Consider the following 55,931-nt stretch of genomic DNA (forward strand, 5'->3'; position numbering starts at 1 on the left):
TGAGATGGCTGTGAGCTTGAATTGCTCTGTGTATTTGCCCATAGGTCCCCCAAGGGTTGGATTTTTTGTCCAACTTCTTGGGGGCAGTCCACCTTGTAGGAGCAGCCTTGTGCTGCGAAGAAGCCATTACTGCAGAAGAACATCTGCTGCCCTACTGTCCTCTTCGCAGCACAAGGCTGCTCCTACAGGTTATGCGCATGACTTCAAGCCGATGCGGTCGAGGCGGGAGCCGGCTTGCCGGCGATAAGGCCGGTACGGCCACCACATCAATTACTTGTGTGACAAAGGCCAAAGGCCATTGAGATCCAGAGCTTCCAGTACAAGCTCGGGCTCCCTCTGCGGCCACTGCCGCAGCAGCTCTTCTGCCGCACTCTGCGGCGTCCATGCCTCCGGTATCGCGTGCGCCGATGTTACAGGTGTTTTCAACGACTGCGGTCCCACCACGGTCAGCTCAACCCCTTGCGCCTTCAACGCCTGGCGTTGCTCGCGCATCCATTGCGGCATGTTGTTCCAGCCTGCAGGCACCTGCGTCGGTGCATGCAATTGCAGCGCCGAATAACGGTTGAATACCGCCATCACCTGCGGCGAGTCACCCTTCGCCAGCAAAGGCAGCGCACTGGCCAGGCAATGCTCGCCGGCCAATTGGTTGTCAGTGACGATAGCCTCGAACAACTCGCTGTCCGCCACATCGTCCGCCAGGTAATCGCTGGTACCCGCATTGATGATCAAGCCGTCCAGTGCGCACCAGGCATGGCATATCTGCTGGCCGGCCTGGGCCGCCTGATGCTCTTCGTGCAGCTGCCACGGCACGCGCAGCAGCTGGCTGCCATAGCGCTCAGCCAAGGCATCCAGTGCCTCGCCATGTTTGGCGCTTGCAGCTACCCGATGTCCTTGCTCGAGCAACTCTTCCACTAACGCCAGGCCTAGTCCATTGCCTGCTCCCGTCACCCAGATACTGCGTGCGTTGTTCAAGATGCTGCCCTCTGATACTGCCGGCGCGGGAGGTTCTTGAATGCCTCCAGTGCGCGCTGACGACTTCTGTCGAGATCGACAATTGGACTGTGGTAGGAATATCTAGCAAAAAGATCGGCCGACTTCATGGGGAAATGAATGGCTTTTTCATCCAGCCCCTGCAATTCCGGTAGCCAGTGCCGAATGAAACGCCCCTGCGGGTCGAAACGCTGCGACTGTGAAACCGGGTTGAAGATGCGGAAGTAGGGCACTGCGTCGGTGCCTGTGGATGCGCTCCACTGCCAGCCGCCGTTGTTGGCGGCCAGGTCGCCGTCTATCAGGTGGCGCATGAAATGCCGCTCGCCCTTGCGCCAGTCGATCAACAGGTTCTTGCTGAGGAACATGGCCACGATCATGCGCAGGCGGTTGTGCATCCACCCTGTATCCAGCATTTGGCGCATGGCGGCGTCGATGATCGGGAAGCCGGTTCGGCCCTGTTCCCAGGCTTCGAGGTCGTCCGGTGCGTCGCGCCAGGGCAGCGCTTCGGTCTGGGCGCGGAAGGCGCGGTGACGCGAGACCTGTGGATAACCAGTCAGGATATGTTTGTAGAATTCACGCCAGAGCAGTTCGTTGATCCAGGTTTGCACACCGCTGCTGCCGCTGTCGAACTCGCCGCGGTTGCTGGCCAGGGCACCGTGCAGGCACTGGCGCGGCGAGATCACGCCTGCGGCGAGGTAGGCCGAGAGCTGGCTGGTGCCGGGCTTGGCAGGCAAGTCACGCAGCTGTTGGTAGTCGTCGATGGTATCGTCGAGAAAACGGGTCAGCCGCGCCTGCGCTTCGGCTTCGCCGGCCGGCCAGTGGTCGCGCAGTGCTTGCGCAGGTTTTTCGAAGCCGTCCACATGCTGAGGGATCGGGTCGCTGCTGACCTGCAACGGTGCCTGACGTTTCACCCGGTGAGCCAAGGCGGGGAGGCTGCGGTGCAGGTGCTCCAGGCAGTTCTTCTTGAACTGGCTGAACACCTGGAAATAGTCGCCGCTGCGGGTAAGGATGGTGCCAGGGCGGAACAACAGCTGGTCGAGGTGGCTGTGGGCCTGGATGGACGACTTTTCCAGCAGCGTGCGGGTGGCGTCGTCGCGACGTTGCTCGTTGATGCCGTACTCTTCGTTCCAGTGCACGCTTTGCACCTGATGTTGGCGACAGACGTCGAGTACGGCCTGTGGCGCCTGGTCCCAGGTGTCGATCTTGCGGATCAGCAGGGGGATGTTCAGTCGCTCCAGCGACTGGCGTAGGTCGCGCAGGTTTCGCAGCCAGAAGTCGACTTTGCAGGCGGCGTCGTCGTGGGCCAGCCATTGCCCGGGGCTCACCAGCCACAGGGCGAGGGTCGGGCCGCGTTCGCTGGCGGCGCTGAGCGCGGTGTTGTCATCGATGCGCAGGTCGCTGCGCAGCCAGGTCAGGTGCATGGTGCGATCATCTCTCCAGGCTGGCGGCCGTGGGCTTGCAGCAAACGCAATGCCGCCTGTGGGGTATCGAACAGGGCAAGGTTGGGTAGCCTGAGGGCACGCAGGCGGGCTTCATGCAGTGCCAGCGTCGGTCCGCCGACCAAGGTCGGCACGAGCAGGTTGGACAGGGTACGTTGCAGCGCCTTGTCATCGATGCGTGGCCCCAGGTGCAGCAGCACGGCTCGCGGCTTGAGCATGGTGACGGCGCGTTGCAGATGCGCGCCGGTGATGGTGTGCTCCAGCACTTCGACCGGCAGGCCGTTGCTGGTGAACAGCCAGGCGCACAACCACAAATCGGGGCTGAAGGTGTGTTCGCTATCTTCGGCCAGCAAGATGGCAGGGCCTTGCAGCAACTGGTTGTCGTGGTAGACCCGGGCGCCCAGCTTGCTGCGCAGCCAGCTGTGGAAAAACACCTGCTCCAGCCGTGCATTGAAATAGTTGCGCCAGCGCAGGTCGAGGAGATCGAGCAGTGGCAACAGCAATTGTTCGCACAGCGTGACGGCCGGATACAGGGCCATGGCCTGGTTGAGCTGCTGGTCGAGGGCGCGCTGCGACAGCGTTGCGATGGCTTCGATCAGCTGGAGCTGCCGGGCTTGCCAGTCGCCTTTCGGTGGCGAGCTGGCCGGCTTGTCGAGCAGCTCGCGTACCTGGCCGACGGAGGCGCCGCGTTGCAGCCAGGCCAGGATCGCCTCGACGCGTTCGACCTGCTCCAGCGGATACAGGCGATGGCCCTTGGCGGTACGCTGGGGCTTGAGCAGGCCGTAGCGGCGCTCCCAGGCGCGCAGGGTGACGGGATTGACGCCGGTGCGGCGAGCCAGTTCGCCGATGGGCAACAGGATTTCAGACGGCATTGCGCAAGCCCAGGCGCTCGGGATGCGGCTGCAGGTAGGCCTGCTGCTGCAGATACGGATCGGGGTGCTTGCGCAAATGGTGCTTGAGCAGGGTCAACGGCACTATCAGAGGCACAACGCCCTGCTGGTACTGGCCGATGATGGCTTGCAGCTCGGCTTTGTCCTGCTGTGTGAGGGTATCTTTGAAGTAGCCGCTCAGATGCTGCAGCACGTTGCAATGAGTGCCGCGGCTGGCACAGCGACGCAGAGCTTGCATCAACTGGCTGAAATAGCGCGGGCCGAAGCTTTGCGGGTCATCGTCCTTGCTCATGCTGCCGAGCATGCGCCCGAGGCTGCGGTAGGCCTGCGGGTTGTTAGCCATCAGCAGGTACTTGTAGCGCGAATGGAACCGTACCAGGGCGCCACGGCTCAGGCCTTCGGCCAGCAGGCGCTGCCAGTCGGCGTAGGCGTACACGCGGCTGATGAAGTTCTCGCGCAGCACAGGGTCGTGCAGGCGGCCTTCTTCTTCCACCGGCAGGTCCGGGCGCCGTGCGCAGAACGCCTGGGCGTATACGCCCCGCCCACCGTGCAAGGCCGGGTGGCCATTTTCCTGGTACACCTTGACCCGTTCCAGGCCACAGGAAGGCGATTTCTGCATGAAGATGTAGCCGCAGATATCGTCGAGTTCGACTGCCATTTGCTCGCCGTAGCTGCGCAGAGGGCCGGTCAGGTCCATGCCGGGGTTGCGGGTACCTACCACTTCCGGCCGGTCGGGGTTGCCGACCAGGCGGATCGGGTCGCGCGGTACGCCCAGGCCGATGGCCACCTCCGGGCACACTGGTAACCAGTCGAAATGTTCCTCGAGTTGCATACGGCACAGGTCGGAGGCCTTGTGGCCGCCGTTATAGCGCACGCTGTGCCCGGTCAGGCAGGCGCTGATGGCGATGCGCGGCTTGCTGTGGGCGGATGGGTCGTGCATGGGCTGTCTCCAAGAAACCTGTACGAGACCAAAAATTTGTACAGGTTCATTCCAGCACAGCCCGGAAGTTATGCAAACCAGTTTTTTTGTATAACCCTACATCACTCGAGGTGTTCGAGCAGCCGACGCGCTGCTTCCTGGCCGCTGAGCCAGGCGCCTTCGACACGGCCGGACAGGCACCAGTCGCCGCACGCGTACAAGCCCTGGTCAGCATCGGCCAGCGCACCCCATTCATGGTTGCTGCTCGGGCGGGCATACAGCCAGCGGTGGGCCAAGGCAAACGTAGGGGCCGGCACCACGCAGCCAACCAGTTCGGCGAACTCTCCCCACAGCTGTTCGATCACTTCTTCCTTGGGCAGGTCGATGTGTTGCCGGCTCCAGTCCGGGGTGGCGTGCAGTACCCAGGTGTCGAGGTGCTCGTCGCGCCCAGGCTTGCTGCGGTTGCGCGCCAGCCAGTCGAGCGGGTTGTCCTGCACGAAGCAGCCTTGCATCGGGGTGTCCAGCGGGGTCTGGAAGGCCAGGGCGACGGCCCAGGTGGGTTCCATCTGCACGCCGGCGGCAACCGCAGCGAGCTTCGGGGTAGAGGCCAGCAGCGGCGTGGCCTGCGGTGCCGGCACGGCGATCACCACGCGGCTGTAGGGGCCGTGGCTGCAGCCTTCGGTGTCCTGCAGGTGCCAGTACTGCTTGCCGCGGAACACTTCGGCGATGCGGCAACCGAAGTTGACCGTCACGTCCTTGAGAAGGCCGCGGGTGATTGCACTCATGCGCGGCACCCCCACCCAGCGCGTCTGCTCGTCGGGGGAGGGGCTGAGTTCACCATCGCGGTAATTGTACAGCTGTGGCTTCCATTGCTCGGCCCAACCAGCGGCAACCCACTGCTGTACCTGCTCGACAAAGCGCCGGTCACGGGCGGTGAAATACTGGGCGCCGAGGTCCAGCGCGCCAGCTTCGCTGCGCTTGCTGGCCATGCGCCCGCCACTGCCGTGGCCTTTGTCGAACAAATGCACGGATTGCCCGGCCTTCTGCAAGGCCTGGGCGGCTGACAGACCGGCGATACCGGCCCCGATGATGGCAATAGGTACTGTCATGATGGCCTCTTCAAACCTTGCTGTAAGCAGACTACGCTGTCAGGCAAACCTGTACAATGCTCAAATGTTGTATAAGGTTATTCCGTGTTGCAGGCAGGTTGGCCTATGTTTATCCGAGAGCGTCGGGTCAAAAAAGTGCCTTGATGTTAAAAATAGACCACCGCCGCATTCTGCGAGGACACAGCCATGCATATATTGCTGACAGGCGGCACCGGGTTGATCGGCAAGCACCTGTGCCAGTACTGGCTCGGCCAGGGTCATCGCCTGACGGTATGGAGCCGGCGACCCGAGCAGGTGCCGAAAATCTGTGGGGCCGGCGTGCGTGGCATTGCCCGCCTTGAGGAACTGGAGGCGGATGATCACCTGGACGCAGTGATCAACCTGGCCGGCGCGCCGATTGCCGATCGGCCTTGGACGGCGGCCCGGCGCAACCTGCTGTGGGCCAGCCGCGTCACCCTCACCGAGCAGCTGCTGGCCTGGCTGGGTAGCCGCGAACAGCGCCCGGAAGTGCTGATCTCCGGCTCTGCGGTGGGCTGGTACGGAGACGGTGGCGAACGCGAGCTGACCGAGGCTTCACCGCCGGTGCGCGAAGATTTTGCCAGCCAGCTGTGCATCGCCTGGGAAGAGACGGCGCTGCGTTCCCAGGCCCAGGGCATTCGCGTGGTGCTGGTGCGTACCGGCTTGGTGCTGGCCAGTGACGGCGGCTTTTTGTCGCGCCTGCGGCTGCCCTTCAAACTGGGGCTGGGCGGGCCTTTGGGCGACGGGCGGCAGTGGATGCCTTGGGTCCATATAGAAGACCAGGTCGCCCTGATTGATTTTCTCTTGCAGCACAAGGATGCCAGCGGTCCTTATAATGCCTGCGCCCCGGAGCCGGTGCGCAACCGCGAGTTTGCCAGGCGCCTGGGCCGCACCTTGCACCGGCCGGCGTTGCTGCCAGTGCCGGCACTGCTGCTCAGGGCCGGGCTGGGTGAACTGTCGACCCTGCTGCTCGGCGGCCAGCGCGCCCGCCCGGTACGCTTGCTGGCGGCAGGCTTCAACTTCCGCTTCAACGATTTGCAATCGGCCCTGGACAACCTGTCCAGCCGCCTCTGACATAGGATGCTGCATGACCGATCACGCCCTGCTGCTGGTCAACCTGGGTTCCCCGGCCTCCACCTCGGTGGCTGATGTGCGCCGCTACCTCAACCAGTTCCTCATGGACCCGTACGTGATCGACCTGCCTTGGCCGGTGCGGCGCCTGCTGGTGTCGCTGATCCTGATCAAGCGCCCTGAGCAATCGGCCCACGCCTATGGCTCGATCTGGTGGGAGGAGGGCTCGCCGCTTGTGGTGCTGACCCGTCGCCTGCAGGCGGCAATGGTCGAGCACTGGCCCCATGGCCCGGTGGAGATTGCCATGCGCTATGGCCAGCCGGCCTTGCCCGAGGTGCTGGAGCGTCTGGTCGCACAGGGGGTGCGCAAGGTGACCCTGGCACCGCTTTACCCACAGTTCGCCGACAGCACGGTGACCACTGTGGTGGAGCTGGCCAGGCAGACGGTCAGTGAACGCCAGTTGCCGTTGCAACTGCGCGTGCTGCAGCCGTTCTACGAGCACCCGGACTACATCGAGGCACTGGCGGCTAGCGCCAGGCCTTATCTGGAGCAGGATTACGACCACCTGTTGCTGAGCTTCCATGGTTTGCCGGAGCGGCACCTGAAGAAGCTCTACCCGGCCGGCAAGCATGACCTGCGCGCGGCGGATTGTTGCGAAGGTGCCAGTGCCGAGGTGCGTGCGGTGTGTTATCGCGGGCAGTGTCTGGCCACGGCCAAGGCTTTTGCGCAGAAGCTGGGCATACCGGACGGCAAGTGGTCGGTATCGTTCCAGTCGCGGCTCGGGCGCGACAAGTGGATCGAGCCTTACACCGAAACCCGGCTGGATGAACTGGCCAAGGCTGGGGTGAAGCGCTTGTTGGTGATGTGCCCCGCGTTCGTTGCCGATTGCATCGAGACGCTGGAGGAGATCGGCATGCGCGGCAGCGAGCAGTTCGTCGAGGCCGGTGGGCGGGAGCTGGTGCTGGTGCCGTGCCTGAATGAACACCCGGAGTGGGTGAAAGCGCTGGCGGGGTTGTGCGAAAAAGCCTGACTTCCAGGTTGCCTGTACCGGCCCTATCGCCGGCAAGCCAGCTCCCACAGGATGCTCACAGTTCTCCAAACCTGTGGGATACCTTTGGGAGCTGGCTTGCCGGCGATAGGGCCAGATCAGGCTAAAGCCGGATCAAGGCAACTGATCATCCAGCTTCTTGTGCTTCCACCCATCATTGCCCGGCAAGATCAGGTTCAGGGCGATAGCCACGATGGCGCACAGGGCGATGCCTTTCAGGCCCCAGTCATCCGGGCCGTCACCGCTGCCGATCAGCACGCCGCCTATACCGAACACCAGGGTCACCGACACGATCACCAGGTTGCGTGCTTCGGCCAGGTCGATCTTGTGGCGGATCATGGTATTCATGCCCACCGCCGCGATCGAGCCGAACAGCAGGCACAGGATGCCACCCATCACCGGTACCGGGATGCTTTGCAGCAGGGCGCCGAACTTACCGATGAAGGCCAGGGTGATGGCGAACACCGCCGCCCAGGTCATGATCTTCGGGTTGTAGTTCTTGGTCAGCATCACCGCGCCAGTCACTTCGGCATAGGTGGTGTTGGGCGGGCCGCCGAACAGGCCGGCTGCGGTGGTGGCCAGGCCGTCACCCAGCAGGGTGCGGTGCAGGCCGGGCTTCTTCAGGTAGTCGCGGCCGGTCACGCTGCCGACTGCGATCACCCCGCCGATGTGCTCGATCGCCGGTGCCAGGGCAACCGGGACGATGAACAGGATGGCCTGCCAGTTGAACGCTGGCGCGGTGAAGTTGGGCAGCTCCAGCCACGGTGCGGCGGCGATCCTGGCAGTGTCGACCACGCCAAAGGCGAACGACAGGGCAAAGCCTACCAGCACGCCGGCAATGATCGGCACCAGACGGAAGATGCCCTTGCCGAATACGGCGACGATCAGCGTTGTCAGCAGGGCCGGCATCGAGATCATCATGGCGGTCTTGTAGGGCAGCAGCACGCTGCCGTCACCGGCCTTGCCCATCGCCATGTTGGCGGCGATCGGCGCCATGGCCAGGCCGATGGAGATGATCACCGGGCCGATCACCACCGGTGGCAGCATGCGGTCGATGAAACCGGTGCCTTTGATTTTCACCATCAGGCCCATGAAGGTGTACACGAAACCTGCGGCCATCACGCCGCCCATGGTCTCGGCCAGGCCGAACTGGCCCTTGGCGAGGATGATCGGGGTGATGAAGGCAAAGCTCGAGGCCAGGAACACGGGTACCTGGCGGCCGGTGACCAGCTGGAACAGCAGGGTGCCGATACCGGCGGTGAACAGCGCGACGTTCGGATCAAGGCCAGTGATCAGTGGCATCAGCACCAGTGCGCCGAATGCCACGAAGAGCATCTGCGCGCCTGAAACGACCTGGCGCCAGAGCGGGTCGTTGAAGCCGTCCTGCATGGTCAGGCGTCCTTTTGCTTGGTGCCGAAGATCTTGTCACCTGCATCGCCCAGGCCCGGCACGATGTAGCCGTGTTCGTTCAGGCGCTGGTCGATCGAGGCGGTGTAGATCTGCACATCCGGGTGGGCTTTTTCCACCACTTCGATGCCTTCTGGCGCGGCGACCAGGACCATGGCGCGGATCTCTTTGCAGCCGGCTTTCTTCAGCAGGTCGATGGTGGCGACCATCGAACCGCCGGTGGCCAGCATCGGGTCGATGATCAGGGCCAGGCGCTGGTTGATGTCGGGAGCGAGCTTTTCCAGGTAGGTGTGGGCTTCGAGGGTTTCCTCGTTGCGGGCAACGCCGACGGCGCTGACCTTGGCACCCGGGATCAGGCTGAGCACGCCGTCGAGCATGCCGATGCCGGCACGCAGGATCGGTACCACGGTAATCTTCTTGCCGGCGATTTTTTCAACTTGTACCTTACCGCACCAGCCATCGATCTCGTAGGTTTCGAGCGGCAGGTCCTGGGTGGCTTCGTAGGTCAGGAGCGCGCCGACTTCCTGGGCAAGTTCGCGAAAATTCTTGGTGCTGATATCGGCACGGCGCATCAGGCCGAGCTTGTGGCGGATCAGCGGATGGCGGATCTCACGAGTGGGCATAGGGGGGCTCCGAAAGGCGGGCAAAAAAACCGCGCTAGATTAATCTATTCAGCCTGTGCTGTCGTCTGGTCATTCTGGACGTTAGTCCATAAATGCTTGATCTGTGACGAGCGGATGCGTACCTTTGCCCGCTTTTCCAAAATGCACCCCCCGGAGAGCGCCATGTCCGCCGATCTCGAGCATATCCGTCAAGTCATGCGTGAAGCTGACTGCCTGTACACCGAAGCCGAAGTCGAAGCGGCCATCGCCAAAGTCGGCGAGCAGATCTGCAAGGACCTGCACGACAAGAACCCGGTGGTGTTCTGCGTGATGAACGGCGGCCTGATCTTCTCCGGCAAACTGCTGACCCACCTGCAGTTCCCGCTGGAAGCCAGCTACCTGCACGCCACCCGCTACCGCAACCAGACCAGCGGCGGCGAGCTGTTCTGGAAGGCCAAGCCCGAAGTGTCGTTCATCGACCGTGACGTATTGATCGTCGACGACATTCTCGATGAAGGCCACACTCTCAGCGCCATCATCGAGTTCTGCAAGCATGCCGGTGCGCGCTCGGTGCACACGGCGGTACTGATCGACAAGGACCATGACCGCAAGGCCAGCCCGGATCTCAAGGCCAACTACGTGGGCCTACCCTGTGTCGACCGCTACATTTTCGGTTACGGCATGGACTACAAAGGCTACTGGCGCAACGCCAACGGCATCTTCGCCGTCAAGGGGTTGTGATCATGCGCCAGCCTGCGTTCATCGACCAATCGCTGTTCGCCGGGCTGGCTGCACAGGCTGCCGCCAACCCGCGCGGGCGGCAGCATCACACCTTCCATGAGATGGAGGACCCCTGCCATCGCATGGCGGTCGGGCTGCAACCGAGCACCTATATCCCGCCGCATCGCCACCTGAGCGCCGACAAGGCTGAAACGCTGATTGCGCTCAAGGGGCGCTTCGGCCTGTTGCTCTTCGATGAGCAAGGGGCGGTGACCGACAAGCGAGTGCTGCAGGCGGGCGGCGACTGCCTGGGTGTGGATCTGGCTCCAGGTATTTACCATGGGCTGGTGGTGCTGGAGCCGGACAGCATCCTGTTCGAGTGCAAGGCCGGGCCGTATCGGCCAGTGGGTGAAGGCGAACATGCGCACTGGGCGCCGCGCGAAGGTGAAGAAGGCGTGGCCGAGTACCAGGCCTGGATGCGCGCGCAGTTCGATTGATGTTGCCTGCACCGGCTCCTACAGGGCGATAGGGTCATACGCCCCAGGCACTACATGCTAGAGTGCTCCTTCATTCAAGGAGCCTCACATGCGTGCGTTTCTTCCCCTCCTGCTGGCGGTCAGCCTGCCACTCGCCGCCGCACCGCTGCACAGCCAGTTCCTGCCACCTGACGACCAGTCCCTGCGCCAGGAAGCGCCGACCGGCCAGCAATTGCTGCAAGTGACCGACTACTCGGTGGTAGTGGGTACCCAGCGCCAGTCCGACCAGCAGCCGATCCCGATCACTTCGTCGTTGCAGGTGCGCCTCAAGGGCAAGCCGCTGAGCAAGGGCGCCACCATCGCCCAGGTGCTGCTGACCTTTGACGGTGAAGCGGCCAAGAGCCTGAAGAAACCCGTGTACGACGACAAGACCCGCACCCTGAGCCTGAATTACCCGCTCAGCGACTACCGCGTGATCATGGACCTGCTGCGCAACGAGACGCTGTATGTGCAGTTTCTAACGTACGGTAACGGACACGTCTGGGCCGACCTGCACACCGGTACCGTACGTACGCGTTGAGGCGCCCGGCCTGCGGGGGGTACACTGCCGGCCTTCGAAATTTCGTGATGGTCCAGTTGGAGTCGGCAATGCGTAAAGACAAGAAACAGGTAATCGGTGACGAGATCAGCGACGACTACATCAAGACGTTCCTTCAGTTCGAACCGGCCGATGGCGTGACTTCGCCGTCGCTGCACAAGCTGGTCAAGGCCTACCGCGGCCTGCGCATCGACGATTTCGAGCGTTTTGTCGGCTTCTTCGTCGACGCTGGGCTGGACCTGGATGGCAAGGACGAGCACGGCAAGACCTTTGTCGAGCAGATTGCCGACCAGCGCAATGCGGCGGAGTACATCGAGATCATCGCCAAGGCCCGTGGCTGATTTTTAACCTGTGACGGCCCTTTCGCGGGCACGCCCGCTCCCACAGGGATGGTGCAGAGCCTGAGGGCGACGCCAAAACCTGTGGGAGCGGGCATGCCCGCGAAGAGGCCGGCACAGGTCAATGAGCAACCAGGCACAAAAAAACGCCCCGAGGGGCGTTTTTCGCTACCGGTCGAATCAGGCGTAATGCTTGGCCGCCGGGCTGCTTTCCACCAGGTCCAGCGCCACATCGTTGTCGGCACTGATCTTGTGGTACAGGGCAGCATCGGTCGCCAGAGTCTTCTCGCGAGCCGGGAAGATCTCCTTGAGCTTGGCAGCCCAGGCGCCCTTGGCCTGCTCGGGGAAGCAGCGCTCGATCAGTTCCAGCATGATCGACACGGTTACCGAGGCACCCGGCGATGCGCCGAGCAGTGCAGCCAGGCTGCCGTCCTGCGCCGAGACAAGCTCGGTACCGAACTGCAGCACACCGCCTTTCTTCGGGTCTTTCTTGATGATCTGCACGCGCTGACCAGCCACTTCCAGGCGCCAGTCTTCGGCCTTGGCCTGAGGATAGAAGCGACGCAGGGCTTCCAGGCGCTGCTCCATCGACTGCATCACTTCGCTGACCAGGTACTTGGTCAGGTCCATGTTGTCACGGGCCACTGCCAGCATCGGGCCGATGTTGCCCATGCGCACCGACAGCGGCAGGTCCATCAGCGAACCGTGCTTGAGGAACTTGGTGGTGAACCCGGCATATGGGCCGAACAGCAGCGATTTCTTGCCATCGACCACGCGGGTATCCAGGTGCGGTACCGACATCGGCGGAGCGCCGACTGCGGCCTGGCTGTAGACCTTGGCCTGGTGCTGCTTGACGATTTCCGGGTTGTCGCAACGCAGCCACTGGCCGCTGACCGGGAAGCCGCCGAAGCCTTTGCTTTCCGGAATGCCCGACAGCTGCAGCAACGGCAGGGCCGCGCCACCTGCGCCGAGGAAGACGAAGCTGGCGTCCACTTCACGGCTGCCACCGCTGTTGACGTCCTTGATGCTCACGGTCCAGCCCTTGCCATTACGGCGCAGGCCGACGACCTTCTTGCTGTACTTGACGTGGGCATCCTGCGAGTCGCCCAGCAGCTTCAGCAGCTTGTTGGTCAGGGCGCCGAAGTTGACGTCGGTACCCTTCAGTACGCGGGTGGCGGCGATGTGCTGGTCGGCTGGGCGGCCTGGCATCATCAGCGGCATCCAGTCCTTCATCACGGCTTTGTCTTCGGTGTATTCCATTTCCGCGAAGGCATGGTGCTGCTTGAGCAACTCATAGCGCTTCTTGAGGAAGGAAACACCCTTATCACCCTCGACGTAGCTCAGGTGCGGGACAGGGTTGATGAAGGCACGTGCCGAGCCGAAGTTGCCCTTCTTGCTCAAGTAGGCCCAGAACTGGCGCGAAACCTCGAACTGGGTGTTGATGTGCACGGCCTTCTTGATGTCGATGCTGCCATCGGCGGCCTGGGGCGTGTAGTTAAGCTCGCACAGGCCGGCGTGCCCGGTGCCTGCGTTGTTCCAGGGGTTGGAGCTTTCCGCGGCTCCGGAGTCCATCGCCTCCACGACCTCAAGCTTTAGGGTCGGGTCGAGCTCCTTGAGCAGTACGGCCAGGGTGGCACTCATGATGCCCGCGCCTACCAGTACCACATCAACCGATTCGTTCTGCGCCATTTAACGCGTCTCCACAATCTACAGCTACCTAATTGACAGCATAGGACCTGGGTTCGCCAGGGTCGCCATGTCCGACTTTTCGCAGTTCTTGCAACTTCCGCGGACACCGCCAATCAGTCTTCGGGTTCGCGTATTGAACGCGGTTTGCCACGGGTGCGGCAATTCGACTTATGGTCAAGGTGTCGTGCGTGCGTTATGGAACGGCTCAGACACTCATACGAAATGAGCGCATTTGCCGCCTGTTCAGGGCTGTTCGGGACACATCTGCCGCTTTTGCACATGCCAGACTGTTCATTTGCTCGCCACACTCTTGTGAAGTTGTGAAAACCGTTTTTTCACGCTCTTTTGGAGACGTGAACCTCAAAAGGGGACTGCGCGATGGCAACCCGCAGGTTCATGCAGTGTGAAGGGCCGGAAAAGCAGGCACGACAGCCGATGCAAGACCTGAGTGGAAGGCTCTCTGTGGGCGAAGCGTGAAGTTGCCGGGGTCAATCGGCGAGTGCGGGGCCCGATCAGGAGACGTCCTTATAATCGGGGGGAGATTATAGCGATGTCGCGGGCAGAAATGTCGCCATTCGTGGTTTTTATTGCAGCGTTTGTCAGGCCGCGAGGATGCGCTGGTGCCAGCGGCGGCTTGCGCGGGCGCAAACCCGGGCACTGGCGGGCAATTCGCGGCCCAGCCAGGCGAGCTGGATTTCGCTGATCTGGACCCAGCCGCTGCCGCTGGGCGCCTGGCTGCATTGCTTGAGGGCCAGGCATTTGCCGTCGGCATCAAGGCGGGCATAGGCATTGTAGTGCGGGCGTTGGAAGAGCAGAGTCCAGAGCGAGGCCATGGCAGCGAGTCCTGTGCGTTAGGGCTTGGCGCAAGGATAGCGGCGCGGCGATGAAACGATTGTGACAAGCGGGCCGGGCCGATGACTGGCCGAGGCGTGGCTGGGTATACTGTGGGCCTTCGCCGCATTTTCTGGAGTAACGCGCATGTTGCAACGTCTGTTGTTCGGTTTGATCGCCGTGGCCAGCCTCAGCCTGGTCGGTTGTGCCCACAGCCCGCAACAACTCAATCCGCAACCCACGCTCAAGGCCCAGCTCGCCCCGGTCGGCCATGGCCAGCCGGTAGTGGTCCGGGTGGTTGACGGCCGGGCCTCGCAGTCCCTGGGCACTCGCGGTGGCATGTACCCCGAGACCAGCACCATCAGCGTCAGCGGTAACGACATCGTGCCCAAGCTGCAGGCCCAGGCCGAAGCCGCCGTGCGCCTGCTCGGCTTCACCCCGACGCCGAACGCCTATAACGCGCCGCAGCTGACCGTGACCCTGGCCGAACTGAAGTACCAGTCGCCGAAAGACAACCTGTACGTGACCGAGGCTACCATCGGTGCCACCTTCCGTGCCGACGTGTCCAATGGCGGCCGCCGCTACAGCGGCCGTTACGGCGCTTCGCTGGACCAGCGTTTCGGCATGGCGCCGAACCAGGAAACCAACACCCAGCTGGTGGGCGATGTGCTGAGCGATGCCCTGACCCGCATGTTCAAGGACCCGACCATCGGTCAGGTACTGGGGCAGTAAGGCTTCAGCTGTAAAACAAGGCCCGCTGCCTGTATTCCAGGCAGCGGGTTTTTTGTTGTCTGTGCCGGCCTCTTAGCGGGCAAGCCCGCTAAGAGGCCGGCAAGTCTTCATGCCAGGACAGATGAAATTTAATGACACTTTGTCGCCTGGACCGGGCGTGAGAGGGCGACTTGGGTAGAATGCCGGCCTTTGCCGTCGCTCATACCGAGGTTGCGTGATGTCCTTGCAAGTGCTCTGGGGGTTCCTGGCCGCCCACCCGACCAAGCTGATCAATCTGCTTGCGCTGCTGCTGACCTGCCCGGGCGGGTTGCTGCTGCACAGTGCCCGGCGGCGCGAGGCCGAGACCCGCGAATACATGGCGGTGGACGACGGGGTAGTGGACGCATTCGACCTTCGAGTGCCGCGCTATTTCTACATCCTCGGCTTTTCGTGCCTGGCGATGGCGTTGCTGTTGTCCTGGTTCAGTACCTGGGTCTGAGATTTCGGGGCCGCAAAGCGGCCCCGGCATTCGCTCAGGCAACCGGTGCCTGCTGCCTGACCTGGTACTGGTTGCGCACCGGCGTCGCATACTGCAACACCAGGTACGGCCGCTGCTCCTCGGGGCAGGCATCCAGGCGGCGTTGCCATTCTTCCTTGGCCCGGGCCAGTTCATCAGCGGGGAACACTTTCTCGGCGCTCGGCACCTGCAGCGCCTCATCTTTGCCATCCCACATCGCATAGGCCAGATAGTGCACCGGGAACAGCCGGTAGCCACCTAGGATCTGCCGGTCGATTTCCGCTGCCAGCTGCTTGGTGTCCTCGTGATACTCGGTCACCGGCGGTGCGAAGTTGATGTGCACCCGGCCCTTGTAGCCGGTGATGCCCTTGGCGATGCTGTTGTCGTCCTCCCCCGGCGCCTTCTTGTAGGTGCCGGTAGTGGCGCGGATGTACAGTTCGCGAGCCTTGGCCTGGTCGCACGGGTCATATTCGTAGCTGATCGAAACCGGTGTCAGGTTCAGGCTCTGGATCACCGCGCCGAACGGCTCGTCCTTGCGACTCATGTGGAACATCTTGAGGATCGCCGAATCGGTGCGGTCGTCACCGTCCTTGGCCCGGCCTTCGGCCTGGGCGATCCAGATCGATGTGGCGTCGTTGCGGATCGAGTGGTTGATGTAGGCCGAGAGCAGTTGGTAGGCCGCCAGCTTCTCGCGGCGCCCACTGATCGAGCGGTGCACGATGAAGCTCTTGTTCAGGCGCATCATGTCGCTGACAAACGGTTTTTGCAGCAGGTTGTCGCCAATGGCGATGCGCGGCGTGGGCAGGCCGGCGTGGTACACCGCATAGTTGACGAAGGCCGGGTCCATGACGATGTCACGGTGGTTGGCCAGGAACAGGTAGGCGGTACCGGCCTTGAGCTGCTCCACGCCCGAATAGGTGACGCCGTCGGTGGCGCGGTCGATGGTCTGGTCGACGTAGTACTCGACTTTGTCCTGCAAGGTCGAAACACAGGTGACGCCGGCGAATTCCTTGCGCAGGCGGCGGGCGATCAGCGGTTTGAGCAACCAGCCGAGAGCGCCGGCCGCACGCGGGAAGCGGAAGTGGGTGAGGATATCGAGGAATGCCGGATCGCTGAGCAGGCGTGCCAGAACGGCAGGGACCTCAGCGTCGTCGTACGGTCGGATGGCATCGAATTCGCCCATCATGCTCTCTTGTTGGAAACGGCTAGGGTAATAAGGTAGGGACGGGCTCCGAAAAACGGCTCGGACACACACAGGCCCTGTAAACAGACCGGCAATTATACGCATAAGTCACCCCGGAGGCCGCGATGCTGGAAACTGCTATCTACGATTGCCCTTATTGTGGCGAAGAAGTCGAAACCACGGTGGACCTGTCCGGTGGCGATCAGGAGTACATCGAGGACTGCCAGGTGTGCTGCAAGCCTATCCGCTTCGTGCTGCAAGTTCATGGCGAGGAGTGGATGCTGGATGTATTCGGTGAGAATGACTGATGCAGCGCATCTACGAACCGGAAAGCCTGCTCGAGGCTGAAATGCTGGCGGGGATGCTCGCCAGCGAAGGGATCGAGGCGCACTTGGTTGGCCGTGACCTGGTGGGTGCTGCCGGTGAACTGCCGATGCAGGGTTTGCTGGGGCTGGCCGTGGCAGATGAGCAGGCTGAGTACGCACGGCAGCTGATCGATGCGTACAATGGTGCCCAGCCATTGGTTGGCGACGAACCGGAGAGTTTCCCCGGTACCTTGATCTGCTAGGTTTTGAATTCGCCCATGTGTGGACGTTACGCCCTGTTTCGATGGCCCCAGGCTCTTGCCGGTCTGCCGGGCTTTCCCGTTGGCCAGCCAGCCCAATGGAACATTTCGCCCGGGGCTTCGGTGCTGATCCAGCGCCAGCTCGACGGCCAGCTGCAACTGGCCAGGGCGCGCTGGGGGTTGACTCCGGCCTGGCTCACCGACCTGTCCCGTACCCCCGCCCATGCACGCGCCGAAACCCTGGCCGAGCAGCCGATGTTTCGCGACGCGTTTCGCCAGCGCCGCTGCCTGATGCCAGCCAACGGCTTCTACGAATGGCGCGGTAGCGTGCGCAAGCGCCCCTACTGGCTGACCCCAGGGGAGGGCGCATCTCTGTATTTCGCGGCTGTGTGGGAGGCTTACCCGGTGCAGGACCAGGTTTGGCTGAGTTGTGCGGTAGTGACCCAGGCGGCGATGAGTCAGCGTCGGCCACTGATAATGGACGATGCGGGGCAGGCGGCCTGGCTTGACCCGGGCACGCCGCTGGCCCGCCTGCATGAGTTGCTGGCCAGCCCGCCGGCGACCTTGCGCGAGCGGGCCCTGGCGCATTTTGTCAATGACCCGAAGCTGGATGCGCCGGAGTGCCTGACCCCGGCCTGATGTATGCCTGTGCCGGCCTCTTCGCCGGTGAAGCCACTCCTGCAACGATCGCATTGTCCCTGTAGGAGCGGGTTCACCCGCGAAGGGGCCGGCACAGGCGACGAAAATCTTCCCTGCGGCTATAGCGGCCCCAAGCGACTCGGCCTACGATACGGCGCATGTAAAAAGGGAGTGTTTTCATGCGTAAGTCTTTTGTCGTCAGCCTGTTGAGTGCTGGCATCCTGCTAGCCGGCTGCCAGGCGGTGAATACCACCAGTGGCGGTGCTGTCGGCGTCGAGCGCCAGCAGTACATGTTCAGCATGCTCTCGACCGATGAGGTCAACCAGATGTACGCCCAGTCGTACCAGCAGACCCTGGGTGAAGCATCGAGCAAAGGCGTGCTCGACAAGTCCAGCGCTGTTGCCAAGCGTGTGCAGGTAATTGCCAACCGCCTGATCGCCCAGACCCCCAAGTTCCGCCCGGATGCCGCGCAATGGAACTGGGAAGTGAACGTGATCAAGAGCGACGAGCTCAACGCCAACTGCGGCCCGGGCGGCAAGATCATCGTCTACACCGGGCTGATCGATCAGCTCAAGCTCAACGATGCGGAAATTGCTGCGGTGGTGGGTCACGAGATCGCCCACGCTCTGCGTGAGCACAGCCGCGAGGCGATGTCCAAGGCGTACGGTGTGGAAATGGCGCGCCAGGGCGCCGGCGCCCTCTTTGGCCTCGGCCAGGGTAGCATGGCCATGGCCGATACCGTGGTGAACTATGCCATGACCCTGCCCAACAGCCGGGCCAACGAGAACGAAGCCGACCTGATCGGCCTGGAGCTCTCGGCGCGTGCCGGTTACGACCCGAATGCCGCGATCACCTTGTGGAACAAGATGAGCCAGGCTTCCGAAGGCGCACCGCCTGAGTTCATGAGCACTCACCCGGCGTCCCAGAGCCGCATTGCTTCGTTGCAGGCGGCCATTCCGAAGGTGATGCCGCTGTATCAGGCGGCCAAGAAGTAAGCCTCGACTTCAAGATGCTTACCCCTTGTAGGAGCGGCCTTGTGCTGCGAAAGGGCCAGTAAGAGCACCACATTTCCTGGTGCCTGTACCGGCCTCTTCGCAGCTCGATGCTGCTCCTACAGGTTCGGCGTCAGCCTGTCGCCTTTCGGGTTAGCCCACCCAGCCACTGGCTTTCATCGCCGTGTACACGGCCACGATCGCCAGCACGAAGAACGCCGTGGCCGCCAGGCGACGGATCAGCGTCAGCGGCAGTTTGTCCGCTGCGAAGTTACCCGCCAGTACCACCGGCACGTTGGCAATCAGCATGCCCAGGGTGGTACCGATAATGACCATGATCAGGTGCGGATACTGTGCTGCCAGCATCACCGTGGCGACCTGGGTCTTGTCACCGATTTCAGCCAGGAAGAACGCGATCAGCGTGGTCAGGAACGGCCCGAAGCGGCGCGCCGGGTTCTCGTCGTCATCCATCTTGTCCGGAACCAGGGTCCACAGGGCAGTAGCGGTGAAGCTTGCAGCCAGGATCCAGTGCAGTGCCGAGTCGCTGAAGAAGCTGCCGACCCACGCGCCCACGGCCCCAGCCGCGGCATGGTTTGCCAGAGTGGCGGCGATGATGCCGGCGATGATCGGCCAGGGCTTGCGGAAGCGGGCGGCGAGTATGAGCGCGAGCAGTTGCGTCTTGTCGCCGATTTCGGCGAGCGCAACGATGGCGGTGGGGACCAGCAGAGATTCCAGCATCAGGATTCCTACGGGGGCGGGTCGACACGGCTATGACACGTACAGCCTCCCCGCCCCGGGTAAGGTGTGCGTGTCATAGGTCTTGTCAAACCCTGGATCCGTCTATGCGGATCTCGCCATGCAGGTTGGCATGGTGGGTCGCACGCGCCATGGTCTGTGGACCAAGTATGTTGACGCGTACCGGGCGAGCTGGGCGCTCGCGGGAGACTACTCCCCTAGGACGGTGCGGATTCTGCCTAGGCAAAACGCTTTCGGCAAGCGCTGTTTTTATCCGTGTGTTGCCCGGTAGATGCGGAAACCGTCCGCCTCGTCGCGTATCTGGCAGTTGCCCAGAGCCCCTTCGATCAGTGGCTGGTAGCGCAGGAAGCTGTTGGCAACCAGGCGCATTTCGCCACCTTTTCGCAGATGAACGGCTGATTTTTTCAGCAAGTTTTCCGATGCCTGGTAGTTGGTGTGTACCCCGGTGTGAAACGGCGGGTTGCTCAGGATCAGGCTCAGCTCTGTCGGCGCCGCGTCGATGCCGTCGCCGCTGATCACCTCGCCTTCCAGACCATTGGCGGCCAAGGTCAGGCGGCTGGCGGCCACGGCGAAGGCATCCACGTCCAGCAGGGTTACACGGCTTTGTGGATAACGGCGTTTGACTGTGGCGCCCAGCACCCCGGCACCGCAGCCGAAGTCCAGCACATGCCCGCTCGGTAGGCCGTCGAGGTGCTTGAGCAGCAGGGCGGTACCGCGATCGAGGCGGCCATGGCTGAACACGCCGGGCAGGCTGACCACTTGCAGTGGGCCGTCTTCCAGGCTGAGTTCGAAGCGTTCGGCCAGGCTCTCCAGGGGCTTGGCTTCTGGCGCGCGCTCGATGGTCACCTGCCACAGCTGGCAATGGCGGGCGCTGTCGAGCTTGCGTGGCTTGCCAAAGGCCTGCAGCTGCTTGGCCGCGCCCTCGATGCCACCGCGTTTCTCGCCGACCAGGTACAGCTCGCGGCCAGCCAGGCGCGAGGCCAGGGCGTTGAGCAGGTAGGCAGCCAGTTCGCGGGACTTGGGCAGGAACAGCACGGCGTTGTCGAAAGCCACTTCCGGTGGCTCGACCCCATAGTGGCTGCGCCCGGCGAAGCGGCTTTCGAGCATGGCATGATCGCCCGCATGCCAGGTCCAGCCCCGGGCCTGGGGCAACTGGCCGAGCAGGCCGTCGGCGGGGGCGCCGGCGAGCAGCAGCGGGCCCTGGAACAGCTCTGCCTGGCGGAGCAACACTTCACTGCGCGGGTCCATGGACGACGCCTCCTGGAAAAAGTGGCGCAGTTTATCAGAGCTGGGCGCCGCGCTCAGCTGACCACGCGGCGTGGCTGACCGGCGAAGAAGGCCTGGGCATTCTCGCTGAGCTGGCCGACGATGCGCTGGCGCGATTCCACCGCGCCCCAGGCGCTGTGCGGGGTGATGATCAGGCGCGGGATGCCGGGTTCGAGCAGCGGGTTGCCGTTGACCGGCGGCTCCACGCTCAGCACGTCGGTGGCAGCGCCGCCCAGGTGGCCATTGCGCAGGGCGTCGGCCAGCGCTTGTTCGTCGATCAGGCCGCCACGGGCGGTGTTGACCACCAGCGCGTTGGGCTTGAGCAGGGCCAGTTCGCGGGCCCCGAGCATGTGTCGGGTGTGCTCGTTCAGCGGGCAGTGCAGGGTCAGGGCGTCGACTTGCGGCAGCAACTCGTCCAGTGGCAAGCGGTCGGCGCGTTCCGGACGACCGGGGATCTGCCCGCTGAGCACGCGCATGCCGAAGGCTTCGGCCAACCTCGCCACCGCACCGCCCAGTTCGCCGTGGCCGAGCAGGCCAAGGGTCTTGCCCTCCAGTTCGACGATGGGGAAGTCCAGCAGGCAGAACTGGCTGGCCTTGGCCCACTGGCCGTCGGCTACCGCCTGGTTGTAGTCGCACAGGCGGGTGGCCAGGGCCAGCAGCAGGGCGAGGGTGTGCTGGGCGACGGACGGTGTGCCGTAGCCTTGGCAGTTGCACACGGTGATGCCTTGGGCGCGCGCGGCCGCCAGGTCGACGTTGTTGGTGCCGGTGGCGGCCACCAGGATCAGCTTCAGTTGCGGGTTGGCTGCCAGGGTCGCGGCGTCGAGCATGACCTTGTTGCTGACTACCGCCACCGCGCCCTGCAGGCGTTCGGCGACCTGCTCCGGGCGGGTGGCGGCGAACAATTCGAACTCGTCGAATTGCTGCTTCAGGGGTGAGAGGTCGAGATCGCCTAGGTCCAGGGACTGGTGATCGAGAAACACGGCGCGACGCGGGCTGGGCATGAAGTTCTCCGAGGCTGGGCGGGATTTCGGTGTCGTGGCCATTTGCGGGTATTGCACCATTGAGAAGGCTGATGCAGTACCTGTGGAGCGGGTTTACCCGCGAAGAGGCCCTCAGCTTCACCACATGACCTGAAGCTGCCGCCGCAGTGTCTAGCTCAACCTTGCTGCCCGTCAACGCCCGCCACTCATACCCTCATCATGCAAATCATTCCTTCGGCTGATTTAGCCGTCACATTGGCGAACTACAGTAGTTCCCAGACTTGTCCGGCCCGCTTTTCAGAAAAGGGATACCCATGTTGCAGACCCGCATCATCAAGCCCGCCGAGGGCGCCTACGCCTACCCCCTGCTCATCAAGCGCCTGCTGATGTCTGGCAGCCGCTATGAAAAGACCCGCGAAATCGTCTACCGCGACCAGTTGCGGCTGACCTACCCACAACTGAACGAGCGCATCGCGCGCTTGGCCAACGTGCTGACCGAAGCCGGAGTAAAGGCCGGTGACACCGTGGCGGTGATGGATTGGGACAGCCACCGCTACCTGGAGTGCATGTTCGCCATCCCGATGATCGGCGCGGTAGTGCACACCATCAACGTACGCCTGTCGCCCGAGCAGATTCTGTACACCATGAACCACGCCGAAGACCGCGTGGTGCTGGTCAACAGCGACTTCGTCGGCCTGTACCAGGCCATCGCGGGGCAACTGACTACCGTCGACAAGACCCTTCTGCTGACTGACGGCCCAGACAAGACAGCCGAGCTGCCCAACCTGGTGGGTGAGTACGAGCAACTGCTGGCCGCTGCCAGCCCGCACTACGACTTCCCGGACTTCGACGAGAACTCGGTGGCCACTACCTTCTACACCACCGGCACCACCGGCAACCCCAAGGGGGTGTACTTCACCCACCGGCAGCTGGTGCTGCATACCCTGGCTGAAGCTTCGGTGACCGGTAGCATCGACAGCGTGCGCCTGCTGGGCAGCAACGATGTGTACATGCCCATCACGCCGATGTTCCACGTGCACGCCTGGGGCATTCCCTACGCCGCCACCATGCTCGGCATGAAACAGGTGTATCCGGGGCGCTATGAGCCGGACATGCTGGTCAAGCTGTGGCGCGAAGAGAAAGTCACCTTCTCCCATTGCGTGCCGACCATCCTGCAGATGCTGCTCAACTGCCCAAACTCTCAAGGCCAGGACTTCGGCGGCTGGAAGATCATCATCGGCGGCAGCGCACTCAACCGCTCGTTGTACCAGGCCGCCCTGGCACGCGGCATCCAGCTGACCGCCGCGTATGGCATGTCCGAGACCTGCCCGCTGATTTCCGCCGCCCACCTGAACGATGAGCTGCAGGCCGGCAGCGAGGATGAGCGCGTCACCTACCGCATCAAGGCCGGCGTGCCGGTGCCGCTGGTCGAGGCGGCCATCGTCGACGGCGACGGCAACTTCCTGCCCGCCGATGGTGAAACCCAGGGCGAGCTGGTGCTACGGGCGCCGTGGCTGACCATGGGCTACTTCAAGGAGGCGCAGAAGAGCGAGGAGCTGTGGCAGGGCGGCTGGTTGCACACCGGTGATGTCGCCACGCTCGATGGCATGGGCTACATCGACATCCGCGACCGCATCAAGGATGTGATCAAGACTGGTGGCGAGTGGATTTCCTCGCTCGACCTCGAAGACCTGATCAGCCGCCACCCGGCCGTGCGCGAAGTGGCGGTGGTGGGGGTGGCCGACCCGCAGTGGGGTGAACGCCCGTTTGCCCTGCTGGTGGTGCGCGAAGACCAGGTCATTGACGCCAAGGCGCTGAAGGAGCACCTCAAGCCGTTCGTCGAGCAAGGGCACATCAACAAGTGGGCGATTCCAAGCCAGATCGCTGTTGTTACTGAAATTCCCAAGACCAGTGTCGGCAAGCTCGACAAGAAACGCATCCGCCAGGACATCGTCCAGTGGCAGGCCAGCAACAGCGCGTTCCTCTCCACGCTGTAACCGCCATGCGGGTCGCGTATCGCAGCACGCGACCCGCATGCTAGAGGGGTGGAACCTTGCCAAACGGCAGAAATACGCCATCCTTTAGCACTGCCAGCACGCAGCCGGGGCAACATGGCAGCGAGTTGGCCGCACGGAGCGCAAATCACACTTTAGAGGGATCAAGCGCCTGTGCCTTGCTGGCTATAGTCGGGGCCAGGGGATTTTCAGGAATGGGGGAGGCGACATGCGCAAGCCGTGTCGCCGCAGGCGCAAGCCTGCAAACCGGTCGCTCGGGCCGTTCTTGAAAGGACTCACTGCCATAACAAAAAAAGTACATGGAGTAGCGTCGATGAAATCTGCAAACCTGTTCTGGCGCCGGGCCAAGTTGCCCCTGGCTGTCAGCCTTGCTTCCACGCTCGCAAGTCCTGCTTTCGCTGTCAGTTTCAACATTGGTGAAATCGAAGGCCAGTTCGACTCGTCGCTCTCCATCGGCGCCAGCTGGTCGACGGCCAACCCCAACAAGAACCTGATCGGGGTGAACAACGGCGGCAAGGGCCTGTCGCAGACATCCGACGATGGCCACCTGAACTTCAAGAAGGGCGAAACCTTCTCCAAGATCTTCAAGGGCATCCATGACCTGGAGCTCAAGTACGGCGACACCGGCGTGTTTGTCCGCGGCAAGTACTGGTACGACTTCGAACTGAAGGACGAAGGCCGCGAGTTCAAGGACATCAGCGACTCCAACCGCAAGGAAGGCGCCAAATCGTCCGGTGCCGAGCTGCTCGACGCTTTCGTCTACCACAACTACTCCATCGGCGATCAGCCAGGCTCGGTGCGCCTGGGCAAGCAGGTGGTGAGCTGGGGTGAAAGTACCTTCATCGGTGGCGGCATCAACTCGATCAACCCTATCGACGTGTCGGCGTTTCGCCGCCCGGGGGCCGAGATCAAGGAAGGCCTGATCCCGGTCAACATGTTCTACATCTCGCAAAGCCTGACCGACAACCTGTCGGCCGAGGCCTTCTATCAGATCGAATGGGACCAGACGGTCGTCGACAACTGCGGCACCTTCTTCTCCCAGCCGGACATCATTGCCGACGGCTGTACCGACAACCTGCGCGTGCTCAACAGCAGTCGCACAGTGCCGGGGGCGGCGCAGCAATTTCTTGCCACCCGTGGCGTGAACATCAACGAAGAAGGGGTGATGGTGCGCCGCGGCGCCGACCGCGATGCGCGTGACAGCGGCCAGTTTGGCGTGGCAATGCGCTACATGTTCGAGCCGCTGGACACCGAGTTTGGCGCCTACTTCATGAACTACCACAGCCGTGCGCCAATCTTCAGTGCCACCGGGGCCGCGCCTTCAGTGTTCGCCGGGCTGAGCGCCCTGCCTGCACAGCTGCGCGCATTGGCACCGCTGATCGTGGCAGGTAACTCCGAATACTTCGTCGAATACCCCGAGGACATCCGCCTCTATGGCTTGAGCTTCTCTACCACGTTGCCCACCGGGACCGCCTGGAGCGGCGAACTCAGCTACCGTCCCAACGCACCGGTGCAACTGAATACCACGGATATCCTGTTCGCCGGGGTCCGCCCCATTGGCGGTGCCTTGAGCAACGCTTCGCTACTGACCGGTACGCCGGGGCAGGACTTGCACGGGTATCGCCGCAAGGAAATCACTCAGTTCCAGACCACCCTCACGCATTTCTTCGACCAGGTAATGGGCGCCAGCCGCATGACCGTGGTGGGCGAGCTGGGTGTCACCCATGTGGGCGGCCTGGAGAGCGCCCACGATACTCGCTACGGTCGCGACCCGGTGTTCGGTCCAGGCCCGCTGCCATCCACCGGTGGAGCAAACACCTGTCAGGCCCTGAATGCCAGCACCATCGCAGGCGCTGGTGCTGGTGCCTCCACCGCCAACCTGAGCCGCAACTGCGAGAACGATGGCTTTACCACCAGCACGTCCTGGGGTTACCGCGCCCGAGTCATCTGGGACTACAACGACGTCTTTGCCGGGGTCAACCTGAAGCCAAGCGTGGCCTGGTCGCATGATGTTTCCGGCTATTCGCCTGGCCCTGGCGCCAACTTCGAGGAGGGCCGCAAGGCTGTCAGCCTGGGCCTGGACGCCGAGTACCAGAACACCTACACGGCAAGCCTGTCGTACACCAACTTCTTCGATGGCGAGTACACCACCGTGGATGACCGCGACTTCGTCGCGCTCAGCTTCGGCGTGAACTTCTAAGCATTCAGATCCAGGACGACACGACATGAACAAGACCAGAAGTCTGCTGCAAGCCGGTGTGCTGGGCCTGTCCCTGCTGGCGACCAGCGTCATGGCTGCAGTATCCGCCGACGAGGCGGCCAAGCTGGGCAGTACCCTGACCCCGATGGGCGCCGAAAAGGCTGGCAACGCCGATGGCTCGATCGGGCCGTGGGAACCGCTGTCCAAGAGCTCGGGCAGCGTCGACGGCAAGGGCTTCCTGTCCGACCCGTACGGCAGTGACAAGCCGCTGTTCACCATCACCGCGCAGAACGCCGACCAGTACAAGGACAAGCTCTCGCCGGGCCAGCTAGCCATGCTCAAGCGCTATCCGGATACCTTCAAGATCCCGGTATTCAAGACCCATCGCGGTTCCACGGTGCCGGCCGATGTGTTCGCTGCCATCAAGGAAAACGCTACCAAGACCACCCTGGTCGAAGGCGGCAACGGTCTGAACAACTTCCGCACGGCTGTACCGTTCCCGATCCCGAAAAGCGGCCTGGAGGTGATCTGGAACCACATCACCCGCTACCGGGGCGGTAGCGTCAGCCGTCTGGTGACCCAGGCAACGCCGCAGCAGAACGGCTCTTTCAACCCGGTGTACTTCTCCGACCAGTTCGTCTTCCGCGAAAGAATGAAGGATTACGATCCGAGCAACCCGGGCAACATCCTGTTCTACTTCAAACAGGAAGTGACCGCGCCTGCGCGTCTGGCCGGTACCGTGCTGCTGGTACACGAAACCCTCGACCAGGTGAAGGAACCGCGCAAGGCGTGGATCTACAACGCCGGTCAGCGCCGCGTGCGCCAGGCACCACAAGTGTCGTACGACGGCCCGGGTACCGCCGCCGACGGTTTGCGCACCTCCGACAACCTGGACATGTTCAACGGTGCGCCAGACCGCTATGACTGGAAGCTGGAAGGCAAGAAGGAGATGTACATCGCATCCAACGCCTTCAAGCTCGACGACCCTAAGCTCAAGTACACCGACATCATCAAGGCCGGGCACATCAATCAGGACCTGGCCCGTTACGAGCTGCGCCGTGTATGGCACGTGGTCGCCACCCTCAAGCCGGGCCAGCGGCACATCTATGCCAAGCGTGACTTCTACATCGACGAGGACACCTGGCAGGCTGCGGTGATTGACCAGTACGACGGCCGTGGCCAACTGTGGCGCGTGTCCGAGGCACATGCCCAGCCGTACTACAACGTGGAAGTGCCGTGGTACACCCTGGAGGCCATCTATGACCTGCAGTCTGGCCGTTACCTGGCCCTGGGCATGAAGAACGAAGAGAAGCGCGCCTACGACTTCGGCTTCAGCGCCAGCAAGGCGGACTTCCAGCCTGCGGCACTGCGCCAGTCGGGTATTCGCTAAGTATCGCGCAACCTCGGAGCGCCCCGGCTTGCCCGGGGCGTTTCATTTTCCTGTACCGGCCCCTTCGCGGGTGAACCCGCTCCCACAGGTACTGCACTGCACTTGAAACGTGCAATCCCTGTGGGGCCGGGTTCACCCGCGAAGAGGCCGGTCCAGGCAATAAACCTGCTGAATACCTCCCCAAACCCCCGCCCCAGCCCCTGTCCATCAGACGTGTTGCTTTTTGTCGCAGTCTTTTCCAGGGGAATTGAGCCCATCATCTTCAAATGGGCAGCGTTACCCGCTAGTCTCGCAAGCATCCATACCGCCGTAGTCTTCCAACCAGAACGAGCCGGCCATGACAGATCTGTCCCGTACGCATGGATTCACCAGCCAGGCCCTGGGCCTGCTGGACGGGCGTTTCTTCCGGCCGCCCTTGCCGGACGGCCATGTACCGCGCCTGCGCCTGTGCCAGCGGCTGCAAGCCGGCCTCGGCGGGCGGCTGTTGCTGGTCAATGCCCCGGCGGGTTTCGGCAAAAGCTCCCTGGCCATTGAATTTTGCGAAGCGCTGCCCGAGCACTGGCGTAGCCTGTGGCTGGGCCTGAGCCAACGGGATGCCGACCCTGGCCGCTTCCTCGAACGCTTGCTCGAAGGCCTGCAACAGTATTGCCCGGCACTGGGTGGCCAGGCCATGGGCCTGCTGAAAATGCGCCAGCGCCACCAGCCGTTCGCCTTCGAGGAATGGCTCGACGGCCTGCTCGACGAGCTGGCGTTGTACCTGCAAGCCGATACTCCCTTGTTGCTGGTGCTGGACGACTATCATCTGGCCCAGGGGCCAGTGCTCGATCGTTGCCTGCAGTTCTTCCTCAACCACCTGCCCCCCGGCCTGGTACTGCTGGTCACCAGCCGCCAGCGCCCGGACTGGCACCTGGCGCGCCTGCGCCTGTCGCGGCAACTGGTCGAGCTCAACGAACAGGACTTGCGCCTGACCGCCGAAGAATCGCTGGCGGTGATCGGCCGTCAACCCACCGGCCTGCGCGGCCAGGCCCTGGACAACCTGATCCAGCGCAGCGACGGTTGGGTGGCCGGGTTGCGTTTCTGGCAACTGGCTGCCAGCGAGTCCGCTGACGACCAGGCCTTGCCCCAGGCCTTGCATGGTGGTGAGGGCCTGATCCGCGACTATCTGCTGGAAGAAGTCATCGACATGCTGCCCGCCGACGTGCAGGCCTTCCTGTACGAAACGGCCTGCCAGGAGCGTTTCTGCGCTCCGTTGTGCGATGCCGTGCGCGGCCGCCACGACAGTGCCTCGATCCTGCGCTTCTTGCAGGCGCACCAGGTGTTTCTGGTGCCGCTGGACGAGCATGGCCACTGGTTCCGCTATCACCACCTGTTCTCCGACCTGCTGCGCAGCCGCCAGGCCAGCGAGCCGCTGGCCGGCCTGCAGTTGCGTGCCTGCCGCTGGTTCGAAAGCCAGGGCCTGCTCGACGAAGCGGTGGAGCAGGCGCTGCGGGCCGGTCACCTCGATGTCGCGGCCGACCTGGTGCAGAGCCTGTCCGAGGAGCAACTGCTGGCCGAACAGAACGTCGGCATGCTGCTGCGCTGGAAGATGGACCTGCCCGACAGCCTGTTGATAAGCACGCCGCGGTTGATCGTGTTGTACAGCTGGGCGTTGGGCCTGGCGTGCCAGCTGGACGCGGCCGAGGAGCTGGCGGGGTATCTCAGCCGCTTCCTGCCCGCGCCTTCGGCGACCGCGCAAAAGTCCATGCTGGCCCAGTGGCTGGCGCTCAGTGGTGTGATCGCCCGTGGCCGTGGCGACCGCGAGCGCACCTTGGCCTATTGCGGCGAAGCGCTGCAGAGCCTGCCGAGCAAGCGTTATGGCCAACGCCTGGTGTGCCTGTCGACGCTGTCCAACCTGGCGATTGCCGATGGCGACTTCTGGCGGGCCCGTGGCTGGAACCGCGAGGCCCTGGAGCTGGCCCAGCGCGTTGGCAACCCATTGTTCGAGGCCCTGGCCCATTACGACCGGGCGCGGGTGCTGCATGCCCGTGGCGAGGTGTTGCGCGCGCTGGACGAAGTGCGCGAGGGGCTTCAGCGCCTGCAAGGGCTGTCGGCACAGCGGCTGTATGCCGTGCGCGCCCGCCTGACGCTTTACGAAGGGTACCTGCTGGTATCGCGTCTGCAGCCGTCCCAGGGCCGTGCCCGGTTGCGTGCGGGATTGGGCGAGGCGCGGGCCTGCCGCGATATCAGCGTGCTCATCGGCCACTGCGTGATCGCTACGCTCGATGGCCGCGAAGGGCACTTTGCCGAGGCTTTTGCCGAACTGGCCGAGGCCGAGCGGCTGATGCACATCTGGGATGTGCCGCCGGTCTACTACCTGGCCATGATCACGCTGGTCAAATGCGAATTGTGGCTGGCACAGGGGCGCATCGACCTGGCCGAGTCCTGGTTGCTGCGCCTGGGCCAGACCTACGGTGGCGAGCAACCGGCGGCGGCCCCGGAGTTCCACCCGTTGCTGCCGTTGCACATCGCCTTGCAGCAGGCATCGCTCGAGCGTATCCAGGCGCGTAGCGGCGAGGCGGCGCAACGCCTGGCCAGCCTGGTCGAGCACGGCCAGGCCAGTGGCGGCATGATGCTCAGCGTCAGTGCCCTGTGCCAGTGGCTTGGCTTGTTGCTGGGCGAAGGCCGGGAAGGGCAGGCCGCCCAGTTGTTGCCACGGTTGCTGGAGGCAGCCCAGGGCGGCGTGCTGCAACCGTTCCAGCCTCTGCTGGAGCAGCACCCGCAGTGGCTTCTCGAACAGCTGCGGGCTGTTGCCGCTTGCCCGGTGCAGGCCGAGCTGCTCAAACGCCTGCCGCAGATGCCAAGCACCAGCACCGGCAGCGGCGAAGCCCTGAGTAGCCGCGAGCTGGCCGTGCTCGAGCTGATTGCCCAGGGTTGTTCCAACCAGCAGATCAGCGAGCGGCTGTTCATTTCCCTGCATACGGTGAAAACCCACGCCAGCCATATCAACAGCAAGCTTGGGGTGGAGCGGCGTACCCAGGCGGTGGCCAAGGCCAAGTCCCTGGGGCTGTTGGCGTGATCCTGGCCCTCCAGGGCCTTGCTCGCTAAAGTGGTGGCACAAGGCTTTGGTTCGTGGCCGCCAACGCTCTACCCTCATCTTTCCCGACCAACTGCCGATACAGCTATCGGTGGCATCGCCTCGCGCGATTTTTCAATTATTCCAAGGCAGGTCGTGTTGATGCTGCAGTACGGGCAAAAGAGCTTTCTGATCGTCGACGACTTTACCGACTTTCGCACGTCGACCCGTTCCATGCTGCGCGAGCTGGGCGTACGTGACGTGGACACCGCCGACAGCGGCGAGCAGGCGCTGCGCATGTGCGCGCAAAAGCGTTATGACGTCATCCTGCAGGACTTCCACCTGGGCGACGGCAAGAAGAACGGCCAGCAGGTGCTCGAAGACCTGATCCTCGACAAGCACATCAGCCATGAGTGCATATTCATCATGGTCACGGCCGAGAGCAGCCAGGCCATTGTCCTCAGCGCCATCGAGCACGAGCCTGATGCCTACCTGACCAAACCATTCAACCGGGTTGGCCTGGCCCAGCGCGTGGAGAAGCTGTACCAGCGCAAGACCCTGCTCAAGCCGATACTGCAGGCTTTGGACCGCAATCGCCCGGCCGAAGTGCTGGCGGCCTGTGCCGAGTTGTGCAAGCGCGACCCGCGCCTGGCCCCGCTGTGCCTGCGTTATCGGGCCGATGCCTTGCGCAACCTCAACCGTTTCGAGGAGCTGGAGAAGTTCCTCAAGGCCATCCTGGCCAGCCGCCCGCAGCCGTGGGTGTACTCGGCGTTGGGCAGCCTGATGCACAAACGTGGCCAGAACGCCCAGGCCCAGGGCGTGTACGAGCAGGCGCTAAAGGCCTTTCCGATCATGCCAGGTCTGTACGATGGCATGGCCGAGGTGCTGGTGGCCCAAGGCGAAACCAGGCGTGCGCAGAACATGCTTGAAGAGGCCGTGCGCCTGTCGCCGCTATCGGTGCGCCGGCAGTCGACGCTGGGCAAGCTGGCGTTGGAAAACGAAGATTTCGAAAGTGCCTCGAAGGCGTTCCGCCATGCGGTGAACCAGGGCCAGAGCTCACGCTACAAGGACCCTGAGAACAACCTGGGGCTGGTGCAGGCGCTGATGAGCAGGAATGCCGGCTTTGGCCTGGATGCGCGCACCCGGGTCGAGATCAACAGCACGCTGAGCGAAGTGGCCAAGGAAAACCCCGAGGACCAGGGCCTGCAGGTGCGTGCCCGCATGATGAAGGCCGCCAGCCTGCAGCAGGCCGGCGACCCTGAAACGGCTGCCAAGCTGACCGAACAGGCGATCCAGCGCCTGGACAAGATGAACCAGTTCTTCTCGGTCGATTCGGCCCTGACCGTTGCCGCGCAGTTGCAGGCCATGGGGCAGGAAGCCGCTGCCATCGGTGTACTGAGGAGTTGTGTGGAAAGTTATGGCGACGACCCCAAGGTCATGGAGAGGGTCGGCAAGCTGACGGACGACCCCAGCGTGCTCAACGCCATTACCGAAGCGGTCACCCTCAATCGCCAGGGTGTGCGCAGTTACCAGGGGGGGCAGCTCGGCGAGGCGTTGCAGCTGTTCCGCAAGGCGCTGGGTTTGCAGCCGAAGAACATCAGCATTGCCCTCAACACTGCCCAGGCGCTGCTGCGCATCGGCGGAGACAGCCCTCAGCCCGCCATCATGCAGGAGTGTCGCGACGCCCTGACCAGCGTGGCCGGCATACCTGCCAGCGACAACCGCTACGACCGCTACCGCAAACTGCACATCCGAGTGTTCGGCGCATGAATCAAGATAACCAGGGGCTTGATTTTTCCACGGTGATCGCCTCCACCGTGCACGACCTTAAGAATTCCCTGTCGGCGCTGATCCAGTCCCACAACCAGTGGATGCAGCGCTTGCCCGAGGAACTGCGTGGTGGTGCCGAGCAGGGGGCGATGGAGCATGAATTTCGCCACCTCAACGGCATGCTGGTGCAGTTGCTGGGTTTGTACAAACTGGGCGTAAACCAGTTGCCGGTGTGCCCGGACTACCATGAACTGGACGATTTCATCGAAGCCCAGCTGGCCGCGCACGAGGAAGTGCTCAAGCACAAGGACATCCTTGCGACCTGGCGCATCGACACCGACAACCCGCTGGGCTTCTTCGATCGCGAGCTTGTGGCCTCGGTGATCGCCAACGTGATCACCAACGCCACCCGCTTTGCCGCGCATGCCTTGCTGATCACCATCGAAGAGGCAGACAACCAGTTGGCCATCTGCGTCAACGATGACGGCCCGGGTTATCCACAGCGCATGCTCGAGCGCCAGGAAGAATTCATCCAGGGTATCGACTCGACCAGCGGCAGTACCGGCCTGGGTCTGTATTTTGCGGCGCGGATCGCGGCACTGCATGAAAGCGGCGGGGTGCGCGGGCGGATCGAGATCTCCAATGGCGGCGCGCTTGGGGGTGGGTTGTTCAGATTGTTCTTGCCTTAGGATGTATGGCGCTCGATCTCACAGGCGCCACACATCTCAAGACATGAACCTCGTGCACCCACCCCAATTTCCTGTCAGGCTCTCAGCAGAACTCCAGCTTTGCCATCGAGAACACCATGACCCAAGCCCCGCCTGCGCTCATCCGCGAAACCTTCCCCGTAGGCCCCCTGCAATGCAATTGCACCCTGATCGGCGACCCGCTTACCAAAAAGGCCATCGTCGTCGACCCGGGCGGTGACCCGGACAAGATCCTGGCTCGCCTGCAGGCCCACGGCCTGACGCTGGTGAGCATCATTCACACCCACGCGCACTTCGATCACTTCCTTGCCTCGGGCAAGCTCAAGGAACTGACCGGCGCGACGCTGCACCTGCACAAGGATGACCAGGCGCTGTGGGACAACCTGGAAATGCAGTGCCAGATGTTCGGCGTGCCCTACACCCCGGTGCCTGCACCCGACCGCTGGCTGGGGGATGACGAGGAGCTGGCTTGCGGTTGTGGCGTGGCCTTGCATACGCCAGGCCACACGCCGGGCTCGATGAGCTTCTGGTTTGCCGATGCCAAGCTGCTGATTGCCGGCGATACTCTGTTCCGCCGTGGCATTGGCCGTACCGATTTGTGGGGTGGCGATCAGCGGGCCATCGTCCGTTCGATCAAGGAGCGCCTGTACCGGCTGGACGAGGAGGCAATCGTGGTGACCGGCCACGGGCCGGATACCCGCCTGGGTGACGAAATGCGTGAAAACCCCTTCGTGCGTGCCTGATGGCACATGAAAGCACTTTCATGGAATTTTTCGTTGCCGATGCAATCCAAGGCTGGCATAGATCCGTTTATGATCTGCCGCATTCATGAATTCAGTAGGAGCTTGTCCATGTTCACCATGCGTCGTCTGATTATCGTCGCAACCGCCGCTGCCTTGATGACCGGCTGTGCCGGCCAGAACCCTTATGACAGCCAGGGGCAGGCGCAGGGCTCCACAGGGATGAGCAAGACCGCCAAGTACGGCGGCCTGGGCGCGCTGGCCGGTGCTATCGCCGGTGCCGCCATCGACCACAACAACCGTGGCAAGGGTGCACTGATCGGTGCTGCTGCCGTGGGTGCCGCCGCAGCCGGTTATGGCTACTACGCTGACAAGCAGGAAGCCGAGCTGCGCGCGCAGATGGCCAATACCGGCGTTGAAGTGCAGCGCCAGGGTGACCAGATCAAGCTGATCATGCCGGGCAACATCACTTTCGCCACCGACTCGGCCAACATCGCGCCAAGCTTCTACTCGCCGCTGAACAACCTGGCCGGTTCGTTCAAGCAGTTCAACCAGAACACCATCGAAGTGGTCGGCTTCACCGACAGCACTGGCAGCCGCCAGCACAACATGGACCTGTCCCAGCGCCGTGCGCAGGCGGTCAGCACCTATCTGACCTCGCAGGGTGTGGATGCCTCGCGTATCTCCGTACGTGGCATGGGCCCGGACCAGCCGATCGCCAGCAACGCCGACGCCAATGGCCGCGCGCAGAACCGCCGGGTGGAAGTGAACCTGAAGCCGATTCCGGGTCAGCAGTATGACCAACAAGGTCAGGTTCAGCAGTATCCCTGATCGATCAGAGTGACCCTGTGGGAGCGGGTTCACCCGCGAACACCGCGCCGCATTCTTCGCGGGTGAACCCGCTCCTACAGGGGCTGCAAAGCAGCCCCAGCTTTTAGCCCGCCACGCTGGCCTGAATCGCCGTCAGGGCAATGGTATGCACGATATCGTCAACCTGAGCCCCGCGCGGCAGGTCGTTCACCGGCTTGCGCAACCCTTGCAGCATCGGTCCCAGGCTGACCCCGTCGGTGCTGCGTTGCACCGCCTTGTGGGTCGTGTTGCCGGTGTTCAGGTCAGGGAACACGAACACCGTCGCCCGCCCGGCTACCGGGCTGCCCGGTGCCAGGTCCCGTGCGATCGCCGGGTTGGCCGCCGCGTCATACTGCAACGGCCCGTCGATCAGCAGGTCTTGCGCCGCGTCCTGTGCCAGGCGAGTCGCTTCGAGCACTTTCTCGACTTCCTCGTCGCTGGCCGAATCGCTTGAGTAACTGATCATCGCCACCCGTGGCGCGATGCCGAAGGCCTGCGCCGATTCGGCACTCTGCCGGGCGATCTCGGCCAGTTCGACAGCACTTGGGTGTGGGTTCATCACGCAGTCGCCGTACACCAGCACCTGCTCGGGGAACAGCATGAAGAAAACCGACGACACCAGGCTCGAGCCCGGTGCGGTCTTGATCAACTGCAGGGCCGGGCGGATGGTGTTGGCGGTAGAATGCACCAGGCCCGAGACAAGGCCATCCACTTCGTCCAGCGCCAGCATCATGGTACCGATCACCACCGGGTCTTCCAGTTGCTGCTCGGCCATTGGTGCATTGAGGTTCTTGCTCTTGCGCAGTTCGACCATCGGCTCCACGTAGCGCCGGCGAATCACCTCGGGGTCGAGGATTTCCAGGCCCGGAGGCAAGGTGATGCCCTGGGCGCGGGCCACGGCATCGACATCCTCGGGCTTGGCCAGAAGCACGCAGCGGGCAATCCCGCGGGCCTGGCAGATAGCTGCAGCCTGCACCAGCAGCGGCTCGGCGCCTTCCGGCAGGACGATGCGCTTGTTGGCCTGCTGCGCTCGCTGGATCAGCTGATAGCGGAACACTGCCGGCGACAGGCGCAGTTCGCGCGGGGTGCCGCAACGCTGGTGCAGCCAGGCGGCGTCGAGGTGGCTGGCGACGAAGTCGGTGATGAATTCGGCGCGCTCGCGGTCGTCCACCGGGATTTCTCGGTTCAGCGAGTTGAGCTGGTTGGCGGTGTCGTACGAGCCGGTACTGACCGACAGGATCGGCAGGCCAGCCTGCAGGGCGCCACGGCACAAGCCCAGGATGCGTGGGTCTGGCTTGCCGTCACTGGTCAGCAGCAGGCCGGCCAGTGGTACGCCGTTGATCGCTGCCAGGCTGACGGCGAGGATGATGTCGTCGCGGTCGCCCGGCGTCACCACCAGGGTACCCGAGGTAAGCAGCGGCACCGTGTTGGCCACGGTGCGCGCGCAGATGATGATCTTGCTCATGCGCCGCTGTTCATAGTCGCCGGCATTGAGCACCTGGGCACCGAGCAGGTCGGCCACGTCTCGGGTGCGCGGTGCGTTCAGTTCGGGCTGGTAGGGGATGCAGCCGAGCAGGCGGAAGTCGTTGCCGCGCAGTAGCGGCGAGTGTTCGCGCAGGCGGGTGGAAAAGTCCGCCATGCTTTCGTCGGTGCGCACCTTGTTGAGGATTACGCCGAGCACTTTCGGGTCGCGCGGGCCGCCGAACAACTGTGCCTGCAGTTCGACCCGGCCGGACAACTCGCTGAGCACTTCGTTTTCCGGTGCAGATACCAGTATCACCTCGGCATCCAGGCTCTTGGCCAGGTGCAGGTTGACCCGCGCCGCATAGCTGGCGTGGCGCGTGGGCACCATGCCCTCGACCACCACCACGTCGTTGCCGATGCAGGCTTGCTGGTAGAGGCGGATGATTTCTTCGAGCAACTCGTCCAGCTGGCCATCGCCGAGCATGCGCTCGACGTGGGCCAGGCTCAGCGGCACGGGGGGCTTGATGCCGTGGGTGCGGGCGACCAGCTCGGTGGAGCGCTCGGGGCCGGTATCACCCGGGTGGGGCTGGGCGATCGGCTTGAAGAAGCCGACCTTCAGGCCGGCACGCTCCAGGGTGCGCACCAGGCCCAGACTGATAGAGGTCAGGCCGACACCGAAATCGGTCGGCGCAATGAAAAATGTCTGCATGCGTGCTTCTCGAAATAAGCGGTGCAAGAAATTAACGGCCAAGGGTAGCGCTATCGGCCCCTTGTGCGCACCAGCCGCAAGCGAAAGGCTGGCCGATGCTCTGTGCGCGCTGGGCCGGATCGAGCACCCACGGGCGCGCCTGCCACGGCGGCTGGTGGCGCAGGTGCTGGGTGTGGCCGCAGGACAGTTCGGCCACCCAGTGGCCCTCTTCGTCCTGGTGGAAGCCGGTGATCCGACTGATGGGCCGTTGCTCGTCCGCAGTGCGTTCGCAATCGGGCGATGGCTTGGTTACACTTGTTCGCTCTACATACTTTTGCAAAAGGTCTTGCCCCATGCTGATCGCCGCCAACAAGGCTGTCTCCATCGACTATACCCTGACCAACGACGCCGGGGAGACCATCGACAGCTCCGCTGGCGGTGCACCGCTGGTTTACCTGCACGGTGCCGGCAACATCATCCCGGGCCTGGAAAAAGCCCTGGAAGGCAAGCAGGCCGGTGACGAGCTGAACGTTTCCATCGAGCCGGAAGATGCTTACGGCGAATACCTGGCCGAGCTGGTCAGCACACTGAACCGCAGCCTGTTCGAAGGCGTCGACGAGCTGGAAGTGGGCATGCAGTTCCATGCTTCGGCACCGGATGGCCAGATGCAGATCGTCACCATCCGCGACATCGACGGCGACGACGTGACCGTCGACGGCAACCACCCGCTGGCCGGCCAGCGCCTGACCTTCCAGGTCAAGGTAGTCAACGTGCGTGATGCCAGCGACGAAGAAATCGCTCACCGCCACATCCACGGTGAAGGTGGCCATCACCACTGATTTTCTGCGCTAAGCTCAGATAGTCGCCAGGCGCTCGGGCAAGCCGATTTGCCTTCCTACGGGAGGTGGACGGCTTGGACGAGCGCCTTTTTAGTGGGCGGAATTCGTCTGCGCGGCAACCGGGAACCTGAGAGGGGATTCATCATGAGTGCATTTCACGACCTGAAACTGGACGCGTTGAACGGCGGGGAGCTGCCCCTCGCACCGTTCAAGGGCCAAGTGGTGCTGGTGGTCAACGTTGCCTCCAAGTGTGGTCTCACGCCGCAATACAAGGCCCTGGAGAACCTCTACCAGATTTTCAAGGAACGGGGCTTCAACGTGCTTGGCCTGCCATGCAACCAGTTTGCCGGCCAGGAGCCAGGCAGTGAAAAGGAAATCCAGGAGTTCTGCAGCCTCAACTACGGGGTGAGCTTCCCGCTGGGCGCCAAGCTGGAGGTCAACGGGCCGCAACGCCACTCTCTGTACCGCCTGCTGGCGGGTGAGGGGGCAGAGTTCCCGGGGGACATTACCTGGAACTTCGAGAAGTTTCTGGTGGGCAAGGACGGGCGGGTGCTGGCGCGTTTTTCGCCGCGCACGGCGCCGGATGATCCGACTGTGGTACAGGCTATCGAGAAAGCCTTGGCCTGAAGCGCCTGACGCGGTCCCTCTGTAGGAGCGGTCTTGTGTCGCGATCGGGCCGCATAGCGGCCCCCGGATATCAGCATTGTCGCAACTATCGAGGGGCTGCTCTGCAGCCCGATCGCGACACAAGGCCGCTCCTACACAGATCGCGTAGCACCCAGCCTCGAAGTTGGTGAAGTCGCAGCCTGGTTCCGGGCTGCATGCAGATACCCCTCGAACTGCTCGACAATCCCTGGCCAGCCCTGGCGGCTGGCATGCCGCCGCGCATTCAGGCGCACCCGGCGCAACGTCTCCTCTTCTTCCAGCAGCCAGCAGGCAGAGTCGATAAACGCTGCCTGATCCCCCGGCATGGCCAGTGCACCGCTGTGGCCATGGCGAATATGCTGCGCAGCGGCCGCTTCGTCATACGCGACCACCGCCAACCCCGAGGCCATGGCTTCGAGCACTACATTGCCAAAGGTTTCGGTCAGGCTCGGAAACAGGAACAGGTCACCGCTGGCATAGTGTTCGGCCAGCACCTCGCCGCGCTGGGCACCGCAGAACACGGCATCCGGTACCTGCTGTTCCAGGGCGGCACGCTGAGGGCCGTCACCCACCATGATCAGGCGCAGGCGCTTGTGTGGATACGTTTTCTTCAGGGCCTCCAGGCATGGGCGCAACAAACCCAGGTTCTTTTCTGCCGCCAGCCGCCCGACATGCAGTACGGCGATGTCATCCGGGCCGAGCCCCCAGCTTTCCCGTAATGCCGGGCTGCGCCGGGCCGGGTTGAACAGGCAGGCATCGACCCCTCGGGCCAGTAGCTCCAGGCGTTCGAAACCGCGGCGTTCAAGCTCCAGGCGCTGGCTGAGGCTGGGTACCAGGGTGGTCGTCGTGCGCCGATGGAACCAGCGCAGGTAGTTGGTGAGCAGGCGCGTCAGCAGGCCCAACCCGTACTGGCCGGAATACTGCGGGAAATTGGTGTGGAAGCCGCTGACCACCGCTACTCCCAGGCGCCGGGCCGCGCGCAGTGCGCTGAGCCCAAGTGGCCCCTCGGTGGCGATGTACAGCACATCCGGCCGCTGCCGACGCCAGCGGCGCATCAGCTTGTGCATCGACACCTCGCCCCACTGCAAGCCCGGGTAGCCAGGCAGTGGCCAGCCACGGCACAGCATCAGGTTCGGGTCGTTGTGCAGCGGTGCTTCACCGGCCTGGCGCGGGCGCACCACTTCGATTTCATGGCCGCGTTGGCGCAACCCTTCGCTCAGGCGGCCAAGGGTATTGGCCACGCCGTTGATTTCGGGTGGGAAGGTTTCGCTGACCAAGGTAATGCGTAGGGCGGGTGTATTCATGACAAAAAGTGTCCGCCTGCTGGATTGCGCCAATGTGACTGTCGTGTGACGTACAGGTGACGCCTGATCGCCGACGCTTTTCGCCTTGTGAATTTTCCTTGCAAGGGTGCTCAAGAGGGAGCAACGGCAGCCGATGAAGATGCATTCGACGATGCGCTCCAGGAGAGCGGTGATGTTCAACAACAAGCTCAAGCAAGAAATCCGGCAGTTGCGCGAAGACCTGATGTCCATCGAACAGGTCAAGAGTAGCCTCGACAGCGAGATGCTGGTACTGCAACTCGACCCCCAGGGGCGGATCGAGATGGTCAACGGCAACTTCGAGAGCGAGATGCTCTACCGTGCCGAACAATTGCTTGGGCGCAACATCGAGGACATCGTCCCCGCCCATGTGAAGTCGCTGGATTTCTACCAGCGCATGAAAGGTGCGATCAGCCGCGGTGAACACCTGAACGGTGCATTCCGCCTGCTGCGCGGCAATGGCCAGGAGGCCTGGTTGCGGTCGATCCTGCAGCCGGTAAAGAACAGCGAGGGGCGCATCAAGTATTTCACGCTGCACTCCAGCGACCTTACCCGCACCATCGAAACCTCCCGCGAGCACGAAAGCCTGATCAAGGCCCTGATGCGCTCCACCGCCGTGATCGAATTCGCCCTCGATGGCACCGTGCTCACCGCCAACGAACGCTTCCTGGCCACCGTCGGTTACCGCCTGGAGCAGATCCGTGGCAAGCATCACCGCATGTTCTGCGAGCCGGAGGAGGCCAACTCGGCCGGCTACCAGGCGTTCTGGGACAAGCTGCGCCGTGGCGAATATGTTGCCGACCGCTTCAAGCGTATCGATGCCCATGGCCGGGTGGTCTGGCTGGAGGCTTCATACAACCCCATCTTCGATGCCCATGACGTGCTGTACAAGGTGGTCAAGTTCGCCACCGTCATCACCGAGCAGGTCAACCAGGAGCAGGCGGTGGCCGATGCGGCGGATGTCGCCTACAACACCTCGCTGGGCACCGATGCCAGCGCCCGCAAGGCCACCGATGTGGTCACCCAGAGCGTCAGCGTGATGCGCGGGCTGGAAGCTTCGATGCAAGAGGCGGCAGAGGGCATCCAGGCGCTGGATACCCAGTCGCGGGTGATCGGTTCGATCATCAAGACCATCAGCGACATTGCCGGGCAGACCAACCTGCTGGCGCTGAATGCAGCCATCGAAGCGGCCCGCGCCGGCGAGCAGGGGCGCGGGTTTGCCGTGGTTGCAGATGAAGTGCGCCAGCTGGCCTCGCGCACCAGTACCGCCACCGAGGAAATCGCCCGGGTGGTGCAGCAGAACGAGCAACTGGCCCAGGCGGCAGTGGCGATCATCGACACCAGCAAGCGCCAGGCCGAGCAGGGGCTGGCGCTGGCGGACGAGACAGGGAGCGTGATTGTCGAGATCCAGGACGGGGCGAAGCGGGTGGTGGATGTGGTCGGGCAGTTTTCCAGCCGGTTGGGGCAGTAGGAGCAGGATCAGACGCGGTCTGCTTCTTGTGGGAGCGGCCTTGTGTCGCGAAAGGGCCCTCCCACAGGAGGCCGCGCAAGGTCCGAGAGGGATCAGTTGCGCTCCCGCACCCAGAACAACGTGGCCCCGGCCACCGCCGCCGGCATCATCAGCACGTTGACCAGCGGAATCATCAGCGCCAGGTAGGTTATTCCGCCAAAGCCCAGCGACTGCCAGCGCTTGCTGCGCAGCCAGGCCAGCATGTCCTGCCAGCTCATCTTGTTGTTGTCCGCCGGGTAGTCGATGTACTGGATAGCCATCATCCACACCCCGAAGATCAGCCAAAGCGGCGCTGCCACCACGTTGACCACCGGGATCAGCGACAGGATGAACAGGCCGATGGCCCGCGGCAGGAAGTAGCCCAGCTTGCGCATTTCACGGCCAAAGGTACGTGGCACCATGGTCACCAGTTCGCCCCAGCTGAACGCCGGGAAGTTGTCCTGGCCACGCACCACCACCTCGACCTTTTCCGCCAGAAAGCCATTGAAAGGGGCGGCAATGATGTTGGCCACCAGGGTGAAGGTGAAGAACACCATCAACACCACCAGGGCGACGAACAGCGGCCAGAGGATGTAGGTAAGAAAGCTCAGCCAGCTTGGCAAGCTCGGCATCAGGGCGTCCACCCACAGGCTGAACTGGTGGCCGGCGAAGTAGATCAGGCCGCCGAACAGCAGCAGGTTGACGGCCAGTGGCAGCAGCACGAACAACCGCAGGTTGGGGCTCAGCACCAGTTTCAGGCCTTCGCGCAGGTACTGGGGGCCAGAGAGGACAGGGGCTTGCATCGAGATACTCCGCAGAGAAGGAAAACGCGCTGACCTTACCGAGTTTGCCGCGCCGACGGAAGGCGAGCAGCGGGCGGGAAACCGGCTGTAACAAAAGCGGCAGGGCTTGGCTATCGATGAAATCGCTGAATAGACGATGCCTATGAGGTGGATTGTCGAAGGATATTTCCTTAATCTTTGCGACCTCGCTACAGTGCGCTCAACTTTCCGCTTTCTGGGCCTGCGCGTTGTAGCCTTCCCCAAGTGCTGCGTGGGTCCTTTTTAATTTTCCTGCTGGCGCAGCCGGCACACCGATGCCGGCCCAGCGGCCCGCTCGACAGGAGTTCGACATGTCTGAAGTACGTCATTCGCGCGTCATCATTCTCGGTTCCGGCCCTGCCGGTTACAGCGCCGCGGTGTATGCCGCCCGTGCCAACCTCAAGCCGCTGCTGATCACCGGCATGCAGGCCGGCGGCCAGCTGACCACCACCACCGAAGTCGACAACTGGCCGGGCGACCCCCACGGCCTGACCGGTCCTGCTCTGATGCAGCGCATGCAGGAGCACGCCGAGCGTTTCGAAACCGAAATCGTCTTCGACCACATCAACGCCGTCGACCTGGCCAACAAGCCCTTCACCCTGCAGGGTGACAGCGGCAAGTACACCTGCGACGCGCTGATCATCGCCACTGGCGCCAGCGCTCGTTACCTGGGCCTGCCGTCGGAAGAAACCTTCATGGGCAAGGGTGTGTCGGCCTGCGCCACCTGCGACGGCTTCTTCTACCGCAACAAGCCGGTTGCCGTGGTTGGTGGCGGCAACACTGCCGTGGAAGAGGCGTTGTACCTGGCCAACATCGCCAGCAAAGTGACCCTGGTACACCGTCGCGACACCTTCCGCGCCGAGAAGATCCTGGTCGACAAGCTGCACGCCCGTGTGGCCGAAGGCAAGATCGAGCTCAAACTCAACGCCACCCTGGACGAAGTGCTGGGTGACAACATGGGCGTGACCGGTGCGCGTTTGAAGAACAACGACGGCAGCAGCGACGAAATCAAGGTCGACGGCGTGTTCATTGCCATTGGCCATACCCCGAACACCTCGCTGTTCGAAGGCCAGCTGACCCTGAAGGACGGCTACCTGGTGGTCAACGGCGGCCGTGAAGGCAATGCCACCGCCACCAACGTCGAGGGCGTGTTCGCCGCCGGTGACGTGGCTGACCACGTTTACCGCCAGGCCATTACCTCGGCCGGTGCCGGCTGCATGGCGGCGCTGGATGTCGAGCGTTACCTGGATGGGCTGGCCAACGCTTCGTTCTGATCCGAGAGCGCCCCCCAAAAAAACCGGCTCAATGGCCGGTTTTTTCATGCCTGCAATCAGCTCACAGGCTCAACCGCATCGACAGGTCCACCGCCTTCACATCCTTGGTCATGGCGCCAATCGAGATGTAATCCACCCCAGTCTCGGCAATCACCCGCAAGGTCGTCTCGTTGATCCCGCCACTGGCTTCCAGTTTGGCCTTGCCCGCGGTAATGCGCACTGCTTCGCGCATCTCCTCCAGGTTCAGTTCGTCGAGCATGATGATGTCGGCACCTGCGGCCAGTGCCTGGCGCAGTTCATCGAGGCTTTCCACTTCGATTTCCACCGGCTTGCCCGGCGCAATGCGGTGCGCCGCAGCCACGGCCGCGGCCACTCCGCCACTGGCGGCGATGTGGTTTTCCTTGATGAGGAAGGCGTCGTACAGGCCGATGCGGTGGTTGTCGCAACCGCCGCAAGTCACGGCATACTTTTGCGCCAGGCGCAGGCCCGGCAGGGTCTTGCGTGTGTCCAGCAAGCGCACCTGGGTGCCTTCCACCAAGTCTGCCAGGAAGCGCGCACGGGTGGCGACACCCGACAGCATCTGGAGGAAGTTCAGTGCACTGCGCTCTCCACTGAGCAGCGAACGCGCGGGCCCTTCCAGATGGAACAGCGGCTGGTTGGCCGTGGCGCGCTCGCCATCGGCCACCTGCCAGTGCACCGCCACGCGTGGGTCGAGTTGGCGGAACACGGCGTCGACCCAGGCGGTGCCTGCGATCACGCAGTCTTCGCGGGTGATGATGGTCGCCTTGGCCAGGCGCTCCGCCGGGATCAGCTGTGCTGTGATATCGCCACTGCCGATGTCCTCCAACAGCGCGCGGCGCACGTTGGCTTCGATTTCAGCGGTCAGGTCGGCAAGGCGTAGGTTCGGCATGGTCGGCTCCACAAGCTAGATGCCGGCGATTATAGGGCAGGGGGCCGGTGTGTACAGTCGCCTCGGCGATGACCTTTGGTCGGCCGGTGTGAGCAAGCGGGGTAAATCAGGGTCATTAGCCAGCCAGTGAAACGGCGCTGGCAGCTGTGCGGGTTTTTACCGATAATGGTGACCAGTATTTGGCGTCATGACTTTGACGATCTTCAGCCCCTTTGGGCGAGACACCCTGCAAGGAGTACAGGATGCAAAAAGAAGGCAAGGTGGTGCCCTTGGCGGCAGCCATCGATCGAGGCGGGCGTGCGCCTCTCCCTTGCCTTCCGGTGTTGCTCCTGCAAGTGCGGGACAAGGCCGCCTTGCAGTTGCGTCAGGGCCTGCAGGACTTGTTCGACAACGCCGACGACACCCTCTTCGAGATGGCCGACAAGGCCTTCGACCGCAGTGACCAGAACCTGTACTTCGAGGCCATGCGTGACCTGCGCCTGAAGCGCAAGAGCATCGAGCGCGGTTTTCTCGACACCTTCTATGATGCCTTTGCCCGTATCGGCCAGGTCGACCTGCTGGCGCGCCTGGTCGAGCCGGGCAACCTGCGCAGCAAGGCCCAGGTGGAGAGGGCCGCCGCGATCGAAGGCATGGTCGCGCGGGTGCTGTCACGTGACGGCATTGCCTTGCAGCAACTGGGCCTGCGCTTGCAGCTACTGCTCGACCGCCCCCTGCACGAGCAGCACAACCCGCTGGGGCCCGCGGCGCTGTGCGGCTACTTCCTGGACGCAGGCCGTAACCTGGGGGTTGGCCTGCGGGTCAAGCTGGTCCTGCTCAAACTGTTCGAGCGCTATGTGCTGCGCGATGCCGATGTGATCTATGGCGAAGCCAACCAATTGCTGGCCGCCGCCGGTGTGCTGCCCGAGTTGCCACCGGCACCGCGCCGGCGCGCCGAAGACCGGCGCATGAACGCACGGCGCGGGCCGGCGAACCTGGGGAGCGAGGTGGGTGCGGACGCGGCAGGGCAGGCGTTCTTTGCCTCGTTGCAAACTCTGCTGGCCCCGGCGCGTGGGCAGTTCGCGCCTCGTTTGCAGGCGGTGGCCGCCGCCCAGCCAATCAGCACCGCCGACCTGCTGCGGCTGCTTTCGCATTTGCAGCACTATGTGCCCGCTACCCACGAGGACGATGATTTCGAGCTTGGCCAACAGCTTGAACAATTGCTGCTGCGGGTGAGCGTGCGCAGTGGCACACGGCGGCGCATCGACGTGGCCGACGAGGACATGATCAACCTGGTTGGCCTGCTGTTCGCCTTCATCCAGAGCGACGACAACCTGCCGGCCAGCCTGCGTGCGCTGATCGGGCGCTTGCATATTCCGCTTTTGAAAGTGGCCCTGCTGGACAAGGGGCTGTTCAGTCGGGCCAGCCACCCGGCCCGCCGCCTGCTCAACGAGATCGCTGGCGCGGCAATCGGTTGGGAATGCGGCAGCGACGGCATGCGCGACAGCCTGCACCTGCGGGTGGAGCGTATCGTCCAGCGCCTGCTCAATGATTTTGCCGAGGATGCCAGCCTGTTCGCCGAACTGCTCGAAGACTTCCTCGCTTTCAACCAGGACGAGCGGCGGCGCAACGAGCTGCTTGAACAGCGTACCCGCGACGCCGAAGAAGGGCGTGCCCGTGCGCTGCAGGCCAGGCAGCAGGTGCAGCATGCACTCAATCAGCGGCTGCGCGGCCGGTTATTACCGCAGGTGGTGGTACAGATGCTGGTGCAAGCCTGGAGCCAGGTACTGCTGCTGGCCTGGCTAAAGCAGGGTGAGGCATCCCAGGCCTGGCGAGACGCCTTGCAGACGATGGACACGCTGCTGGTCAGCATCACCCCGCCGCATGAACCGCATGCCTTGCTGCAGCAGGTGCCGGACCTGCTCAAGGCACTGCGCGATGGCCTGGCCAGCGTGGCCCTGGACTCGGCAAAGACCCGCGAGTTCTTCCTGCAACTGGAGCAGTTGCACCTGCGAGCCTGCGCGGGTACCGCGATGCAGCCCGGTGGAGAGGTCCAGCCGTTGAACGAGGTGCTGGTGGACGAGGACATCGTCCTGGCGATTGCCGAAGAACCCGCTTGTGCTCCGTTGCAGTTTGCCGACGGGCAGGCTGTGGCGCTGCGCCAGGTGCAGCGCCTGCGTATCGGTACCTGGGTCGAGGTGCGGGACGAGGACGAACCGTTGCGCTGCAAGCTGGTGGCTCGCATCGACAGCAGCGACCGGCTGGTGTTCGCCAACCGCACCGGCATGAAAGTGCGTGAATGGAACGGAGCCAGCCTGGCCCAGGCACTGCACCGAGGCGACGTGCGAGTGCTGGATGACGGGCTGCTGTTCGAGCGGGCGCTGGAAGCGGTGCTCGACAGCTTGCGCCGTTAGGAGCAACGGCCCTGCGCTAGGGCTGCAAGCATGCCCGCTCCCTCAGCATTACAATGATTCACATGCAAACGCCGTTGGCCACAGGGCATACTGTTGACCTGTTCACGGCGTTTTCAGGATCTGCCCCATGCAATTGGACCGTGCCACTGGCTGGTTCCACGGAATCGGAATCACCCACTGCCCCTCGCCGAACTTCAATCCCCGCCCCGAAGGCGAATCGATTTCCCTGCTGGTGATCCACAACATCAGCCTGCCGCCTGCCTGTTTCGGTACCGGCAAGGTCCAGCAATTCTTCCAGAACCGCCTGGACCCCGACGAACACCCTTACTTCGCCAGCATCAGCCACCTGACCGTCTCGGCGCACCTGTTCGTCGAGCGTGACGGTACGGTGACCCAGTTCGTGTCGTTGCTCGACCGCGCCTGGCATGCCGGTGTGTCGTGCTTCGACGGGCGTGAAGGCTGTAACGATTTCTCCATCGGCATCGAACTGGAAGGCACCGACGACCTGCCTTATACCGATGCGCAGTACGCGGTGCTGGAGCAACTTACCCGGCACATCCGCGGTGCCTGGCCGGCCATCGACCTGGGCCGCATCCAGGGTCACAGCGACATTGCCCCGCAGCGCAAGACCGACCCCGGCCCGGCTTTCGACTGGCCGCGCTACCGACAGGCGCTGCAGCAAAAAGAGGACAAGGCATGAGTTTTCTGGTGTTGTTGCTGGCGCTGTGGGTCGAGAAATTCTCGGCCCTGCGCCATCAGGTGCAGCGCGATGGGTTCTTCCTTGGCGAACTGGTACGCCTGGAGCGCAGCGGCAAGGTGCACCCGTGGTGGACGCTGGCCATCCTGGTACTGGCACCGGTAGCGCTGCTGGTGTTGCTGCTGCATGTACTGGACCCGGTGGCGTACGGCTTGCTGGCATTGCCGGTGCACCTGCTGGTGCTGATCTACAGCTTGGGCCGCGGCGATGCCAAGGCATCGTTGGGGCCGTTCCGCGATGCCTGGCGGCGCGGTGACGACCAGGCCGCGTTGCATGTGGCCGAGCGCGACCTTGGGCTGGCGGCCGACGAACCGCACAGCCTGTTGGTGCGGGTACAGGGCAACCTGCTGTGGCAGGTGTACCAGGGCTTTTTCGCGGTGATCTTCTGGTACTTCGTGCTGGGTCCGGGGGCCGCCCTGGCCTATCGCCTGCTGGCGCTGTGCGGCGAACACAGCAAGCAGCCGACGTTGAAGGCCCGTGCCGAGCAGCTGAGGCATATCATGGACTGGTTGCCGGTGCGGGTGCTGGCCTTGAGCTTTGCCCTGGTCGGCAACTTCCTCGCGGTTACCCGTGTGATGCTGCACGAGGTGCTCAACTGGCACATCAGCGCAGCGCACCTGGTGGCCCGGGTCGGGCGCATTGCCGATGACATTCCCGAGGAAGAAGACAGCCAGCGCGGGCTGGGGCGGCTGGACAGCCTGTGGGAGCTGTTGCTGCGCTGTGCGGTGCTTTGGTATGCCGGGTTTGCGCTGTGGACGGTGCTTGTCTGAACTGACACGCTGGCTTCTTCGCGGGCTTGCCCGCTCCCACAGGTACTGCGCCGGCCTACGATTTGCGCGGCCCCTGTGGGAGCGGGCAAGCCCGCGAAGAGGCCCACGCAGGTGCCAGCACTTCAGTTACCAGCCAAACAACTCGCAAGCATTGCGGGTGCTGGCTTCAGCCAGCTCCGCGACATCCACACCCATCACCTGCGCCAGCGCCCCGGCAATTTCCGGCAGGTGCTCCGGGCTGTTCCTCACCCCTGGGTACATGACCGGCGCCATGTCCGGCGCATCGGTCTCCAGCACCACGCTGTCCAGCGGCAACCGCGCCAGGGTCTTGCGCAGCCGTAGGGCCTGCGGCCAGGTACCCGCACCGCCAAGCCCAAGCCGGAACCCCAGCTTGATGTATTCGCGGGCCTCTTCGTAACTGCCGGCAAACGCATGTATCACCCCCGCCCGCGCCGGCTTGTAGCGCTTGAGCGTGGCGATCACCTGGGCATGGCTGCGGCGCACGTGGAGCAGGGCGGGCAGTTCGAAGTCGCAGGCCATCTGCAGTTGCGCTTCGAACAGCGCCTGCTGGCGGGCCTTGTCCAGGTCTTCGAGGTAATAGTCCAGGCCAAACTCGCCTACGGCACATAGCCGTGGGTCGCCGTGCAGGCGCTCCAGCCATTCGCGCAGCTGCACCAGGTGCTCCGGGCGATGCTGGTCCAGGTAGATGGGGTGCAGACCGAGCGCGGCGAACAGGTGCTGGTCGGCACAAGCCAGGTCCCACACCCGCTGGAAATTCGCCTGGTACACCCCCAGGACCACCATCCGCTCAACCCCTCGCGACATCGCGTTGGCCAGCAAGCGCGGGCGGTCGGCGTCGAAATCGGGGAAGTCCAGGTGGGTGTGGGTGTCGATCAGGCGCATGTTCAGGCCGCTGTAATGCGTTGCTTGAACGTTCGACCGACGGCATGCACGCCAGGTTCGTAGCGTTTGTCCTCGATCGCGGCCAGTGCCAGTTCCAGGGCGGTGGCGGCAATCAGGCCATGCTGCTGGGCCATGGCATTGACTGGCAGCGGCAGGAAGTCGAGCAGCTGGTTGTCGCCAAAGGTACCCAGTTGCAGCTGGCGCGAGTCGGCAGGGCGCGCTTGCAGGGTGTCGAACACCCCTTGCAACAGCACGTAGGAGGTAGTCACCAGGGCGTCCGGCAGGCCGCCAAGGTCGTCGATCAACTGCTGCATCAGGCGCTGGCCGCACTCACGGCTGAACGCTTCGCCCTGATAGCGGCGAACTTCGCCGGCATAGCCTTGCAGTGCTTCGTCGAAGCCGCCGGCACGTGCCTGGCTGACCGACAGCTCGGGGCGTGCGCCGATCAGTGCGATGCTGCGCGGGGCGGCGTTGAGCAGGCTGGCGGCCAGCTGGCGGCTGGCATCGCGGTCGTCGCTGATCACCGAGCAGAAGTGCGCAGGGTCCAGGCGGCGGTCGATGGCGATCACCGGCAGGCCTTTGTCCTGCAGTTCGCGGTAGCTGTCGTCCTCTGGCGGCAGGCAGCTGGCGACAAACAGTGCATCGCAACGGCGGGCGCGGAACAGCTGCTGCAACTGGCGCTCGCTGTCGGGCTGGTCGTCGCTGCTGGCGATCAGCAACTGGTAGCCGCGGGCGCGGGCACCTTGTTCGAGTTGCTTGGCGATGCGGGCGTAGCTGGGGTTCTCCAGATCCGGGAGAATGAAGCCCAGGGTGCGGGTATGCCGGCTGCGCAGGCCAGCGGCCTGCGGGTTGGGGGTGAAGCCGTGGGCCTCGACCACCGCGCGTACCCGCTCGACAGTGCTGTTGCTGATGCGCTGCTGTTCGGCCTTGCCATTGATGACGTAGCTGGCAGTGGTCACGGACACACCGGCCAGACGGGCGATATCGCTGAGTTTCACCGAATTTTCCTTGTTATTACCGGGGCTGGCTGTGAGCCCTGACCGGGTATTTTGACCCGGCGAGGGCGCCACGCGCAGACGACCATTGTCGCAATTGTCCGACAGGATGGGGCTTTTTCCTCGGCAGATTATCGAGTAACGTGGCCGCCTGGTCAGATTAATCGTTTCAGCTGCCGAATTTTCTGCCTCGGCTGCCATCCATGCAAGGCTGTTGAACTGGCCGTTCATGTGAATTTCACAACAATACTCCAGTACCCGACCGGGAACTGCAAAAGGAGAAGGTCATGCTCGAGCTCGCCAAGGAGCAGATAGCCATGGGCCAGAAGGCCGCCGACAAGACCGAGGCATTGCGCCTGCTGGCCGACCGGCTGGTCACTGACGGCCTGGTCGCCGAGGGTTACCTGCAAGGGCTGCAGGCCCGAGAGACACAAGGCTCCACCTTCCTTGGGCAGGGCATTGCCATCCCCCATGGCACGCCGCAGACCCGAGACCTGGTGTACGCCACCGGCGTGCGCCTGTTGCAGTTCCCCGAGGGTGTGGACTGGGGCGATGGCCAGATGGTCTACCTTGCCATTGGCATCGCCGCCCGTTCCGACGAGCACCTGCGCCTGCTGCAACTGCTGACCCGCGCGCTGGGCGAGACCGATTTGGCCGAAGCATTGCGCCGCGCCGGCTCCGCCGAGGCGTTGCTGAAACTGTTGCAGGGCGCGCCACAGGAACTGGCGCTGGATGCACAACTGGTCGGCCTGAACCTGCCGGCCGAAGACTTCGATGAACTGGCCTGGCGCGGCGCCCGCCTGTTGCAGCGCGCCGACTGCGTCGACAGCGGTTTTGCCGCCGTGCTGCAGCAGGCCGAGCCGCTGCCGTTGGGCGAGGGCCTGTGGTGGCTGCACAGCGAGCGCCAGGTGCGCCAGCCGGGCCTGGCCTTCATCACCCCGCAGCAGCCGCTGCGTTACCGCGACCAACCGCTCAACGGCCTGTTCTGCCTGGCCAGCCTCGGTGCAGCCCACCAGGCCTTGCTCGAACGCCTGTGCGAAGTGCTCATCGAAGGCCGCGGGCAGATGCTCTACCAGGCCACCAGCAGCCGCGCGGTGCTGGAGGTGCTGGGCGGTGAGGCACCGGTGGACTGGCCCAGCGCGCGCGTGGTGCTGGCCAACCCGCATGGTTTGCACGCCCGGCCGGCAAAGGTATTGGCGCAGCTGGCCAAAGGTTTCGAGGGGGAAATACGTGTACGCCTGGTCGACAGCGCGCAGCCAGCGGTGTCGGTGAAGAGCCTGAGCAAGCTGCTCAGTCTCGGTGCCCGGCGTGGCCAGGCGCTGGAACTGGTGGCTGAGCCAGGCATCGCCGCCGATGCCTTGCCGGTGCTGCTGGCCGCCATCGAGCAAGGCCTGGGCGAAGAGGTGGAGCCACTGCCACAGAGCGCGGCGACCGTAGCAGGCGCAGCCGCCGAAGTGCTGCAAGCGCCCGCAGCCGGTAGCCGCATCCACGGCGTGGGTGCGGCGCCCGGTATTGCCAGTGGCCCGGCGCATGTGTGCGTCGAGCGTGAGTTCGACTACCCCCTGCGCGGCGAGTCCTGCGTCCTGGAGCGGCAGAAGCTGCGTGAAGCCGTGGCGACTGTCAATGGCGAGCTGCAGGCCTTGGTCCAGCGCAGCGACAAGGCCATTGGCGAAATCTTCGTCACCCATCAGGAAATGCTCGCCGACCCGGCTCTGACCGATGATGTCGAGCAGCGCCTGGGCCAGGGCGAGAGCGCCGCAGCCGCCTGGATGGCGGTGATCGAGGCGGCGGCGCGCCAGCAGGAGTCGCTGCACGATGCCTTGCTCGCCGAACGTGCTGCTGACCTGCGTGACATCGGCCGCCGTGTGCTGGCGCAGTTGTGTGGTGCGCAGGCCCAGGCTGAACCCGAGCAACCCTACGTGCTGGTGATGACCGAAGTCGGCCCGTCCGATGTCGCCCGGCTGGACCCGAGCCGCGTAGCCGGTATCGTGACCGCCCAGGGTGGCGCCACCGCCCACAGCGCCATCGTCGCCCGTGCCCTGGGCATCCCGGCGGTAGTGGGCGCGGGGGCGTCGATACTGCTGTTGGACAGTGGCACGCCGTTGCTGCTCGATGGCCAGCGTGGCGTGGTCAGCGTGGCGCCGCCAGCGGATGAACTGCAACGGGCCCTGGCCGAGCGAGACCTGCGCGAGCAACGCTTGCAGGCCGCCTGGGCCAACCGCTTCGAGCCGGCGGTCACGCGTGATGGTCACGCGGTCGAGGTGTTTGCCAACATTGGCGAGAGCAACGGCATTGCCAAGGTAGTGGAGCAGGGCGCCGAAGGCGTGGGCCTGCTGCGCACCGAGCTGATTTTCATGGCTCACACCCAGGCCCCGGATGTGGCGACCCAGGAAGCCGAGTATCGCCGTGTGCTCGATGGCCTCGACGGGCGCCCGCTGGTGGTACGCACCCTTGATGTTGGCGGGGACAAGCCGCTGCCGTACTGGCCGATCGCCGCCGAGGAAAACCCGTTCCTCGGCGTGCGCGGCGTACGCCTGACCCTGCAGCGCCCGCAGGTGATGGAGGACCAGCTGCGCGCCTTGTTGCGCGCGGCCGACCAGCGCCCGTTGCGCATCATGTTCCCGATGGTCGGGCAGGTGCATGAATGGCGCGAGGCGCGCGCCATGGTCGAGCGGCTGCGTGCCGAGATCCCGGTAGCCGACCTGCAACTGGGCATCATGGTCGAAGTGCCCTCGGCGGCGCTGCTGGCACCCCAACTGGCGCGCGAGGTGGACTTCTTCAGCATTGGCACCAACGACCTGACCCAGTACACCCTGGCCATCGACCGTGGCCACCCCAGCCTCTCGGCCCAGGCCGACGGCCTGCACCCGGCGGTGCTCAGCCTGATCGACATGACCGTGCGCGCCGCCCATGCCCATGGCAAGTGGGTGGGCGTGTGCGGCGAACTGGCGGCCGACCCGCAGGCAGTGGCCGTGCTGCTGGGCCTGGACGTGGACGAACTCAGCGTCGCCGCGCGCAGCATTGCCGAAGTCAAGGCCCTGGTCCGCCAGGCCGATCACCAGACGGCCCGCGCCCTGGCGCGCGAGGCCCTGCAACAGGACAGCGCCGCAGCGGTTCGCGCGCTGGTGGAGCGTTACTGAATGGCCAAGATCCTCACCCTCACCCTGAACCCGGCGCTGGATATCACCATCGGCCTGGATACCCTGCGCCCGGGGCAGGTCAACCGCAGCCATGAGCAGCACAGCCACGCCGCGGGCAAGGGGCTGAACGTTGCCCAGGTACTGGCCGACCTGGGGCACAGCGTCACCGTTGGCGGCTTCCTCGGGCGTGACAACCTGCAGCCCTTCGAGGCGCTGATCTACTGGCGCGGCTTCGTCGACTGCTTTGTCCGCGTGCCGGGCGAAACCCGCAGCAACATCAAGCTGGTCGAGGATGATGGCCGTGTCACCGACATCAACGGCCAAGGCCCGGAAGTCGACGAAGCGGCACGTAGTGCATTGCTGCGGCGCCTGACGCAGATTGCCCCAGGCCACGACGCGGTGGTGGTGGCTGGCAGCCTGCCGCGCGGGATCAGTGCCGAGTGGTTCCGCCAGTTGCTCGAACAGCTCAAGGCGCAAGGCCTCAAGGTGGTCCTGGACAGCAGCGGCGAAGCCCTGCGTGCCGGCCTGCAGAGCTCGCCCTGGCTGGTCAAGCCCAATACCGAAGAGCTGGGCGAGGTGCTTGGCCTGGCTGTGGATGACCCGGCGCAGCAGCGCGCTGCTGCCGAGCGCCTGCTGGCCAGTGGCGTCGAACACGTGGTGGTGTCGGCGGGTGAGCAGGGCGTCAGCTGGTTTACCAATCGCCATGTCGTACATGCTTGCCCGCCCAAGGTGCAGGTTGCCAGCACGGTGGGCGCAGGTGATTCGCTGGTGGCAGGCATGGTCCACGGCTTGCTGCAGGGCGAAGCTCCGGCAAAGACCTTGACCCGCGCCACCGCGATCGCTGCACAGGCTGTTACCCAGGTTGGTTTCGGTATCCGTGACCGCGAGCAACTGGCGCGTCTTGAAGCCGCCGTGCAACTGACAGAACAACAAGAGGGTTGCCGATGAACATTGCCATTGTCACTGCCTGCCCGAACGGCCAGGTGTCGAGCCTGCTGAGCGCGCGCTTGCTGTCCGCCGCTGCACAGCGGCGCGGCTGGAGCACCAGCGTCGAAGTGCAGGATGCCGGCCACCCCGAGCGGCAACTGAGCGCCGCGCAGATCGCCGAGGCCGACTGGGTGCTGGTAGTCAGCACAGGCCCGGTGGACCTTGAGCGTTTCGTCGGCAAGCGTGTGTACCAGAGCACGCCGTCCCAGGCTTTGGCCGACCGCGAAGGCTTCCTCGATGAGGCAGCTTCCAAAGCCTGTCTGCTGGCCACGGTGCCAGGCCTTCTGGCCGAAACTGGCAGCGCTGGCGCACGCATCGTTGCCGTCACGGCCTGCCCAACTGGCGTTGCGCATACATTCATGGCTGCGGAAGCCTTGCAGCAGGCCGCGCAGCAACTCGGCTACCAGCTCACCGTCGAGACTCAGGGCTCGGTCGGTGCGCGCAACCCCTTGTCCGCCGAAGCCATCGCCGCAGCCGATGTAGTGCTGCTGGCCGCCGACATCGAAGTGCCCACCGCGCGTTTCGCCGGCAAGCGCATCTACCGTTGTGGCACCGGTATCGCCCTAAAGCAGGCCCGTGCCACCTTGGACAAGGCCTTGGCCGAAGCCAAGGTGGAAAACAGCAGCGATGCTGCAGCGGCGAGCACGCCAGCGAAGGGCGAGAAGACCGAGGTATACAAGCACCTGCTCACCGGCGTGTCGTTCATGCTGCCGATGGTGGTGGCTGGCGGCCTGCTGATTGCCCTGTCGTTCGTGTTCGGTATCGAGGCCTATAAAGAACCGGGCACCTTGCCGGCGGCGTTGATGCAGATCGGCGGTGAGGCTGCGTTCAAGCTGATGGTGCCGCTGCTGGCAGGCTATATCGCCTGGTCCATTGCCGACCGCCCGGGGCTGGCGCCCGGCATGATCGGTGGCCTGCTGGCCAGCACCCTGGGTGCCGGTTTCATCGGTGGTATCGTCGCCGGCTTCCTCGCCGGCTATAGCGCCAAGGCCATTGCCCGCTGGGCACGCCTGCCCAGCAGCCTGGAGGCACTCAAGCCGATCCTGATCATTCCGCTGCTGGCCAGCCTGTTCACCGGCCTGGTGATGATCTACGTGGTCGGCCAGCCGGTGGCGGCGATGCTGGAAGGGCTTACGCATTTTCTCGACAGCATGGGTACCACCAATGCCATCCTGCTGGGCCTGTTGCTGGGTGGCATGATGTGCGTCGACCTGGGCGGACCGATCAACAAGGCGGCCTATGCCTTCTCGGTGGGGCTGCTGGCCTCGTCGAGCTATGCGCCGATGGCGGCGACCATGGCCGCCGGCATGGTGCCACCAATTGGCCTGGGTATCGCCAGCTTCCTGGCCCGACGCAAGTTCGCCCAGAGCGAGCGTGAAGCGGGCAAGGCTGCCCTGGCGCTGGGGCTGTGCTTCATCTCCGAAGGGGCTATCCCGTTTGCCGCCAAGGACCCGCTGCGGGTGATCCCGGCCAGCGTGGCCGGCGGGGCATTGACCGGGGCTTTGTCGATGTACTTCGGCTGCAAGCTGATGGCGCCGCATGGCGGCCTGTTCGTGCTGCTGATCCCCAATGCGATCAACCATGCGCTGCTGTACTTGTTGGCGATCGTGGCGGGCAGCCTGCTGACGGCGGTGGTGTATGCGGTGATCAAGAAGAGCGAGCGGGTGGAGTTGGCGGTAGCGCCGGTGAAGGGTTAGAGATTTCAGCGGGCCTTACTGGCCTCTTCGCGGGCACGCCCGCTCCCACAGGGTCACTGCAAGCTTCAGGATCATGCAGTACCTGTGGGAGCGGGCGTGCCCGCGAAGAGGCCGGAACAGGTCATCGCCGATGCTTCTGCCGCAACGGCACCAGCAGCTCACCCAGCCCGTTGTGGTCGATCTCGTGCATCAGCGCCAGCAACCCACCCAGTTCCCCCGCCGGGAAACCCTTGCGCGCAAACCAGGCCAGGTAATCCCCCGGCAGGTCGGCAATGATTCGTCCCTGGTACTTGCCAAACGGCATGGTGCGGGTCACCAGCAGTTCGAGGGTTTCCGGCTTCATCATCGGCGCACCTGGCTGTC

50 protein-coding genes, 2 pseudogenes and 1 riboswitch are annotated in these 55,931 nt (G+C 63.8%); of the genes and pseudogenes, 31 read left to right on the forward strand and 21 right to left on the reverse strand.

Features of this window, described 5'->3' with window-relative positions:
• Positions 1-270: 270 nt before the first annotated feature.
• The 5 genes from IRZ77_RS17370 to IRZ77_RS17390 form a co-directional block, all read right to left on the reverse strand.
• Positions 271-972 (reverse strand): SDR family oxidoreductase, encoded by a 702-nt coding sequence (locus IRZ77_RS17370; protein WP_196173997.1) that lies wholly within the window; start codon positions 970-972, stop codon positions 271-273.
• Positions 969-2,411: a deoxyribodipyrimidine photo-lyase gene (gene phrB, locus IRZ77_RS17375; RefSeq protein WP_153670669.1), complete on the reverse strand. Its 1,443-nt coding sequence runs from the start codon at positions 2,409-2,411 to the stop codon at positions 969-971. Before phrB ends, IRZ77_RS17370 begins: the two co-directional genes overlap by 4 nt.
• Positions 2,402-3,301, reverse strand: coding sequence for a MerR family transcriptional regulator (locus IRZ77_RS17380; protein WP_046616018.1), 900 nt, complete (start codon positions 3,299-3,301; stop codon positions 2,402-2,404). The genes phrB and IRZ77_RS17380 overlap by 10 nt, the downstream gene beginning before the upstream one ends.
• Positions 3,291-4,259, reverse strand: a complete 969-nt coding sequence (locus IRZ77_RS17385; protein ID WP_085601916.1) for a YbgA family protein — start codon at positions 4,257-4,259, stop codon at positions 3,291-3,293. The genes IRZ77_RS17380 and IRZ77_RS17385 overlap by 11 nt, the downstream gene beginning before the upstream one ends.
• 101 nt (positions 4,260-4,360) lie before the next feature.
• Entirely contained in the window at positions 4,361-5,347 is a 987-nt protein-coding gene (locus IRZ77_RS17390; protein ID WP_046616020.1) for an NAD(P)/FAD-dependent oxidoreductase, read from the reverse strand.
• Between the two features lie 186 nt (positions 5,348-5,533).
• Between IRZ77_RS17390 and IRZ77_RS17395 the strand changes: the two genes are divergently transcribed.
• Both IRZ77_RS17395 and hemH read left to right on the forward strand, forming a co-directional pair.
• Positions 5,534-6,439, forward strand: a complete 906-nt coding sequence (locus IRZ77_RS17395; protein ID WP_085601917.1) for a TIGR01777 family oxidoreductase — start codon at positions 5,534-5,536, stop codon at positions 6,437-6,439.
• A 13-nt stretch (positions 6,440-6,452) separates the two neighbouring features.
• The gene (hemH, locus tag IRZ77_RS17400) at positions 6,453-7,466 is read left to right on the forward strand and encodes a ferrochelatase (RefSeq protein ID WP_046616022.1); all 1,014 of its coding nucleotides are present in this window, start codon (positions 6,453-6,455) and stop codon (positions 7,464-7,466) included.
• Positions 7,467-7,598: 132 nt separating this feature from the next.
• Here the strand turns inward: hemH and IRZ77_RS17405 are convergent, their stop codons facing one another.
• The gene (locus IRZ77_RS17405; RefSeq protein WP_046616023.1) at positions 7,599-8,873 is read right to left on the reverse strand and encodes a uracil-xanthine permease family protein; all 1,275 of its coding nucleotides are present in this window, start codon (positions 8,871-8,873) and stop codon (positions 7,599-7,601) included.
• A 2-nt stretch (positions 8,874-8,875) separates the two neighbouring features.
• The gene (gene upp / locus IRZ77_RS17410) at positions 8,876-9,514 is read right to left on the reverse strand and encodes a uracil phosphoribosyltransferase (protein ID WP_011532223.1); all 639 of its coding nucleotides are present in this window, start codon (positions 9,512-9,514) and stop codon (positions 8,876-8,878) included.
• A 162-nt stretch (positions 9,515-9,676) separates the two neighbouring features.
• On the opposite strand from upp, the gene IRZ77_RS17415 reads away from it, so the two are divergent.
• The 4 genes from IRZ77_RS17415 to IRZ77_RS17430 all read left to right on the forward strand — a co-directional run bounded on the left by IRZ77_RS17415 (position 9,677) and on the right by IRZ77_RS17430 (position 11,628).
• Positions 9,677-10,234 carry a hypoxanthine-guanine phosphoribosyltransferase gene (locus IRZ77_RS17415; RefSeq protein ID WP_016501490.1) on the forward strand — a complete coding sequence of 186 codons (558 nt, stop codon included), beginning with the start codon at positions 9,677-9,679 and terminating at the stop codon, positions 10,232-10,234.
• 2 nt (positions 10,235-10,236) lie between these two features.
• On the forward strand, positions 10,237-10,710 hold the full coding sequence (locus tag IRZ77_RS17420; protein ID WP_046616024.1) for a WbuC family cupin fold metalloprotein: 474 nt from the start codon (positions 10,237-10,239) through the stop codon (positions 10,708-10,710).
• An 88-nt stretch (positions 10,711-10,798) separates the two neighbouring features.
• The gene (locus IRZ77_RS17425) at positions 10,799-11,269 is read left to right on the forward strand and encodes a hypothetical protein (RefSeq protein WP_025337696.1); all 471 of its coding nucleotides are present in this window, start codon (positions 10,799-10,801) and stop codon (positions 11,267-11,269) included.
• A 68-nt stretch (positions 11,270-11,337) separates the two neighbouring features.
• Positions 11,338-11,628, forward strand: coding sequence for a PA4642 family protein (locus IRZ77_RS17430; protein WP_085601918.1), 291 nt, complete (start codon positions 11,338-11,340; stop codon positions 11,626-11,628).
• 177 nt (positions 11,629-11,805) lie between these two features.
• On the opposite strand, the gene mqo is transcribed toward IRZ77_RS17430, so the two are convergent.
• Both mqo and IRZ77_RS17440 read right to left on the reverse strand, forming a co-directional pair.
• Positions 11,806-13,314, reverse strand: coding sequence for a malate dehydrogenase (quinone) (gene mqo / locus IRZ77_RS17435; RefSeq protein ID WP_196173999.1), 1,509 nt, complete (start codon positions 13,312-13,314; stop codon positions 11,806-11,808).
• Positions 13,315-13,913: 599 nt separating this feature from the next.
• Positions 13,914-14,147, reverse strand: coding sequence for a hypothetical protein (locus IRZ77_RS17440; RefSeq protein WP_046616027.1), 234 nt, complete (start codon positions 14,145-14,147; stop codon positions 13,914-13,916).
• 145 nt (positions 14,148-14,292) lie between these two features.
• Here IRZ77_RS17440 and IRZ77_RS17445 point away from each other — a divergent pair, with 145 nt between their 5' ends.
• Positions 14,293-14,877 (forward strand): YajG family lipoprotein, encoded by a 585-nt coding sequence (locus tag IRZ77_RS17445; RefSeq protein ID WP_013970929.1) that lies wholly within the window; start codon positions 14,293-14,295, stop codon positions 14,875-14,877.
• Between the two features lie 217 nt (positions 14,878-15,094).
• Positions 15,095-15,355: a hypothetical protein gene (locus IRZ77_RS17450; RefSeq protein ID WP_046616028.1), complete on the forward strand. Its 261-nt coding sequence runs from the start codon at positions 15,095-15,097 to the stop codon at positions 15,353-15,355.
• Between the two features lie 34 nt (positions 15,356-15,389).
• Here IRZ77_RS17450 and IRZ77_RS17455 read toward each other — a convergent pair whose 3' ends face one another.
• Positions 15,390-16,556: a 1-acyl-sn-glycerol-3-phosphate acyltransferase gene (locus tag IRZ77_RS17455; protein ID WP_024086266.1), complete on the reverse strand. Its 1,167-nt coding sequence runs from the start codon at positions 16,554-16,556 to the stop codon at positions 15,390-15,392.
• Positions 16,557-16,681: 125 nt separating this feature from the next.
• Here IRZ77_RS17455 and IRZ77_RS17460 point away from each other — a divergent pair, with 125 nt between their 5' ends.
• From IRZ77_RS17460 to IRZ77_RS17475, 4 genes are all read left to right on the forward strand, one after another.
• Positions 16,682-16,864 (forward strand): CPXCG motif-containing cysteine-rich protein, encoded by a 183-nt coding sequence (locus tag IRZ77_RS17460; RefSeq protein WP_012270508.1) that lies wholly within the window; start codon positions 16,682-16,684, stop codon positions 16,862-16,864.
• The gene (locus tag IRZ77_RS17465) at positions 16,864-17,124 is read left to right on the forward strand and encodes a putative signal transducing protein (protein ID WP_046616029.1); all 261 of its coding nucleotides are present in this window, start codon (positions 16,864-16,866) and stop codon (positions 17,122-17,124) included. Before IRZ77_RS17460 ends, IRZ77_RS17465 begins: the two co-directional genes overlap by 1 nt.
• Before the next feature lie 15 nt (positions 17,125-17,139).
• The gene (locus IRZ77_RS17470) at positions 17,140-17,760 is read left to right on the forward strand and encodes an SOS response-associated peptidase (RefSeq protein ID WP_085601919.1); all 621 of its coding nucleotides are present in this window, start codon (positions 17,140-17,142) and stop codon (positions 17,758-17,760) included.
• A gap of 179 nt (positions 17,761-17,939) precedes the next feature.
• On the forward strand, positions 17,940-18,755 hold the full coding sequence (locus tag IRZ77_RS17475) for a M48 family metallopeptidase (protein ID WP_046616031.1): 816 nt from the start codon (positions 17,940-17,942) through the stop codon (positions 18,753-18,755).
• A 150-nt stretch (positions 18,756-18,905) separates the two neighbouring features.
• Here the strand turns inward: IRZ77_RS17475 and IRZ77_RS17480 are convergent, their stop codons facing one another.
• The 3 genes from IRZ77_RS17480 to IRZ77_RS17490 form a co-directional block, all read right to left on the reverse strand.
• Positions 18,906-19,490, reverse strand: coding sequence for a TMEM165/GDT1 family protein (locus tag IRZ77_RS17480; RefSeq protein WP_046616032.1), 585 nt, complete (start codon positions 19,488-19,490; stop codon positions 18,906-18,908).
• Positions 19,491-19,577: 87 nt separating this feature from the next.
• Positions 19,578-19,718: riboswitch (yybP-ykoY riboswitch) on the reverse strand.
• A gap of 39 nt (positions 19,719-19,757) precedes the next feature.
• The gene (locus IRZ77_RS17485) at positions 19,758-20,756 is read right to left on the reverse strand and encodes a class I SAM-dependent methyltransferase (RefSeq protein WP_085601920.1); all 999 of its coding nucleotides are present in this window, start codon (positions 20,754-20,756) and stop codon (positions 19,758-19,760) included.
• Between the two features lie 53 nt (positions 20,757-20,809).
• Positions 20,810-21,775, reverse strand: a complete 966-nt coding sequence (locus tag IRZ77_RS17490; RefSeq protein ID WP_046616034.1) for a 2-hydroxyacid dehydrogenase — start codon at positions 21,773-21,775, stop codon at positions 20,810-20,812.
• 293 nt (positions 21,776-22,068) lie between these two features.
• Between IRZ77_RS17490 and IRZ77_RS17495 the strand changes: the two genes are divergently transcribed.
• The 8 genes from IRZ77_RS17495 (at position 22,069) to IRZ77_RS17530 (ending at position 34,459) form a co-directional block, all read left to right on the forward strand.
• On the forward strand, positions 22,069-23,751 hold the full coding sequence (locus IRZ77_RS17495; protein ID WP_108480139.1) for a fatty acid--CoA ligase: 1,683 nt from the start codon (positions 22,069-22,071) through the stop codon (positions 23,749-23,751).
• Positions 23,752-24,082: 331 nt separating this feature from the next.
• Positions 24,083-25,969, forward strand: a complete 1,887-nt coding sequence (locus IRZ77_RS17500) for a DUF1302 domain-containing protein (protein WP_046616036.1) — start codon at positions 24,083-24,085, stop codon at positions 25,967-25,969.
• A gap of 25 nt (positions 25,970-25,994) precedes the next feature.
• Positions 25,995-27,359, forward strand: a complete 1,365-nt coding sequence (locus IRZ77_RS17505) for a DUF1329 domain-containing protein (protein ID WP_046616037.1) — start codon at positions 25,995-25,997, stop codon at positions 27,357-27,359.
• A 337-nt stretch (positions 27,360-27,696) separates the two neighbouring features.
• Positions 27,697-30,414 (forward strand): LuxR C-terminal-related transcriptional regulator, encoded by a 2,718-nt coding sequence (locus IRZ77_RS17510; protein ID WP_108480138.1) that lies wholly within the window; start codon positions 27,697-27,699, stop codon positions 30,412-30,414.
• A 159-nt stretch (positions 30,415-30,573) separates the two neighbouring features.
• Positions 30,574-32,181: a response regulator gene (locus IRZ77_RS17515; protein ID WP_025337710.1), complete on the forward strand. Its 1,608-nt coding sequence runs from the start codon at positions 30,574-30,576 to the stop codon at positions 32,179-32,181.
• Positions 32,178-32,870, forward strand: a complete 693-nt coding sequence (locus IRZ77_RS17520; RefSeq protein ID WP_046616040.1) for a sensor histidine kinase — start codon at positions 32,178-32,180, stop codon at positions 32,868-32,870. The genes IRZ77_RS17515 and IRZ77_RS17520 overlap by 4 nt, the downstream gene beginning before the upstream one ends.
• 116 nt (positions 32,871-32,986) lie before the next feature.
• A complete protein-coding gene (locus IRZ77_RS17525; RefSeq protein ID WP_046616041.1) occupies positions 32,987-33,631 on the forward strand; it encodes an MBL fold metallo-hydrolase in 645 nt (214 codons plus the stop codon).
• A 108-nt stretch (positions 33,632-33,739) separates the two neighbouring features.
• Entirely contained in the window at positions 33,740-34,459 is a 720-nt protein-coding gene (locus tag IRZ77_RS17530) for an OmpA family protein (protein ID WP_087503383.1), read from the forward strand.
• A 103-nt stretch (positions 34,460-34,562) separates the two neighbouring features.
• Here IRZ77_RS17530 and pta read toward each other — a convergent pair whose 3' ends face one another.
• Together pta and IRZ77_RS17540 are read right to left on the reverse strand one after the other, a co-directional pair.
• Positions 34,563-36,650, reverse strand: coding sequence for a phosphate acetyltransferase (pta, locus tag IRZ77_RS17535; protein ID WP_046616043.1), 2,088 nt, complete (start codon positions 36,648-36,650; stop codon positions 34,563-34,565).
• 31 nt (positions 36,651-36,681) lie between these two features.
• The gene (locus IRZ77_RS17540; RefSeq protein WP_108480137.1) at positions 36,682-36,984 is read right to left on the reverse strand and encodes a DUF3565 domain-containing protein; all 303 of its coding nucleotides are present in this window, start codon (positions 36,982-36,984) and stop codon (positions 36,682-36,684) included.
• On the opposite strand from IRZ77_RS17540, the gene IRZ77_RS17545 reads away from it, so the two are divergent.
• The gene (locus tag IRZ77_RS17545; RefSeq protein ID WP_003259610.1) at positions 36,983-37,468 is read left to right on the forward strand and encodes an FKBP-type peptidyl-prolyl cis-trans isomerase; all 486 of its coding nucleotides are present in this window, start codon (positions 36,983-36,985) and stop codon (positions 37,466-37,468) included. The two genes, IRZ77_RS17540 and IRZ77_RS17545, sit on opposite strands and share 2 nt — an antisense overlap.
• Before the next feature lie 144 nt (positions 37,469-37,612).
• On the forward strand, positions 37,613-38,095 hold the full coding sequence (locus IRZ77_RS17550; protein ID WP_085600727.1) for a glutathione peroxidase: 483 nt from the start codon (positions 37,613-37,615) through the stop codon (positions 38,093-38,095).
• Between the two features lie 131 nt (positions 38,096-38,226).
• Here IRZ77_RS17550 and IRZ77_RS17555 read toward each other — a convergent pair whose 3' ends face one another.
• Positions 38,227-39,417, reverse strand: coding sequence for a glycosyltransferase family 4 protein (locus tag IRZ77_RS17555; protein WP_085600725.1), 1,191 nt, complete (start codon positions 39,415-39,417; stop codon positions 38,227-38,229).
• A gap of 301 nt (positions 39,418-39,718) precedes the next feature.
• On the opposite strand from IRZ77_RS17555, the pseudogene IRZ77_RS27315 reads away from it, so the two are divergent.
• A pseudogene (locus IRZ77_RS27315) lies at positions 39,719-40,318 on the forward strand (PAS domain-containing protein); the annotation flags it as partial.
• A 228-nt stretch (positions 40,319-40,546) separates the two neighbouring features.
• Positions 40,547-40,906: pseudogene (locus IRZ77_RS27320) on the forward strand (methyl-accepting chemotaxis protein); the annotation flags it as partial.
• A gap of 92 nt (positions 40,907-40,998) precedes the next feature.
• Here the strand turns inward: IRZ77_RS27320 and cysZ are convergent.
• Positions 40,999-41,727 carry a sulfate transporter CysZ gene (gene cysZ / locus IRZ77_RS17565; protein ID WP_196174001.1) on the reverse strand — a complete coding sequence of 243 codons (729 nt, stop codon included), beginning with the start codon at positions 41,725-41,727 and terminating at the stop codon, positions 40,999-41,001.
• 329 nt (positions 41,728-42,056) lie between these two features.
• On the opposite strand from cysZ, the gene trxB reads away from it, so the two are divergent.
• Positions 42,057-43,019 (forward strand): thioredoxin-disulfide reductase, encoded by a 963-nt coding sequence (trxB, locus tag IRZ77_RS17570; protein WP_025337720.1) that lies wholly within the window; start codon positions 42,057-42,059, stop codon positions 43,017-43,019.
• A 61-nt stretch (positions 43,020-43,080) separates the two neighbouring features.
• Here trxB and nadC read toward each other — a convergent pair whose 3' ends face one another.
• A complete protein-coding gene (gene nadC, locus IRZ77_RS17575; RefSeq protein ID WP_196174003.1) occupies positions 43,081-43,929 on the reverse strand; it encodes a carboxylating nicotinate-nucleotide diphosphorylase in 849 nt (282 codons plus the stop codon).
• A gap of 242 nt (positions 43,930-44,171) precedes the next feature.
• Here nadC and IRZ77_RS17580 point away from each other — a divergent pair, with 242 nt between their 5' ends.
• The 3 genes from IRZ77_RS17580 to ampE all read left to right on the forward strand — a co-directional run bounded on the left by IRZ77_RS17580 (position 44,172) and on the right by ampE (position 47,846).
• Positions 44,172-46,319, forward strand: coding sequence for a DUF1631 domain-containing protein (locus IRZ77_RS17580; RefSeq protein WP_153670673.1), 2,148 nt, complete (start codon positions 44,172-44,174; stop codon positions 46,317-46,319).
• 127 nt (positions 46,320-46,446) lie between these two features.
• Positions 46,447-47,019, forward strand: coding sequence for a 1,6-anhydro-N-acetylmuramyl-L-alanine amidase AmpD (ampD, locus tag IRZ77_RS17585; protein WP_046616051.1), 573 nt, complete (start codon positions 46,447-46,449; stop codon positions 47,017-47,019).
• A complete protein-coding gene (gene ampE / locus IRZ77_RS17590; protein ID WP_025337724.1) occupies positions 47,016-47,846 on the forward strand; it encodes a regulatory signaling modulator protein AmpE in 831 nt (276 codons plus the stop codon). Before ampD ends, ampE begins: the two co-directional genes overlap by 4 nt.
• A 126-nt stretch (positions 47,847-47,972) precedes the next feature.
• Here ampE and IRZ77_RS17595 read toward each other — a convergent pair whose 3' ends face one another.
• Both IRZ77_RS17595 and cra read right to left on the reverse strand, forming a co-directional pair.
• Entirely contained in the window at positions 47,973-48,749 is a 777-nt protein-coding gene (locus tag IRZ77_RS17595; RefSeq protein ID WP_153670674.1) for a TatD family hydrolase, read from the reverse strand.
• A gap of 2 nt (positions 48,750-48,751) precedes the next feature.
• Complete coding sequence (cra, locus tag IRZ77_RS17600) at positions 48,752-49,747, reverse strand: catabolite repressor/activator (protein WP_046616053.1); 996 nt, start codon at positions 49,745-49,747, stop codon at positions 48,752-48,754.
• 284 nt (positions 49,748-50,031) lie between these two features.
• Here cra and ptsP point away from each other — a divergent pair, with 284 nt between their 5' ends.
• Genes ptsP through IRZ77_RS17615 form a run of 3 tightly spaced genes read left to right on the forward strand, consistent with a single transcriptional unit; the run spans position 50,032 to position 55,568 of the window.
• A complete protein-coding gene (gene ptsP, locus IRZ77_RS17605) occupies positions 50,032-52,884 on the forward strand; it encodes a phosphoenolpyruvate--protein phosphotransferase (RefSeq protein WP_196174005.1) in 2,853 nt (950 codons plus the stop codon).
• Entirely contained in the window at positions 52,885-53,832 is a 948-nt protein-coding gene (gene pfkB / locus IRZ77_RS17610) for a 1-phosphofructokinase (RefSeq protein ID WP_196174007.1), read from the forward strand.
• The gene (locus IRZ77_RS17615) at positions 53,829-55,568 is read left to right on the forward strand and encodes a PTS fructose-like transporter subunit IIB (protein WP_196174009.1); all 1,740 of its coding nucleotides are present in this window, start codon (positions 53,829-53,831) and stop codon (positions 55,566-55,568) included. The genes pfkB and IRZ77_RS17615 overlap by 4 nt, the downstream gene beginning before the upstream one ends.
• 121 nt (positions 55,569-55,689) lie before the next feature.
• On the opposite strand, the gene IRZ77_RS17620 is transcribed toward IRZ77_RS17615, so the two are convergent.
• Positions 55,690-55,911, reverse strand: a complete 222-nt coding sequence (locus tag IRZ77_RS17620; RefSeq protein WP_046616074.1) for a DUF3820 family protein — start codon at positions 55,909-55,911, stop codon at positions 55,690-55,692.
• Positions 55,912-55,931 lie beyond the last annotated feature (20 nt).

Origin of the sequence: Pseudomonas pudica (assembly GCF_015680405.1) — a bacterium.
In the GTDB taxonomy this organism is placed as follows: Bacteria; Pseudomonadota; Gammaproteobacteria; order Pseudomonadales; family Pseudomonadaceae; genus Aquipseudomonas; species Aquipseudomonas pudica.

Coding starts and splice junctions, on each gene's coding strand:
- phrB (WP_153670669.1), bottom strand. CDS start 2,411: ATGCACCTGACCTGGCTGCGCAGCGACCTGCGCATCGATGACAACACC.
- IRZ77_RS17380 (WP_046616018.1), bottom strand. CDS start 3,301: ATGCCGTCTGAAATCCTGTTGCCCATCGGCGAACTGGCTCGCCGCACC.
- IRZ77_RS17385 (WP_085601916.1), bottom strand. CDS start 4,259: ATGCACGACCCATCCGCCCACAGCAAGCCGCGCATCGCCATCAGCGCC.
- IRZ77_RS17390 (WP_046616020.1), bottom strand. CDS start 5,347: ATGACAGTACCTATTGCCATCATCGGGGCCGGTATCGCCGGTCTGTCA.
- IRZ77_RS17395 (WP_085601917.1), top strand. CDS start 5,534: ATGCATATATTGCTGACAGGCGGCACCGGGTTGATCGGCAAGCACCTG.
- hemH (WP_046616022.1), top strand. CDS start 6,453: ATGACCGATCACGCCCTGCTGCTGGTCAACCTGGGTTCCCCGGCCTCC.
- IRZ77_RS17405 (WP_046616023.1), bottom strand. CDS start 8,873: ATGCAGGACGGCTTCAACGACCCGCTCTGGCGCCAGGTCGTTTCAGGC.
- upp (WP_011532223.1), bottom strand. CDS start 9,514: ATGCCCACTCGTGAGATCCGCCATCCGCTGATCCGCCACAAGCTCGGC.
- IRZ77_RS17415 (WP_016501490.1), top strand. CDS start 9,677: ATGTCCGCCGATCTCGAGCATATCCGTCAAGTCATGCGTGAAGCTGAC.
- IRZ77_RS17420 (WP_046616024.1), top strand. CDS start 10,237: ATGCGCCAGCCTGCGTTCATCGACCAATCGCTGTTCGCCGGGCTGGCT.
- IRZ77_RS17425 (WP_025337696.1), top strand. CDS start 10,799: ATGCGTGCGTTTCTTCCCCTCCTGCTGGCGGTCAGCCTGCCACTCGCC.
- IRZ77_RS17430 (WP_085601918.1), top strand. CDS start 11,338: ATGCGTAAAGACAAGAAACAGGTAATCGGTGACGAGATCAGCGACGAC.
- mqo (WP_196173999.1), bottom strand. CDS start 13,314: ATGGCGCAGAACGAATCGGTTGATGTGGTACTGGTAGGCGCGGGCATC.
- IRZ77_RS17440 (WP_046616027.1), bottom strand. CDS start 14,147: ATGGCCTCGCTCTGGACTCTGCTCTTCCAACGCCCGCACTACAATGCC.
- IRZ77_RS17445 (WP_013970929.1), top strand. CDS start 14,293: ATGTTGCAACGTCTGTTGTTCGGTTTGATCGCCGTGGCCAGCCTCAGC.
- IRZ77_RS17450 (WP_046616028.1), top strand. CDS start 15,095: ATGTCCTTGCAAGTGCTCTGGGGGTTCCTGGCCGCCCACCCGACCAAG.
- IRZ77_RS17455 (WP_024086266.1), bottom strand. CDS start 16,556: ATGGGCGAATTCGATGCCATCCGACCGTACGACGACGCTGAGGTCCCT.
- IRZ77_RS17460 (WP_012270508.1), top strand. CDS start 16,682: ATGCTGGAAACTGCTATCTACGATTGCCCTTATTGTGGCGAAGAAGTC.
- IRZ77_RS17465 (WP_046616029.1), top strand. CDS start 16,864: ATGCAGCGCATCTACGAACCGGAAAGCCTGCTCGAGGCTGAAATGCTG.
- IRZ77_RS17470 (WP_085601919.1), top strand. CDS start 17,140: ATGTGTGGACGTTACGCCCTGTTTCGATGGCCCCAGGCTCTTGCCGGT.
- IRZ77_RS17475 (WP_046616031.1), top strand. CDS start 17,940: ATGCGTAAGTCTTTTGTCGTCAGCCTGTTGAGTGCTGGCATCCTGCTA.
- IRZ77_RS17480 (WP_046616032.1), bottom strand. CDS start 19,490: ATGCTGGAATCTCTGCTGGTCCCCACCGCCATCGTTGCGCTCGCCGAA.
- IRZ77_RS17485 (WP_085601920.1), bottom strand. CDS start 20,756: ATGGACCCGCGCAGTGAAGTGTTGCTCCGCCAGGCAGAGCTGTTCCAG.
- IRZ77_RS17490 (WP_046616034.1), bottom strand. CDS start 21,775: ATGCCCAGCCCGCGTCGCGCCGTGTTTCTCGATCACCAGTCCCTGGAC.
- IRZ77_RS17495 (WP_108480139.1), top strand. CDS start 22,069: ATGTTGCAGACCCGCATCATCAAGCCCGCCGAGGGCGCCTACGCCTAC.
- IRZ77_RS17500 (WP_046616036.1), top strand. CDS start 24,083: ATGAAATCTGCAAACCTGTTCTGGCGCCGGGCCAAGTTGCCCCTGGCT.
- IRZ77_RS17505 (WP_046616037.1), top strand. CDS start 25,995: ATGAACAAGACCAGAAGTCTGCTGCAAGCCGGTGTGCTGGGCCTGTCC.
- IRZ77_RS17510 (WP_108480138.1), top strand. CDS start 27,697: ATGACAGATCTGTCCCGTACGCATGGATTCACCAGCCAGGCCCTGGGC.
- IRZ77_RS17515 (WP_025337710.1), top strand. CDS start 30,574: ATGCTGCAGTACGGGCAAAAGAGCTTTCTGATCGTCGACGACTTTACC.
- IRZ77_RS17520 (WP_046616040.1), top strand. CDS start 32,178: ATGAATCAAGATAACCAGGGGCTTGATTTTTCCACGGTGATCGCCTCC.
- IRZ77_RS17525 (WP_046616041.1), top strand. CDS start 32,987: ATGACCCAAGCCCCGCCTGCGCTCATCCGCGAAACCTTCCCCGTAGGC.
- IRZ77_RS17530 (WP_087503383.1), top strand. CDS start 33,740: ATGTTCACCATGCGTCGTCTGATTATCGTCGCAACCGCCGCTGCCTTG.
- pta (WP_046616043.1), bottom strand. CDS start 36,650: ATGCAGACATTTTTCATTGCGCCGACCGATTTCGGTGTCGGCCTGACC.
- IRZ77_RS17545 (WP_003259610.1), top strand. CDS start 36,983: ATGCTGATCGCCGCCAACAAGGCTGTCTCCATCGACTATACCCTGACC.
- IRZ77_RS17540 (WP_108480137.1), bottom strand. CDS start 36,984: ATGGGGCAAGACCTTTTGCAAAAGTATGTAGAGCGAACAAGTGTAACC.
- IRZ77_RS17550 (WP_085600727.1), top strand. CDS start 37,613: ATGAGTGCATTTCACGACCTGAAACTGGACGCGTTGAACGGCGGGGAG.
- IRZ77_RS17555 (WP_085600725.1), bottom strand. CDS start 39,417: ATGAATACACCCGCCCTACGCATTACCTTGGTCAGCGAAACCTTCCCA.
- cysZ (WP_196174001.1), bottom strand. CDS start 41,727: ATGCAAGCCCCTGTCCTCTCTGGCCCCCAGTACCTGCGCGAAGGCCTG.
- trxB (WP_025337720.1), top strand. CDS start 42,057: ATGTCTGAAGTACGTCATTCGCGCGTCATCATTCTCGGTTCCGGCCCT.
- nadC (WP_196174003.1), bottom strand. CDS start 43,929: ATGCCGAACCTACGCCTTGCCGACCTGACCGCTGAAATCGAAGCCAAC.
- IRZ77_RS17580 (WP_153670673.1), top strand. CDS start 44,172: ATGCAAAAAGAAGGCAAGGTGGTGCCCTTGGCGGCAGCCATCGATCGA.
- ampD (WP_046616051.1), top strand. CDS start 46,447: ATGCAATTGGACCGTGCCACTGGCTGGTTCCACGGAATCGGAATCACC.
- ampE (WP_025337724.1), top strand. CDS start 47,016: ATGAGTTTTCTGGTGTTGTTGCTGGCGCTGTGGGTCGAGAAATTCTCG.
- IRZ77_RS17595 (WP_153670674.1), bottom strand. CDS start 48,749: ATGCGCCTGATCGACACCCACACCCACCTGGACTTCCCCGATTTCGAC.
- ptsP (WP_196174005.1), top strand. CDS start 50,032: ATGCTCGAGCTCGCCAAGGAGCAGATAGCCATGGGCCAGAAGGCCGCC.
- pfkB (WP_196174007.1), top strand. CDS start 52,885: ATGGCCAAGATCCTCACCCTCACCCTGAACCCGGCGCTGGATATCACC.
- IRZ77_RS17615 (WP_196174009.1), top strand. CDS start 53,829: ATGAACATTGCCATTGTCACTGCCTGCCCGAACGGCCAGGTGTCGAGC.
- IRZ77_RS17620 (WP_046616074.1), bottom strand. CDS start 55,911: ATGAAGCCGGAAACCCTCGAACTGCTGGTGACCCGCACCATGCCGTTT.